Origin of the sequence: Bacillus sp. FSL R7-0166 (assembly GCF_038008935.1) — a bacterium.
GTDB lineage: Bacteria > Bacillota > Bacilli > Bacillales > Bacillaceae > Bacillus > Bacillus altitudinis.
The window spans coordinates 1-57,671 of the sequence record NZ_JBBPAC010000001.1 but is presented as its reverse complement, the minus strand read 5'-3'; the positions used below and the strand labels follow the sequence as shown (position 1 = coordinate 57,671).

Annotated in this window: 49 protein-coding genes, 5 tRNA genes, 6 rRNA genes, 1 other RNA gene, 1 pseudogene and 1 other annotated feature (1 of these 63 running past the window's edge); of the genes and pseudogenes, 7 read left to right on the top strand and 55 right to left on the bottom strand. The window is 42.5% G+C overall.

Features of this window, described 5'->3' with window-relative positions:
- The 11 genes from ridA to metG all read right to left on the bottom strand — a co-directional run.
- Positions 1–135, bottom strand: the 5' end (the start) of a protein-coding gene (ridA, locus tag NST01_RS00310; protein WP_008341860.1) for a 2-iminobutanoate/2-iminopropanoate deaminase. It extends 243 nt beyond the left edge of the window; only the first 135 of its 378 coding nucleotides appear in the window; the start codon lies at positions 133–135; its stop codon lies off the left edge, out of view.
- A gap of 38 nt (positions 136–173) precedes the next feature.
- On the bottom strand, positions 174–1,007 hold the full coding sequence (gene purR, locus NST01_RS00305; RefSeq protein WP_007496210.1) for a pur operon repressor: 834 nt from the start codon (positions 1,005–1,007) through the stop codon (positions 174–176).
- Between the two features lie 55 nt (positions 1,008–1,062).
- Positions 1,063–1,932, bottom strand: coding sequence for a 4-(cytidine 5'-diphospho)-2-C-methyl-D-erythritol kinase (gene ispE, locus NST01_RS00300; protein ID WP_017366435.1), 870 nt, complete (start codon positions 1,930–1,932; stop codon positions 1,063–1,065).
- A gap of 147 nt (positions 1,933–2,079) precedes the next feature.
- A complete protein-coding gene (locus NST01_RS00295; protein ID WP_017366434.1) occupies positions 2,080–2,265 on the bottom strand; it encodes a small, acid-soluble spore protein, alpha/beta type in 186 nt (61 codons plus the stop codon).
- A gap of 161 nt (positions 2,266–2,426) precedes the next feature.
- The gene (veg, locus tag NST01_RS00290) at positions 2,427–2,684 is read right to left on the bottom strand and encodes a biofilm formation stimulator Veg (RefSeq protein ID WP_003217979.1); all 258 of its coding nucleotides are present in this window, start codon (positions 2,682–2,684) and stop codon (positions 2,427–2,429) included.
- Between the two features lie 213 nt (positions 2,685–2,897).
- Entirely contained in the window at positions 2,898–3,782 is an 885-nt protein-coding gene (yabG, locus tag NST01_RS00285) for a sporulation peptidase YabG (protein WP_007496216.1), read from the bottom strand.
- A gap of 134 nt (positions 3,783–3,916) precedes the next feature.
- Entirely contained in the window at positions 3,917–4,795 is an 879-nt protein-coding gene (rsmA, locus tag NST01_RS00280) for a 16S rRNA (adenine(1518)-N(6)/adenine(1519)-N(6))-dimethyltransferase RsmA (RefSeq protein ID WP_008341873.1), read from the bottom strand.
- Entirely contained in the window at positions 4,788–5,348 is a 561-nt protein-coding gene (rnmV, locus tag NST01_RS00275; RefSeq protein ID WP_008341876.1) for a ribonuclease M5, read from the bottom strand. Before rnmV ends, rsmA begins: the two co-directional genes overlap by 8 nt.
- Positions 5,349–5,508: 160 nt before the next feature.
- Positions 5,509–6,711 (bottom strand): G5 and 3D domain-containing protein, encoded by a 1,203-nt coding sequence (locus NST01_RS00270; RefSeq protein ID WP_007496219.1) that lies wholly within the window; start codon positions 6,709–6,711, stop codon positions 5,509–5,511.
- Between the two features lie 244 nt (positions 6,712–6,955).
- Positions 6,956–7,723 carry a TatD family hydrolase gene (locus NST01_RS00265; protein WP_007496220.1) on the bottom strand — a complete coding sequence of 256 codons (768 nt, stop codon included), beginning with the start codon at positions 7,721–7,723 and terminating at the stop codon, positions 6,956–6,958.
- An 81-nt stretch (positions 7,724–7,804) separates the two neighbouring features.
- Positions 7,805–9,805, bottom strand: coding sequence for a methionine--tRNA ligase (metG, locus tag NST01_RS00260; protein WP_008341884.1), 2,001 nt, complete (start codon positions 9,803–9,805; stop codon positions 7,805–7,807).
- 519 nt (positions 9,806–10,324) lie between these two features.
- Between metG and NST01_RS00255 the strand changes: the two genes are divergently transcribed.
- Positions 10,325–10,615 carry an AbrB/MazE/SpoVT family DNA-binding domain-containing protein gene (locus tag NST01_RS00255; RefSeq protein WP_087975202.1) on the top strand — a complete coding sequence of 97 codons (291 nt, stop codon included), beginning with the start codon at positions 10,325–10,327 and terminating at the stop codon, positions 10,613–10,615.
- Positions 10,616–10,659: 44 nt separating this feature from the next.
- Here the strand turns inward: NST01_RS00255 and rsmI are convergent, their stop codons facing one another.
- The 25 genes from rsmI to tadA form a co-directional block, all read right to left on the bottom strand.
- Positions 10,660–11,541 carry a 16S rRNA (cytidine(1402)-2'-O)-methyltransferase gene (gene rsmI, locus NST01_RS00250; RefSeq protein ID WP_008341890.1) on the bottom strand — a complete coding sequence of 294 codons (882 nt, stop codon included), beginning with the start codon at positions 11,539–11,541 and terminating at the stop codon, positions 10,660–10,662.
- Positions 11,516–11,815 carry a GIY-YIG nuclease family protein gene (locus NST01_RS00245; protein ID WP_017359327.1) on the bottom strand — a complete coding sequence of 100 codons (300 nt, stop codon included), beginning with the start codon at positions 11,813–11,815 and terminating at the stop codon, positions 11,516–11,518. The genes rsmI and NST01_RS00245 overlap by 26 nt, the downstream gene beginning before the upstream one ends.
- Positions 11,802–12,545 carry a tRNA1(Val) (adenine(37)-N6)-methyltransferase gene (locus NST01_RS00240; protein ID WP_046527641.1) on the bottom strand — a complete coding sequence of 248 codons (744 nt, stop codon included), beginning with the start codon at positions 12,543–12,545 and terminating at the stop codon, positions 11,802–11,804. Before NST01_RS00240 ends, NST01_RS00245 begins: the two co-directional genes overlap by 14 nt.
- A 55-nt stretch (positions 12,546–12,600) precedes the next feature.
- Positions 12,601–12,954 carry a DNA replication initiation control protein YabA gene (gene yabA, locus NST01_RS00235; RefSeq protein ID WP_007496228.1) on the bottom strand — a complete coding sequence of 118 codons (354 nt, stop codon included), beginning with the start codon at positions 12,952–12,954 and terminating at the stop codon, positions 12,601–12,603.
- A gap of 14 nt (positions 12,955–12,968) precedes the next feature.
- The gene (locus NST01_RS00230) at positions 12,969–13,796 is read right to left on the bottom strand and encodes a PSP1 domain-containing protein (RefSeq protein ID WP_007496230.1); all 828 of its coding nucleotides are present in this window, start codon (positions 13,794–13,796) and stop codon (positions 12,969–12,971) included.
- Between the two features lie 2 nt (positions 13,797–13,798).
- Positions 13,799–14,788, bottom strand: a complete 990-nt coding sequence (gene holB, locus NST01_RS00225; RefSeq protein ID WP_017359329.1) for a DNA polymerase III subunit delta' — start codon at positions 14,786–14,788, stop codon at positions 13,799–13,801.
- A gap of 11 nt (positions 14,789–14,799) precedes the next feature.
- Positions 14,800–15,240: a YaaR family protein gene (locus tag NST01_RS00220; RefSeq protein ID WP_008341898.1), complete on the bottom strand. Its 441-nt coding sequence runs from the start codon at positions 15,238–15,240 to the stop codon at positions 14,800–14,802.
- A 12-nt stretch (positions 15,241–15,252) separates the two neighbouring features.
- A complete protein-coding gene (locus tag NST01_RS00215) occupies positions 15,253–15,582 on the bottom strand; it encodes a cyclic-di-AMP receptor (protein ID WP_012008640.1) in 330 nt (109 codons plus the stop codon).
- Positions 15,583–15,661: 79 nt separating this feature from the next.
- Positions 15,662–16,300 (bottom strand): dTMP kinase, encoded by a 639-nt coding sequence (tmk, locus tag NST01_RS00210; protein WP_007496237.1) that lies wholly within the window; start codon positions 16,298–16,300, stop codon positions 15,662–15,664.
- Positions 16,297–17,703, bottom strand: coding sequence for an aminotransferase class I/II-fold pyridoxal phosphate-dependent enzyme (locus tag NST01_RS00205; RefSeq protein WP_052320412.1), 1,407 nt, complete (start codon positions 17,701–17,703; stop codon positions 16,297–16,299). The genes tmk and NST01_RS00205 overlap by 4 nt, the downstream gene beginning before the upstream one ends.
- Positions 17,704–17,780: 77 nt before the next feature.
- Positions 17,781–18,842: a toxic anion resistance protein gene (locus tag NST01_RS00200; RefSeq protein ID WP_326115387.1), complete on the bottom strand. Its 1,062-nt coding sequence runs from the start codon at positions 18,840–18,842 to the stop codon at positions 17,781–17,783.
- 21 nt (positions 18,843–18,863) lie between these two features.
- Positions 18,864–19,478: a 5-bromo-4-chloroindolyl phosphate hydrolysis family protein gene (locus NST01_RS00195; RefSeq protein ID WP_017359333.1), complete on the bottom strand. Its 615-nt coding sequence runs from the start codon at positions 19,476–19,478 to the stop codon at positions 18,864–18,866.
- 128 nt (positions 19,479–19,606) lie between these two features.
- Positions 19,607–19,798 carry a sigma factor G inhibitor Gin gene (locus tag NST01_RS00190; protein WP_017359334.1) on the bottom strand — a complete coding sequence of 64 codons (192 nt, stop codon included), beginning with the start codon at positions 19,796–19,798 and terminating at the stop codon, positions 19,607–19,609.
- A 170-nt stretch (positions 19,799–19,968) separates the two neighbouring features.
- Positions 19,969–20,084, bottom strand: a 5S ribosomal RNA gene (gene rrf / locus NST01_RS00185).
- Between the two features lie 61 nt (positions 20,085–20,145).
- Positions 20,146–23,076: ribosomal RNA gene (locus NST01_RS00180) — 23S ribosomal RNA — on the bottom strand.
- A gap of 98 nt (positions 23,077–23,174) precedes the next feature.
- Positions 23,175–23,250 (bottom strand) — tRNA-Ala (locus NST01_RS00175).
- A gap of 14 nt (positions 23,251–23,264) precedes the next feature.
- Positions 23,265–23,341, bottom strand: a tRNA-Ile gene (locus NST01_RS00170).
- 96 nt (positions 23,342–23,437) lie between these two features.
- Positions 23,438–24,986 (bottom strand): 16S ribosomal RNA (locus NST01_RS00165).
- The 16S, 23S and 5S rRNA genes sit together here with 2 tRNA genes alongside, the layout of an rRNA operon.
- Before the next feature lie 276 nt (positions 24,987–25,262).
- Positions 25,263–25,526 carry a pro-sigmaK processing inhibitor BofA family protein gene (locus tag NST01_RS00160; protein ID WP_012009068.1) on the bottom strand — a complete coding sequence of 88 codons (264 nt, stop codon included), beginning with the start codon at positions 25,524–25,526 and terminating at the stop codon, positions 25,263–25,265.
- Between the two features lie 66 nt (positions 25,527–25,592).
- Complete coding sequence (locus NST01_RS00155; RefSeq protein ID WP_008342008.1) at positions 25,593–25,817, bottom strand: YaaL family protein; 225 nt, start codon at positions 25,815–25,817, stop codon at positions 25,593–25,595.
- An 18-nt stretch (positions 25,818–25,835) separates the two neighbouring features.
- Entirely contained in the window at positions 25,836–26,432 is a 597-nt protein-coding gene (gene recR / locus NST01_RS00150) for a recombination protein RecR (protein ID WP_003218094.1), read from the bottom strand.
- Positions 26,433–26,447: 15 nt separating this feature from the next.
- Positions 26,448–26,771, bottom strand: a complete 324-nt coding sequence (locus tag NST01_RS00145; protein WP_008342011.1) for a YbaB/EbfC family nucleoid-associated protein — start codon at positions 26,769–26,771, stop codon at positions 26,448–26,450.
- 25 nt (positions 26,772–26,796) lie between these two features.
- Positions 26,797–28,509: a DNA polymerase III subunit gamma/tau gene (gene dnaX, locus NST01_RS00140; protein WP_056703800.1), complete on the bottom strand. Its 1,713-nt coding sequence runs from the start codon at positions 28,507–28,509 to the stop codon at positions 26,797–26,799.
- Between the two features lie 331 nt (positions 28,510–28,840).
- Positions 28,841–29,105: signal recognition particle sRNA large type (gene ffs / locus NST01_RS00135), an RNA gene on the bottom strand.
- Positions 29,106–29,181: 76 nt separating this feature from the next.
- Positions 29,182–29,658, bottom strand: a complete 477-nt coding sequence (gene tadA, locus NST01_RS00130) for a tRNA adenosine(34) deaminase TadA (RefSeq protein ID WP_007496052.1) — start codon at positions 29,656–29,658, stop codon at positions 29,182–29,184.
- Between the two features lie 79 nt (positions 29,659–29,737).
- On the opposite strand from tadA, the gene NST01_RS00125 reads away from it, so the two are divergent.
- The 4 genes from NST01_RS00125 to NST01_RS00110 all read left to right on the top strand — a co-directional run bounded on the left by NST01_RS00125 (position 29,738) and on the right by NST01_RS00110 (position 32,998).
- Positions 29,738–30,292 (top strand): isochorismatase family cysteine hydrolase, encoded by a 555-nt coding sequence (locus NST01_RS00125; RefSeq protein ID WP_025206593.1) that lies wholly within the window; start codon positions 29,738–29,740, stop codon positions 30,290–30,292.
- 45 nt (positions 30,293–30,337) lie between these two features.
- Positions 30,338–31,639: a glycoside hydrolase family 18 protein gene (locus NST01_RS00120; protein WP_056703797.1), complete on the top strand. Its 1,302-nt coding sequence runs from the start codon at positions 30,338–30,340 to the stop codon at positions 31,637–31,639.
- Positions 31,640–31,718: 79 nt separating this feature from the next.
- The gene (locus NST01_RS00115) at positions 31,719–32,342 is read left to right on the top strand and encodes a deoxynucleoside kinase (protein WP_017366700.1); all 624 of its coding nucleotides are present in this window, start codon (positions 31,719–31,721) and stop codon (positions 32,340–32,342) included.
- The gene (locus NST01_RS00110) at positions 32,339–32,998 is read left to right on the top strand and encodes a deoxynucleoside kinase (RefSeq protein ID WP_024719578.1); all 660 of its coding nucleotides are present in this window, start codon (positions 32,339–32,341) and stop codon (positions 32,996–32,998) included. The genes NST01_RS00115 and NST01_RS00110 overlap by 4 nt, the downstream gene beginning before the upstream one ends.
- 85 nt (positions 32,999–33,083) lie before the next feature.
- On the opposite strand, the gene NST01_RS00105 is transcribed toward NST01_RS00110, so the two are convergent.
- The 5 genes and pseudogenes from NST01_RS00105 to pdxS all read right to left on the bottom strand — a co-directional run bounded on the left by NST01_RS00105 (position 33,084) and on the right by pdxS (position 37,324).
- Positions 33,084–33,176: transfer RNA gene (locus NST01_RS00105), tRNA-Ser, on the bottom strand.
- Positions 33,177–33,305: 129 nt separating this feature from the next.
- Positions 33,306–33,641: pseudogene (locus NST01_RS19350) on the bottom strand (methyl-accepting chemotaxis protein); the annotation flags it as partial.
- Positions 33,642–34,237: 596 nt separating this feature from the next.
- Complete coding sequence (gene serS, locus NST01_RS00095; RefSeq protein ID WP_008342028.1) at positions 34,238–35,512, bottom strand: serine--tRNA ligase; 1,275 nt, start codon at positions 35,510–35,512, stop codon at positions 34,238–34,240.
- A 48-nt stretch (positions 35,513–35,560) separates the two neighbouring features.
- Positions 35,561–35,776, bottom strand: a binding site (T-box leader).
- A 53-nt stretch (positions 35,777–35,829) separates the two neighbouring features.
- Positions 35,830–36,420: a pyridoxal 5'-phosphate synthase glutaminase subunit PdxT gene (pdxT, locus tag NST01_RS00090; RefSeq protein ID WP_326116073.1), complete on the bottom strand. Its 591-nt coding sequence runs from the start codon at positions 36,418–36,420 to the stop codon at positions 35,830–35,832.
- 19 nt (positions 36,421–36,439) lie between these two features.
- Entirely contained in the window at positions 36,440–37,324 is an 885-nt protein-coding gene (gene pdxS / locus NST01_RS00085) for a pyridoxal 5'-phosphate synthase lyase subunit PdxS (RefSeq protein ID WP_025206589.1), read from the bottom strand.
- Positions 37,325–37,570: 246 nt separating this feature from the next.
- Between pdxS and pdxR the strand changes: the two genes are divergently transcribed.
- A complete protein-coding gene (gene pdxR, locus NST01_RS00080; RefSeq protein ID WP_079919086.1) occupies positions 37,571–39,049 on the top strand; it encodes a MocR-like pyridoxine biosynthesis transcription factor PdxR in 1,479 nt (492 codons plus the stop codon).
- A 42-nt stretch (positions 39,050–39,091) separates the two neighbouring features.
- Here the strand turns inward: pdxR and NST01_RS00075 are convergent, their stop codons facing one another.
- Positions 39,092–40,417: a D-alanyl-D-alanine carboxypeptidase family protein gene (locus NST01_RS00075; protein WP_008342036.1), complete on the bottom strand. Its 1,326-nt coding sequence runs from the start codon at positions 40,415–40,417 to the stop codon at positions 39,092–39,094.
- Between the two features lie 160 nt (positions 40,418–40,577).
- Complete coding sequence (gene guaB, locus NST01_RS00070) at positions 40,578–42,044, bottom strand: IMP dehydrogenase (RefSeq protein ID WP_008342039.1); 1,467 nt, start codon at positions 42,042–42,044, stop codon at positions 40,578–40,580.
- Between the two features lie 121 nt (positions 42,045–42,165).
- On the opposite strand from guaB, the gene NST01_RS00065 reads away from it, so the two are divergent.
- Positions 42,166–43,134, top strand: coding sequence for a YaaC family protein (locus NST01_RS00065; RefSeq protein ID WP_046342789.1), 969 nt, complete (start codon positions 42,166–42,168; stop codon positions 43,132–43,134).
- Positions 43,135–43,145: 11 nt separating this feature from the next.
- On the opposite strand, the gene rrf (NST01_RS00060) is transcribed toward NST01_RS00065, so the two are convergent.
- The 12 genes from rrf (NST01_RS00060) to dnaA form a co-directional block, all read right to left on the bottom strand.
- Positions 43,146–43,261, bottom strand: a 5S ribosomal RNA gene (gene rrf, locus NST01_RS00060).
- Positions 43,262–43,322: 61 nt separating this feature from the next.
- Positions 43,323–46,253, bottom strand: a 23S ribosomal RNA gene (locus NST01_RS00055).
- Positions 46,254–46,351: 98 nt separating this feature from the next.
- A tRNA-Ala gene (locus NST01_RS00050) sits at positions 46,352–46,427 on the bottom strand.
- Between the two features lie 14 nt (positions 46,428–46,441).
- A tRNA-Ile gene (locus NST01_RS00045) sits at positions 46,442–46,518 on the bottom strand.
- 96 nt (positions 46,519–46,614) lie between these two features.
- Positions 46,615–48,163: ribosomal RNA gene (locus NST01_RS00040) — 16S ribosomal RNA — on the bottom strand.
- Positions 48,164–48,527: 364 nt separating this feature from the next.
- A complete protein-coding gene (gene gyrA / locus NST01_RS00035) occupies positions 48,528–51,032 on the bottom strand; it encodes a DNA gyrase subunit A (RefSeq protein ID WP_008347605.1) in 2,505 nt (834 codons plus the stop codon).
- Between the two features lie 233 nt (positions 51,033–51,265).
- A complete protein-coding gene (gyrB, locus tag NST01_RS00030; protein ID WP_025206585.1) occupies positions 51,266–53,182 on the bottom strand; it encodes a DNA topoisomerase (ATP-hydrolyzing) subunit B in 1,917 nt (638 codons plus the stop codon).
- A 57-nt stretch (positions 53,183–53,239) separates the two neighbouring features.
- Entirely contained in the window at positions 53,240–53,485 is a 246-nt protein-coding gene (gene remB, locus NST01_RS00025) for an extracellular matrix regulator RemB (protein WP_008360920.1), read from the bottom strand.
- A 17-nt stretch (positions 53,486–53,502) separates the two neighbouring features.
- A complete protein-coding gene (gene recF, locus NST01_RS00020; RefSeq protein WP_224558917.1) occupies positions 53,503–54,615 on the bottom strand; it encodes a DNA replication/repair protein RecF in 1,113 nt (370 codons plus the stop codon).
- Positions 54,616–54,631: 16 nt separating this feature from the next.
- Positions 54,632–54,847, bottom strand: a complete 216-nt coding sequence (gene yaaA, locus NST01_RS00015) for a S4 domain-containing protein YaaA (RefSeq protein WP_008347598.1) — start codon at positions 54,845–54,847, stop codon at positions 54,632–54,634.
- Positions 54,848–54,997: 150 nt separating this feature from the next.
- The gene (gene dnaN, locus NST01_RS00010; RefSeq protein ID WP_008347596.1) at positions 54,998–56,134 is read right to left on the bottom strand and encodes a DNA polymerase III subunit beta; all 1,137 of its coding nucleotides are present in this window, start codon (positions 56,132–56,134) and stop codon (positions 54,998–55,000) included.
- 196 nt (positions 56,135–56,330) lie between these two features.
- Positions 56,331–57,671 (bottom strand): chromosomal replication initiator protein DnaA, encoded by a 1,341-nt coding sequence (gene dnaA, locus NST01_RS00005; protein WP_008347594.1) that lies wholly within the window; start codon positions 57,669–57,671, stop codon positions 56,331–56,333.

Below are 57,671 nucleotides of genomic sequence, written 5' to 3'. Positions count from 1 at the left end.
ATCTCCATTCACAAAATCTCCAGCTGGCGTTAACGGAATCTGCCCTGAGCTGTAAAACATGTTATTGACGATAATCCCTTGAGAGTAAGGTCCAATGGCTGCTGGCGCGTTTTTGGTTTGAACAACTTTTGTCATATCAATCTCTCCCATTCAAATACATGTTTGATCAAAGCTTAAGCTTTCGAATGAAAAAACTCGTGGAAATTGCCTTCATTAATCTCAATGATTTTCTGCTTCATATCAATGGTTGAAAGCTTTAAAAGTGATACATATTCATCGACAAGACGTTCATCTACGCCTTCATCTTCTAATAAAACACCGATCCCTGCAACATTTGCATTAAATTCCTCTAGAAGATTCATCATGCCATTAATGGTTCCGCCTGCTTTCATAAAGTCATCAATAATCAACACATTGGATCCTTTATCTAAGCTCCGCTTTGCAAGTGACATGGTTTGAATTCGGTTAGAAGAACCTGATGCATAATTAATACTCACAGTTGATCCTTCAGTTACCTTATTATCTTTTCTAACGATCACAACAGGCACATTTAAATAACCTGCAACAGAATAGGCAATCGGAATACCTTTCGTCGCAACAGTCATGACAACATCAATCGGTCGATCCGAAAAAATGGTCGCAAAAAGCTTACCGATTTTCGCAAGAATCGATGGATTGCCTAAAACATCAGTTAAATATAAATAACCGCCAGGAAGCACACGTTCAGGAGTTGATAATGCCTCTCCGATATCGTTGACGACTTCGTCTGCTTCTTTTAGATGAATCTTTGGAATATATTTCACTCCGCCAGCAGCGCCAGGTACAGTAAGTAAAGTCCCTATTCCCTGCTGTTCGAAGGTCTGTTTGATAATCGTTAAGTCTTCACTAATAGAGGACTTCGCAGATTGATATCGCTCTGCAAAAAAAGTTAAAGGTACTAGTACGTGCGGGTGGGTTAACAAATAATTTGTTAAGTCCACCAATCTGCCGCTTCGACGAAACTTCATGAACTTACCCCCAGAACCCGAATAATTTATGAATAATATAACTTAATATACGGATTTAATCAAGGGTATTTTGTTCGCCGATCATGCGGACAGCGTAAACCTGATCACAAAATCCTCTCAGTCCGTTATATATTCTTTGTACCTTCGATTCATATTGAATCAAGCCAAATACAGTTGGCCCGCTGCCGCTCATTAATACAGCATCTGCTCCGAAACGCTTCATCTGTCTCTTAATCATATCGACTTCCGGATACATCTTTAATGTCACAGATTCCAACACGTTACCGAGTGAGCCGCACATCTCTTTATAATCTTTCGCTTCAATTGCTTCAATCATACGCTGTACATTTGGGTGTTCTACTTTGCTTGCGTCATATTGTCTGTAGACCTCAGCTGTAGATACCCCAATCACCGGCTTCGCTAAAATCACCCAGCAATGCGGCGGTGTCGCAATATGCTTTAGTTTCTCTCCACGTCCTGTCGCTAGCGCTGTCCCTCCGTGTACACAAAAAGAGACATCTGAGCCGATCTCCGCTCCAAGCTCAGCTAGTTCATCTAACGTGAGATTTAACTTCCACAAACGGTTTAAGCCGCGAAGCGTTGCTGCGGCATCACTGCTGCCTCCAGCTAAACCTGCTGCGACGGGAATTGCTTTTGTGATGACAATCGATACGCCTTTTTGAATACCGAATCTTGTTTTTAATAATTTAGCTGCCTGATAAGCCAAATTCCGTTGATCATCTGGCACAAAACGATTATGAGATGATACACGGATTTCGTCTTTGTCCAGCTCCGTCAGCTCTAGTCGATCTGCAAGATCTATTGTTGTCATCACCATCTCCACTTCGTGATATCCATCCGGTCTTTTTCCATGAACATCAAGTGAGAGATTAATTTTTGCCGGTGCTTTTTCTAAAATACGCAAACATTTCACCTACTTCTCCATCTAAACATAAGTATCAATATTGTATCACATTTGATGGATCTGATGAATATTGGCTTTTGCCCCCAGCACACTCACTTTTTCAAGCAAAAAAGACCAGAGACACCCGAGGTATCCCTGATCATTTCTTTATCGTTGATTCTCTTCTTGAGCCATGTGCTGTTGAGCTAATTCAATGGCACGTTTGACCATATTTCCTGCGTCACGCGCACGAATCTCTCCCCAGCCTCCATTTTTGACGGTATCATAAAATCCAAGATCCTTCGCCAGCTCGTATTTGAACTCATCTGACATAATGCCTCGGCGTCTACCCAAACGAAACAGCCCCTTTGGTCGAGAATTCGAATCATCGCCACTCATTTGTGGCTTTCTTATTTTGCATCGATTCCTGCCTTTTACCCCTTTCAAATAATGGACAGCCTCCCATACAGAAAAAAGGCAAAACAAAAAGCAGTAAACAAAAAGTTCACTGCCCATTAATAGGCGACTGAGCTAGCGGTATCATCGAACGTTAATTCGACCGTCTCAGTCAGTATATCTGCATAACTGTAAGAAACTCTTTCAAACGAATTCTCATCTTGATCTAATTGAATCACAAAAACAGAAGGGTACGTTTCAGCTAAAATGCCCGAACGCTCAATTGTTTTTCGGCGGCCTCCGTTAGCCTTTAACGTCAAACGTTTACCTAAGTTACCATCAAGCGATCTTTTGATGTCGGACAAAGTCTTCGCCATTGCATCCACCTCACTGAGATAATTATACAACAACGGCCCATTTTTGTCAAATAAAAATTAAATTATATCAACCAACACGAGCCATTGTCAACAAAATAATTTTGACAAACTTCTACCTTTTCTCCTCCCTATTTTTCTCAAATTCCGGTGAATTATGTATTCATATGAAATTTCTTTTTGAGCATAAAAAAAACCAGACTGAAATCAGTCGGGTTATGTCGATTCATGGTCTCTTTTATATGGCATACCTACCCTTAAAACACCCCTTGTTTCAATCCCTCCGAGACCTTTTTCTCTCGTCAGTGTATTTCGGAGCACATCCCACACGTTGATTCGATCTACAAATGGAGTGAAGCTGATCTTGGCAACAATATAGACGGGGTCAAGTGCATGAATGTTGACACGTGAGGGTGAGCTTGCAAAATTAGCACCTGCTTGAATTAATGATTCAAAATGAGATTGGCAGGCACCTGCAAAGATCACGAGCTGATCTAAATGCGGAACCTTCCTTCTTGCCTTTTGAACCGTTTCAACGAAATGACGAGAATGACGATATGCACCGATATCGTGTACACCGCCCTTTTGTTTAGAATACGCATCATGTCCTGTGATGACCAAAATATCAGGCCGGTATTGATCAATTAATGAATCAATCATGCTTGGCATTTTCTTCTCGTGGCAATGCACACCATACACAGGTACACCAATTCTTTCATATACATCTAAGCATTTCTTTAAGTATGAAGCATCTCCATCTAAATGCAGAACCTTTCCGGGCATATGAAAATACTGCTCCTGATGCTGATATTGTCCAGACGTATAATACTCTTGTTTTTCACGAAGCAGCTGATAATCTTGCCTGAGTAAGTCGAGCGATTCGTTAATTTTCCGTTCATCGTCTTTCTCTCTTGTCAGTTGCTCCTCTTTTTGAATCAAGACCAAATCTGACATCTTCGCATCGGCGATCAGCCTCACTTCATTCCCATGCAAAATGGCGGTGGCTTCGTGCTGGTCTGTCTCATCAATTCGAATGATACGAAACATAATATCCATCTGATAGGATGCCCTCGTCACCATATCTCCTATTTGAAATTGCATGCTTTTCACTCCACAATCAGGCTCTTATCCTGTTGGTATCGTCTTACGCTACACTTGTTCTTCTTTCAGGTGTGTTGTTCTTTCTAGCCTATGCCTGAACAGGTGAAGTGGTGAAAACCAAAAGAAAAAAGCCCTTATGAAAGGGCTTTGTGTAAAACATTGGACAAACGGGCAAATTCATCGATTGATAATGATTCACCACGGCGTTTCCCATCAACCTCAGCTGTTACAAGGGCTTCTTCAATGATGGCTTTATGTTTCTTGCCATCTGGCAGATTGTTCATCAAGTTATTCATCAATGTCTTCCGGCGCTGGCCAAAACTCGCACGAATCAGTTGAAAGAAAAACGTATCATTGTCTACTGAGACCGCAGGCGTTTCACGAACAGTTAGTTTGATTACCGCTGAATCCACATTTGGTTGTGGGACGAAAACCGTTTTCGGCACAACCATGACCGTCTTCGCTTCTGTATAAAATTGCACTGCAATCGACAAAGAGTTGTATTCTTTTGATGAAGGAACAGCAGCCATGCGATCTGCTACTTCTTTTTGAAGCATGACAACGATTCCTTTCAATGGAAGGTTTTCTTCAAGCAATTTCATAATAATTGGTGTCGTCACATAATAAGGAAGGTTTGCTACGACCATTACTTCTTTACAGTCAGCAAATTGTTCTTCAATCACCTTTCTTACATCTGCCTTCAATACGTCTTGATGAATAATGGTGACATTATCATATGGAGAAAGCGTATCGTTTAAAATCGGCAATAGGCGCTGGTCGATTTCAAAAGCCGTGACTTTCTTTGCCCGTTTGGCGAGCTGTTCAGTCAACGCACCGATACCAGGGCCAATTTCAATCACACCTGTCTCATCCGTAATCTCTGCATGATCGACAATGCGATCTAAAATATTCGTATCAATTAAAAAGTTTTGACCTAAGCTCTTTTTAAAAGAGAAACCGTACTTCTTCAGTATTTCCTTCGTTCTGATGGGCGTCGCAATATCTTTATTCATCGGCTTCCTCCTGCATGACGGTCTTTAAGGCCGCAATAAAATCCTCTTTCGTTATTTGGAACATGTGAAGACGCTTTTGCAGCTGCTTCGCATTTGTATATCCTATATTTAAAAGCACACCTAATCGTTCACGGCGGCGTTTTGATGCTTCGCCTCCGATAAGGCCTGCGTCAAATAAATCGTCTAACGTAATCTCGCTTTCTGATTCTTCCATTTCCTCATGGACATGTGCAAGGCATTCTCGAATACTGTCCAAGGAAGCATGCTCAACACCAATTCCTTTGTCCCGCTTCGCTTTCGCAAGGTGTTTTGGTAAAAAGGCGTGCTTACAGCCAGGGACAGCCTCTGCGATGGTTTTACGGATCTTTTCCCCAGGGAAATCAGGATCAGTTAAAATGATAACCCCCCTCGTCTCCTGAGCAAGACGCACTTGTTGAATGACTGTATCGCCAATGGCAGATCCATTCGTTTCAATCGTATCTGCATCAACTGCCATCTTTACTCTAGCAGTGTCGTCACGACCCTCCACCACAATGATTTCTTTGATTTTCATGTATTCCTCCGCTTGCAAAAACAATCTACATTTTTTTGTCAAAAAATGAAACCTTCCATGCTGCTTTTGCGTCTAATTAATTAGAAAACAGTGCTTCTATTATAACCAAAAAAACAGAGGGTGCGCAAAGCCCTCTGTTCATATAAATGATTTGATGTGTTTATTTGAGCACTCTAATTTTCACTCGTTTATTTCCCCATTGATAAGCTGCCGACTTACTTGGGACGAACACATCAATTTTATTCCCTTTTATAGCAGATCCAGTGTCTGATGCAACGGCATACCCATAGCCTTCCACATACACTTTAGAGCCCAGCGGAATGACACTCGGATCTACTGCTATGACCTTTGCACCCGGATTTGCTTTTAAATTAAAGCCTGTAGACGTTCTACCCGTACATCCAGCACAGCCCGCTGTATAGGCTGTGGACGTCACATAGAACTCTTTTCCTGACGATTCATTACTTCTTGAAACCGCAGGGGACGCTTTAGGTTCTTTCTTGGACACTTGTGTACCAACGGCCACTAAACGATCCTTACTGTCTTTTGCAGTAACCTCTTTAATTAATTCTTTAGACACCACTTTGCCGTTTTCTTTCACAATGGCATAGTGCTTCTTCAATTTACCTTCTTCACCTTTTTCAAGCACCTTCTCTTTTCCTTTTTCAAGAGATCGATCCTTTTTATGTTTGGTATCAAAAGCAATTTTCTCTTCCACTACATCGGTGACTTTTTCCACCCGAGTGATCTTCACATCTGCGCTTTTTTTAGAAAGGTGACTATGTAACGCAGGTTTGATCTTATCGTGCTTCTTGAGCTTCAGCTCTTGTTGCTTTAAAAAGTCAGCGACCGTAGTCGAAGTGGTCCACACTTTCTTATCCTTTCCTCCATCGTTTAAGCTGACCTGAAAGGCCTGCTGAACCACAAGATCCATATTCTTTTTAATCTTGTCATTCTTTCCTGGAGTTACTTGATCGTGCTTCCCAATATCTATCTTCTCATTCTTCAATAATGCTCCAACCGTCTGATCTGTTGTCCATATCGTTTTCTCTTTCCCATCTAGGGTGAGATGAACCGGTATAGCCGCATCATACACAATGTTCATGTTGTCTTGAATCTTTGTATTTAGACTTGGAGAGATATGATCCTCCGCCCTGGTCCTTATTCCAAGGTCTGAAAGCAGCTGTGCTACTGTCTCTTCATGTGTACGAATTGTCTTCTCTTTGCCATTGATTGAAATGGTAATAGACTGCTTAGTGAGCTCATGCGCACCGTAAGCCGTCCCAGTTCCAGCTAAAAGCAAGCAAGCGACTAGAAATAAAACCTTGCCTTTTCCTAGCTTGACAGAAAACAGATTTTTCATTTTTTGTACGATGAAAAACGCCTCCTTCTCCTCGGAGAGATTATATAGAGTATCTCAAAACCTGTCAACCCTTCCACCCACTGTACAAAATTGCTCGATTGTAAACCTATTATGGGAGATTTTTGGAAGGAAGGGAAGAAAGACTTATCGACAACTTATCCTATGAGGAGGCGCAAAGGTGTAGAACTTTTTCGTTATGTTTCACAATTGGACAAGCTTAAACAAGGATTGACATCATATACTGTCAGTTTATACGGAAAACTTTTTTCGCATTTTCTGTTGTCAATGCAGCAAGCTCTTCAAAGCTCATTTCTCGCAATTCAGCAATTTGTTCTGCGATATATTTCACATAGCTCGGCTCATTCCGTTTCCCTCTAAATGGCGCTGGAGTTAAATATGGACAGTCTGTTTCAATCAACAGACGATCACTTGGAATATCCTTTACAACTTCCTTTGGTTTTTTTGCATTTTTAAATGTCACAGGTCCACCAAATGAGATATAAAAGTTCATTTCCATACACGCTTTTGCAATTTCGAGGCTGCCAGTAAAGCAGTGCATAATTCCTCCAACTTCTGCCGCTCCTTCTTCTTTTAAGATCGTCACTACATCTTCCGTAGCGTCACGGTTATGAATGATAATTGGCAGATTCACTTCTTTCGCAAGAGCAATTTGACGTCTAAAGACTTCTTTTTGCACATCTTTTGGCGACTTGTCCCAATAGTAATCTAGACCCATTTCTCCAATGGCAACAACCTTTTCATGCTGAGATAATTCTTTGATCCAAGCCAAATCTTCATCTGTCATATCAATGGCATCAACAGGATGCCAGCCGATGGCTGCATAAATAAAATCATATGCTTCAATTAGCTCCATCGCTCTCGTAATGGTTGGACGATCAAACCCGACCACCACAATCTTCTCTACCTTTTCACTTTTGGCTCTTTCAATCACCTGCTCTAAGTCTTCATTATATTGTTCAGCATTTAAGTGGGCATGTGTATCAAATAACATGGTTGATTGCTCCTTTCGACAATTCTTCTGAAAAACAAAAGGTGTTCGACGAAATGTTACACGTGGAACACCTTTGTTGAATTATAAAATTTTTGTTCCATTTGCTAGAGATTGATCTACTTCAAGAACCTGCAATTTACCACCAGTTTCTCCAGTTAAAATCATTCCCTGGGAAATTTCCCCTCTTAGTTTAACTGGTGTGAGATTCGCTACGCAGACGAGCTTCTTCCCTACCAATTCTTCTGGTTGATAATGCTTGGCAATCCCTGAGACAATTTGTCTCTTTTCAAATCCAAAATCAAGCTGAAGCTTTAAGAGACGATCAGCTTTTTTCACTGGTGCTGCTTCCAATACTTGTGCTACACGAAGGTCAACTTTCGAAAAATCATCGAAGGCGATTTCGGCACCCAGCTCAGGTAATTCAGTTTCTTCTATTTCAACTGTCTCTTCTTCTACCTTAGGCGCACTTCCCTGCATCTTCTCTTTAATGTATGCCACTTCTTCTTCAACTTCTAAACGAGGGAACAATGGCTCACCTTTTTGTACCGTCGCTTTTTGAATCGCACCGAAAGAAAGAATGCTTTCCCAGCTTTTGAGTTTCTCTTCTTCAATTCCAAGCTGGAAGAAGATTTTCTCAGGTGTTTTTGTTAAGAATGGTGTTAACAATACAGCTGTGATTCGAAGTGATTCTGCTAAATGGTACATCACAGAATGCAGTTCTTTTCGTTTTGTTTCATCCTTCGCTAATACCCAAGGAGCTGTTTGATCAATATATTTATTCGTTCTGCTGATTAATGTCCAAACATTTGAAAGAGCCACTGAGAATTCGAGGTTTTCCATCGCTTCTTCATAGGCTTTCACCGTTTGTTCAGCTACAGCTTTTAGTTCCTCATCAAACTCATTGACTGGTCCCTTATAGCTGCTTAATGTACCGTCGAAGTATTTTTGCACCATCGCCACTGTACGATTAAGCAAGTTTCCTAAATCATTGGCAAGGTCATAGTTTACACGTTCCACGAATCCTTCTGGTGTAAACACACCGTCTGCACCAAATGGTACTTCGCGTAGCAGGTAATAACGAAGAGCATCAAGACCATAGCGATCAATTAATGTAACAGGATCTACTACGTTCCCTTTTGATTTAGACATTTTGCCATCTTTCATGAGTAGCCAGCCATGTGCAAAAATTTGTTTTGGCAACGGCAGATCAAGTGCCATCAGCATAATTGGCCAGTAAATTGTATGGAATCGTACAATTTCTTTCCCGACTAGGTGTACGTTGGCAGGCCAATATTTTTTATATTTTTCATCTTGATCGGTTCCGTAGCCAATCGCTGTTAAGTAGTTGAATAACGCATCAATCCATACATAGATGACGTGCTTCGGATTATTAGGTACTTTAATGCCCCAATCAAAGGTTGTTCTTGATACAGCTAAATCCTCTAACCCCGGTTTAATGAAGTTATTAATCATTTCATTCTTTCTTGATTCAGGCTGAATGAACGACGGGTTCTTTTCGTAATAGTCTAGTAAGCGATCAGCATACTTACTCATACGGAAGAAATATGATTCCTCTTTAATCAATTCAACAGGGTGTCCACTGTCTGGGCTTTTCCCTCCAATGACTTCCCCTTTCTCATTTCGCTCAACATCAACAAGCTGTGTTTCCGTATAGAATGTTTCATCAGGAATACTGTACCAGCCCTCATATTGATCTAAATAAATATCTCCTTGATCAAGCAGCTTTTGAAAGACTTGTTCAATGATTTTCGTATGTCTTTTTTCCGTTGTACGAATGAAATCATCGTTGGAAATGTCGAGTTTCTTCCATAATGATTTAATGTCAGCAACGACCGGATCTAAATACTCAATCGGTGTAATATTTTGTTCTTCAGCTTTTTGCTGAATTTTTTGTCCGTGCTCATCAGTACCCGTTAAATACATCACATCATAGCCTTGCAGACGTTTATAACGAGCCATGGCATCCCCTGCCACTGTCGTATAAGCATGTCCAATATGTAATTTTCCGCTCGGATAGTAAATTGGTGTAGTCAGATAAAACGTTTTTTTCTTTTCCGGCATGTCGGAACCTCCTGCTTGTGTGTAAATGTCAAAAACTCCCGCCCAATGGACGAGAGCGGTCATCATACTTCATTAAAATGTGTCAGATCATTTCATTATGTTTTGCACTTGTGCTTTCTCTATGATACCATCTTAGCCTTTAAGATCAAGCATATATACATAGAACAGAATGAAATGAATGAAAAAGATGAGTTTTTCGAAAAAAACGACAAACCGCTCGACATTTTGTCGAATATTGTCGTATAAAATCTATTTCCAGATTTACAATTGGCTAAATTAGGGCAAAAGTCTTGTTAATCTGTTATCGTCATTTTTCATATTTTTATAGATAAATTCTGAAAAATCCTTATACACCGGTAGTTTCAAGGTCCTTTGACTTTAAGAGTCATATTTTACAAACAATAGTAAACAAAATGATTGACGATTTATGGAAACCTTGTTATGCTAGGAATGTAAGGAATTTGTCGAATAATGACGAAGATAATATTATATTAAGAATAAGAACTTTTTGGGAGGAGAATGAAGATGAAATCTACAGGTATTGTACGTAAAGTTGACGAATTAGGACGCGTGGTGATTCCAATCGAGCTTCGCCGTACGTTAGGAATCGCAGAAAAAGACGCTTTGGAAATTTATGTTGACGATGAAAAAATTATCCTAAAAAAATATAAACCAAACATGACTTGCCAAGTAACAGGTGAAGTATCAGACGATAACCTTAAACTTGCTAATGGTAAATTAGTTCTTAGCCGTGAAGGTGCAGAGCAAATCATTAACGAAATCCAAAACCAACTTCAATCACAAAAATAAGTTTTATATAAAAAGGTTCTTGCACCGTTTGCAAGAACCTTTCTTTATTGTTCAATATGATACGCATCATAGATCGTCCGCTTTGGCACACCACGTTCGACCGCAGTACGTTTAATAGCCTCTTTTGACGTTAACCCTTCCTCTATGTAATGGATCACGTGCTCTTTTTCAGATAAAGAATTCCACCAAGCTTCTTCATTCAGTTCTTCTTCATCCTGATCATTTCCTTGTACGACGAGACAGAACTCACCACGGATTTGTTGTTCTGTCACCCAAGTCAGCGCGTATTCTAAATCTCCACGAATAAACTCTTCAAATTTCTTTGTCAGTTCTCTCGTAATGGCAATATTCCGGTTCCCCCACACTTCTTTCATCACAGTCAGCGTTTCTTTTAACCGATGGGGCGCTTCATAGAAAATAATTGTTTCTTGGCGTTTCTTCAATGCTTCCAGCTGTTTTTTCTTTTCCTTTTTTTGACGATCAAGAAAACCGTAAAAGAAAAATGGCTGTGGTGCGATTCCTGACGCAATGAGCGCCGTAAGTGCTGCGTTTGCACCAGGTAACGGAATGACATAGCCTCCGATGTTCGTAAAGTCTCGAACCACTTCGGCTCCTGGATCAGAGATCGTCGGTAAACCGGCATCGCTCACGAGTGCAATATTCTTTCCTTCTTTTAACCATTCGATTAACTTGTGACCACTGCTATCTTTGTTATGTTCATGATAACTCGTTAATGGGGTATCAATTTCATAGACATGACAAAGCTTTTTCGTTTGTCTCGTATCTTCTGCGGCAATATAGTCTACATCCTTTAACGTTTGTATCGCTCGAAACGTCATATCTTCTAAGTTTCCAATCGGGGTTGGTACGAGATAAAGAATACCCATTTCTGATTGACCATCAAAGCTTTTCTGTGTCTTTTTCATGTGCCGCCTCCTTTTTGATTCGCTTTTCTTCTATATACATGTCCTTTTTTCGACGTGTCCACGTTTTGAAACGATATTCCTGTTGCATGGCTTCTCTTTTGGTTGAAAAACATTCGTGATAATAAAGTTCCACCGGTCGTCTGGCTCTCGTATACTTTGCACCCTTCCCACTATTATGGGCAGTCAGCCTTTTTTGTAAATCATTTGTATACCCAGCGTACAAACTACCATCTGCACATTTCAATACATAGAAATAATGACTATGCTTCTCCATACAGTATCGTCCTGATTTCTTTTGTATACTCTTGGTCTTCTCCATAAACAAAAAGCGGCGGGAGAATTTTCAAATCCGGCTTTCCATCTTTCATGCCTTCCACTAAAATGGTATTCGCTTCTTTTCCTTGTTTCGGATATACAAATTGAATTCGTTTTGGCTCAATTCGGTATTTCTTCATCATTTCAACAATCTCAAGCAGCCGTCCAGGACGGTGAACCATTGCCAGTTTGCCTCCTTGCTTTAGCAAAGTGGAAGAAACACGAATGACATCTTCTAATGTACAATGAATCTCATGACGTGCGATCGCCAAATACTCATTTTCATTGATTTCATCCTTAGAAGGAGTCTTAAAATATGGCGGATTACAAGTAATCACGTCTACTTTGTGGTTTCCGTACCGTTTAGGCATATCATTTAAATCACCATGGATCAACTCAATCTGCTGCTCCAGTTGATTATGCGCCACACTTCTCTTTGCCATATCATATAGGCGTTCTTGAATTTCAACCCCTGTAATAGAGGCTTTAGATCTCGTCGAAAGCAGCAATGGAACGATGCCATTTCCCGTACAAAGATCAATAATCTCCCCTTTTTGAATCGGCACATACGCAAATTTTGCTAATAACACTGCATCCAATGAAAAGGCGAACACCGTTTTACTTTGAATAATTTTCATATCTTCTGCAAGCAAGTAGTCTAAACGTTCATCTTCTCTTAACGAAACCATGATGTATCCTTTCTTTTCCTGTGAAAAAGGCTCCCGATTCAGCGGAAGCCTTTTCTCATTTTTTATTTAAAAATGACAGACAGAACAAACAGTCTCCCTCTTTCCGAATGCTCCCATAATGTACATTACAAATATGGAAGCCCTCCTGATATAAACGAGCGAGGTTATCATGACCTTCTCCTATATCAGAATGACTTGGCTTCTGGGCAGAATCATGCTCTGCCTCAGACGATTTATCTCGATCGGATTGATCCAGACGTTCACGCAAGTGCTGATTCTCCATCTGCAGCTGATGATTTTCTTCAATCACTTCACCGATATGATTTTTCAAATCACCTAGCTGGCGATAAAGAGAACCGATTTGTTCTTCTAAATTAATCACCGTATCAAATAGTTCCTTTTTATCCAAGGTGGCACACCTCGTTACTCAGTTGTTTGTGCAGATACAACGCCTTCTTGTAATAATTCTTCCCAAGTATATTCTATCACTTTTTCTTGCCCGGTTAATTCAACTTGCAAAATTCGTTCTAAAATATTAAGCCCTACTACCTTTGCAGAGCCATTAGACGTCTGAATCGTTTCACCGATGTCCGGTAATTGTTCTTTTGCTGTTTCGTACTCATCATTCTCATATTTCAAGCAGCACATTAAACGGCCGCAAAGCCCTGAAATTTTGGTAGGGTTTAACGAGAGGTTTTGATCTTTTGCCATTTTAATGGACACAGGTTCAAAATCTCCTAAGAAAGTTGAACAGCAAAGCATACGTCCACACGGACCAATGCCGCCTAGCATTTTTGCCTCGTCTCTTACACCGATTTGACGAAGTTCAATTCTCGTCTTAAAAATAGATGCAAGATCCTTGACCAGCTCACGGAAATCTACTCTGCCATCCGCTGTAAAATAGAAGATGACCTTGTTGCGGTCGAATGTAAATTCGACATCAACCAGCTTCATTTCTAGGCCGTGTTCACTTACTTTCTGAAGACATGTGTCAAAGGCTGCCATCGCTGCTTCTTTGTTCTCCTCAACGATGAGCCGGTCTCGTTCGTCTGCGACGCGAATCACCTTACGCAAAGGGAGAACCACATCGTGTTCATCTACTTTTTTATTGGCGATGACCACTTGCCCGTACTCAACACCTCTGACTGTTTCTACAATGACACAACTATCATTTTCTATATGAAATCCATTAGGATCGAAATAATAGATTTTGCCCGCTTTTTTAAAGCGAACACCAATTACGTTGTACAAGCTTATCCCTCCTGCAACATCAACACCAATTGCTCCATTAGCCCTTGGGCATTCACGTTGGATTGAAGTCTCTTTTTCGCTTCTAATACAGCAAGGATCTGATTCGTCACCATCTGCTGTGTGGAATGCAGCGCGTGCTGCTTCATTGTCTGGAATAAGTCTTGATAAATGACTTTATCTTCATTTCCTATTTGAATCGACAATACATCACGATATATAAATAAAAGCATATCAAGACCAGTTTCTTGAAGGTCTTTCTCTTTGAAAAAAGGCATCCATTGATCTTGTATATAAAAAAATGCATGTTCTTTTCGCTGGTGTAAGACTTCATACAATTTTATCACTTTCGCTCTAGACTCTGCAAACTGATCATTTCGACTTAATTCGAGTGCTTCTGCTAAATTATTGGTTAAATTCGACAAAAGCCTTGCAAGATCCTGAGACACGCCTTCTTGTAAAAGCTGCTGCTCCAAAGATTGCGGCTGCAGCGGCTTAAAGCTAAGCATCTGACATCTTGAAATAATCGTATCCAGCATTTTATGCGATTGTTCAGTGATTAAAACTGCCATCGTTTCCCGGTTGGGCTCCTCTAGGAACTTTAATAAACTGTTCGCAGCATTGACCGTCATTTTGTCCGCATGGAGAATGATATACATTTTCCGATGCGATTCTACGCCTGCTTTTGTAAATTCCTCCTGCAAAGCCTGCACTTGCGCCTTCTTAATTGATTGACCGTCAGGCTGCACTAGATGTAAATCTGGATGGTTGCCAGACTGAATTCTTTTGCAGTTTTGACAGGACTCACATGGTTTCACTCCTGCTTCCAAACAAAAAAAGCTCTTCGCTAAAAGCATCGCAGCATCTAGCTTTCCGGTCCCTTTTTTTCCTTCAAATAAGTAAGCATGAGCCAGTCGGTCTTTATCAATACTATTAAAAATCAGCCGCATGACGCGCGGCTGTAAATCATTCATGTCATCCCAGCTAATTGCCATGTTATCACTCTCTATGTGTAAAGGTTAATCAATAAACCTTTTATTTCTCCAATACGTTCAAGCAAATCAATCGAGGGTTTCTCCTGATTCATCATATCCTCTGTTAACTCAATCAGCTTTTCATCTAATGCTTTGACTAAAGCGAGTGTTCGCGTGTTGCCATAAATGTCAAAGCTCCTTGATGTCTCTATATTTAATCCATTATCGACTGTTTCTTTTACAAAGCGTTTCACAAGTCCTTTAAACCTAGCCAAATCTTTAAGGTTTCGTGACTTTGTCAGTTTCTTGCCGAAGACTTCGATATCGCTCAGCATGACTGTCAGCTGCTCTAAACGCATTTTACCACTTTGTGTCTCCATCGATGATTTAAACGATGCTGAAGTTTGGCTTCCTTTCATCGCTTGAAGTTCACGCTTTTCTAAAAGCAGCCGCATATCTTGATTAATTTTCACAGCAACCCATCCTTAAAATTGATGAAATTGTTCAACTGGCAGAATAAAGACGGTAGCTCCACCAACTTCAACCTCAACAGGGTATGGTACATATGAATCTGCATTTCCACCCATTGGTGATACAGGCGCGATCATTTGATCACGTTTACGGCAATTTTCCTTGATTAGCTGTAACGCTTTATCCACTCGGACATCATCGCAACCAATGATAAAAGTCGTATTCCCAGACTTTAGAAATCCACCAGTCGAAGCTAATTTTGTCACGCCGAATTGATGTTCGGTCAATATTTTCAATAACTTGCTGCTATCTTGATCCTGTACAACGGCAACAATTAATTTCATTTGAATGGCCTCCTTCATTTTAGGCACAGGTGACATGCCGATGTCTTCCTCTATATTATAACAACGATTGGGAATGAGGTCATATTTGATTTTTCTTTAATGTGTCCTGAATCAGTTGAAACACTTCATTAAAGACATCCTGAACAGGCTGAGACGCATCTACTACACGGAATCGTTCTGGTGATTGCGCAATCAGAAGCTCATATCCTTCTCTGACCATTTGATGAAAATTCAGTGTTTCCATGTCTAATCGATTTTTTTCTCTTCCTTGATTGGCATCAATTCGCTTTAGACCTTCCTCTGGTGTAATGGAAAAGTAAATGGTCATTTGTGGCATCGTGCCATCAATGGCGAAATCATTAATGGATTTGACTTCTTCAATCCCAAGCCCTCTCGCATAGCCCTGATAAGCAAGGGAGCTGTCGACAAAACGATCACATAAAACAGTTTCCCCCCGCTTCAATGCCGGTTCTACTTTTTCAGCCAAATGCTGCCTTCTAGCTGCTGCATAAAGCAGTGCCTCTGTTTTTGCGTCCATTTTTGTATTTTTTTCATTTAAAATCACTTCACGAATTTGCTCTGCAATGTCAATGCCTCCGGGCTCACGTGTCGCCATCACTGCATAGCCTTGACGTTCCATTTCTTCGTACACTTTTCGAATCACTGTCGTTTTTCCAGCACCCTCAGGCCCTTCAAACGTAATAAACATACCGCTCATAGTGTCTCCTCTTCTATATAAACATATAATTTTCTCTGGTGAATCACCTGACTTGCTTGCACATGAACTTGATGCCCAAGCAAACGGCTTAACGTCGCAATTTGATCTGATTCAATCGGTTGTCCTTTAATCATCAAAGGAATGCCAGGCGGATAGGGAATGACCGATTCTGCACTAATCCGGCCAGCTGCTTTTTCGAATGGAACAGCTTCTACATCTCGCTTCTGCTGATCGTGCTCTAAGAAGAGCGTTCCCGTTTGAGGCTCTTTTTTTACAAGCAATGAATCACTTTGCTGAAGAGCCTGCTCTATAGCTGTAAAAGGAATGTCCTTTGTATGTCTTAGACCAAAAACGAGTAACACTTGATGTTCATCCGCAAGTTCTGGGTGAACATCCACCGACTCAAGCACCTTTTTGAGTTCATAGCCTGTCAGCCCTTTTGTTGAACGAATGACACATTTTAATGGATCCATAGGTAAAGAGTCAGACTCAACCACTTCGAGATTGGAGATCATATTGAACTGTGCTTTCAGCTTTGCCAAGTCTCTCATTATTTCATCCATTAACCCTTTTCCCTTCAACTCCTCCACATAAGCTCTCGCCAAATCTAACGAAGCCATAATTGGATAAGAAGGTGAACTGCTTTGAAGCATCGTTAATAACGTCTTTATCCGCTTCATATCCATTCGGTCTCCTTGAAGATGGAGATAAGACCCCATCGTCATTGCCGGAAGGGTTTTATGTGCTGATTGTACCACCACGTCTGCTCCATAGGAAAGGGCAGATGGAGGAAAGGCACCGCCTAATACAAAATGAGCACCATGTGCCTCATCAACTAATACAATGATGCCAGCTTCATGACACATTTGAATGAGCCCTGATAAATCAGCTGCATGTCCGTAGTAGTTCGGATATGTCAAAACGATTGCCCGGCAGTTGGGATGTGTCGCCATAGCTTGTTTGACTGTTTCCTCCGTCACATGAGTTGGGACGTGCAAGTGCGGATCACTCTCAGTTTCTAACATAATAGGCGTCGCTCCCGCAAGCTCAATCGCATGGAACACAGACTTATGACAATTTCGCTGAACGAAAATGCCCTCCCCAGCCTGACACGCAGACATCACCATCGCCAGATTGCCAACGGTTGTGCCATTCACAAGGAAAAAACTTTGTTTAGCTCCATATAGCTTTGCCAATAAATCCTCTGCCTCTTGAATCACCCCAGTCGGATGGTGAAGATCATCTAGACCTTCAAGTTCTGTCACATCCAGCTGAAGAATGGATGCATAATAGGACCGTGCCTCATCAAAAAAGACATCTCCATTGTGATGTCCCGGAACGTGAAAAGAGTAGGGCTTCTTTTCCGCATGTTGTGATAATGCTGTATATAAAGGTGTTTTCAAACAAATCGACCCTTTTCACTTAAACGATATCTTATATCTATTATAACGTTCAAACAAGTGAACTGAAAGATGGATTCTCATTCCTTTATTGGTTTATGATTCACCAGCTTCTGCTCTGCCTCATGCATGCTACTTTTTAATTGAGCTCGTTCTTGGCTCCCATGTTCTTTTACCTGCAACGTTTCCTGCAATGTTTCGGCCAATTGACGCTGAACCTTTTTCAACGTATCTATAGGCGTTAAGGATGCATCTTCAAGCAGCTGTCCTTGCTGCTTCGATACCTGTTCATATGTTTGCTGGATACGCTGCTCAAGCGCTGAATTGGCTCGCTGCTGAATATGATTGAACGCAATCGACATTTGGTTGATCCATAAAGGAATTGATGCGGAAACAGTTGATTGAATATGATTGGCTAATGTATGGTTTGTATGCTGAATCATTCGAATTTGGGCATTACATTGCAGTGCGATTTGACGGCTCAACAACAAATCATACTTCCGTTCTTTTAATCTCTCCATATATTCTTCTTCATCGACTTCCCGACTCATCAATTGTTCCTCTAATGTCCGATCATGTGACTGTGATTCTGTTAGGGCATGTTGCTCTAACAGCGACAATTTTGCTTCAACTGCTGCAACCTGTAACGTCATCTCTTGAAAGTATGATTGATTTTCTTCAAATAAACGCTCCAATAACTTATGGTCCGAAATTAACACGCCTCTTGCGTAACGAAGCCTTGCTGACAATCTCTCTATCTGTGCTTCCGCTTGTTTAAAACGAGATATGATCTCCTGAGTCGAACGCTTTTCTCGCTGAAACAACCTTGAAAAAAAGCCTCGCTTCTTTGGCAATAAATCCTCTGGCTCCACTAAATGCAGTTGCTGTAAAAAGGACTCGAGAACATCTCCGATTTGCTCAATATCTTTTTTTTCCACATATTGCATCATTTGTTTTGATTGTTCTAACAATCGTTCCTGCACACGTGTGCCATAGAAAAGCAGTTTTTGTGGATGGTCAGGGATCTTCTCAGCTCGCTGTAGCGCCTCCTGCTTTTCCTCATCAGATAAGGTATCAAACACCCGAAACGGAAGATCTGTAGTAGATGGGGCTGGTGGTATGACTGGATCTTCTGGTTTCATCGAGTTTGACTCCTTTCATATCTATTTTTTAATCATTTTATCGGCCACTTCAAGTTCAATATGAAGTGCTTCTATATCTCTTCCTAAAACTTGCTGTAAATCATTCGTTAATTGCTTTTGCAGTTCAGTCAGCGTGACTCGAGTTTGGCTTAATGTCATTTCAAGCTCATGGCTACGATTCGGCTGATTATACAGCAGTGCATATTTCTCAGTTAATTCAACAACAGAATCCAAACTCTCAAAATAAAACCGCTGTGCATCATAAAACCGGTTCGGTTCCTTTTTTGTTATCGTATAGATGCGTCGTGCAAGCCGAAGAATTTCATAATTATGCTTGATCGTCTGTACGTTCTTCACAGCAAATAAAGCTTTCTTCAAACGAACCAGCTTTTGCCCAGCTTCTTTTAAGTGCTGTTTAATATATACATAATCACTACGAGACAGTCCGTGTTTCTTCAAAAACAACTGGAAGGCAGCCCATCGGCTTCCTGCAAACATCACACCCCACCCAATCATCGCATACAGTATCGACAATCCAACATGATGATGGAAAACACCAATACTGACAGTTAAAATCACCAGCGAAAAAAGAGTAGAGAGAACGGCCCATACAAATGTGTAAAAAATTGATTTCATGTTCATCGACTCCTATGAATAATCAGGCTCTCTGTTTATCTTATTATTTATTACGGTTGATGTCCAAACTAAGTTCCAAAAAACAGGCCCAATCCCCGATTGCCCATAAAAAAAGACCATCTAATGGTCTATGAATACAAAGGCGGCGTATGAAGATTTTTAAGCTTTCTTACATAATCAGCATAACTAGGATCCGAGGTTGATGTAGAAATTAACTTCCGTTCACAATCTCGGCATAAAAACTGATGATATAAATAAATTCCCTTTGTTTTTTTCTCTTCACAAATCAAACAAATTGCTTCTCGCTCTTTTTTGCTCATTGTGACACCTCCACTTATAGCTTCAGTATGCCCTAGCGCTTTCAATTGTATACAAAATTAAGAATGTTTTAGATGATAGTTTAGTATATGTATCCATGCCAGATCGAGTGTTTGTTCCTTTTTTAAAATACAAAAAAGACCAGTTCCGATTGGAACTGATCCTTTGAAAAGCTTGGCGGCGTCCTACTCTCACAGGGGGAAACCCCCAACTACCATCGGCGCTGAAGAGCTTAACTTCCGTGTTCGGTATGGGAACGGGTGTGACCTCTTCGCTATCGCCACCAAACCTGATGGAGAGAATGTTCTCTCAAAACTAGATAACAATGTTCATTTTTCACATTAGAATATAGGTTAAGTCCTCGATCTATTAGTATCTGTCAGCTCCACGTGTCACCACGCTTCCACCTCAGACCTATCAACCTGATCATCTTTCAGGGATCTTACTTCCTTGCGGAATGGGAAATCTCATCTTGAGGGGGGCTTCATGCTTAGATGCTTTCAGCACTTATCCCGTCCGCACATAGCTACCCAGCGATGCCCTTGGCAGAACAACTGGTACACCAGCGGTGCGTCCATCCCGGTCCTCTCGTACTAAGGACAGCTCCTCTCAAATTTCCTGCGCCCGCGACGGATAGGGACCGAACTGTCTCACGACGTTCTGAACCCAGCTCGCGTACCGCTTTAATGGGCGAACAGCCCAACCCTTGGGACCGACTACAGCCCCAGGATGCGATGAGCCGACATCGAGGTGCCAAACCTCCCCGTCGATGTGGACTCTTGGGGGAGATAAGCCTGTTATCCCCGGGGTAGCTTTTATCCGTTGAGCGATGGCCCTTCCATGCGGAACCACCGGATCACTAAGCCCGACTTTCGTCCCTGCTCGACTTGTAGGTCTCGCAGTCAAGCTCCCTTGTGCCTTTACACTCTGCGAATGATTTCCAACCATTCTGAGGGAACCTTTGGGCGCCTCCGTTACATTTTAGGAGGCGACCGCCCCAGTCAAACTGCCCACCTGACACTGTCTCCCTGCCCGATAAGGGCAGCGGGTTAGAAGGTCAATACAGCCAGGGTAGTATCCCACCGATGCCTCCACCGAAGCTAGCGCTCCGGTTTCCAAGGCTCCTACCTATCCTGTACAAGCTGTACCAACATTCAATATCAGGCTGCAGTAAAGCTCCACGGGGTCTTTCCGTCCTGTCGCGGGTAACCTGCATCTTCACAGGTACTATAATTTCACCGAGTCTCTCGTTGAGACAGTGCCCAGATCGTTGCGCCTTTCGTGCGGGTCGGAACTTACCCGACAAGGAATTTCGCTACCTTAGGACCGTTATAGTTACGGCCGCCGTTTACTGGGGCTTCAATTCGCACCTTCGCTTACGCTAAGCGCTCCTCTTAACCTTCCAGCACCGGGCAGGCGTCAGCCCCTATACTTCGCCTTACGGCTTCGCAGAGACCTGTGTTTTTGCTAAACAGTCGCCTGGGCCTATTCACTGCGGCTTCTCGGGGCTTTAACACCCTAAGAAGCACCCCTTCTCCCGAAGTTACGGGGTCATTTTGCCGAGTTCCTTAACGAGAGTTCTCTCGATCACCTTAGGATTCTCTCCTCGCCTACCTGTGTCGGTTTGCGGTACGGGCACCTCTCACCTCGCTAGAGGCTTTTCTTGGCAGTGTGGAATCAGGAACTTCGCTACTAAATTTCGCTCGCCATCACAGCTCAGCCTTCACGGGAAACGGATTTGCCTATTTCCCAGCCTAACTGCTTGGACGCGGATATCCAATACCGCGCTTACCCTATCCTCCTGCGTCCCCCCATTGCTCAAATGGTGAGGAGGTGGTACAGGAATATCAACCTGTTGTCCATCGCCTACGCCTTTCGGCCTCGGCTTAGGTCCCGACTAACCCTGAGCGGACGAGCCTTCCTCAGGAAACCTTAGGCATTCGGTGGACGGGATTCTCACCCGTCTTTCGCTACTCATACCGGCATTCTCACTTCTAAGCGCTCCACCAGTCCTTCCGGTCTGACTTCACTGCACTTAGAACGCTCTCCTACCACTGTTCGTAAGAACAGTCCGCAGCTTCGGTGATACGTTTAGCCCCGGTACATTTTCGGCGCAGAGTCACTCGACCAGTGAGCTATTACGCACTCTTTAAATGGTGGCTGCTTCTAAGCCAACATCCTGGTTGTCTAAGCAACTCCACATCCTTTTCCACTTAACGTATACTTTGGGACCTTAGCTGGCGGTCTGGGCTGTTTCCCTTTCGACTACGGATCTTATCACTCGCAGTCTGACTCCCAAGGATAAGTCATCGGCATTCGGAGTTTGACTGAATTCGGTAACCCGGTAGGGGCCCCTAGTCCAATCAGTGCTCTACCTCCGAGACTCTTACCTTGAGGCTAGCCCTAAAGCTATTTCGGAGAGAACCAGCTATCTCCAGGTTCGATTGGCATTTCACCCCTACCCACACCTCATCCCCGCACTTTTCAACGTGCGTGGGTTCGGGCCTCCATTCAGTGTTACCTGAACTTCACCCTGGACATGGGTAGATCACCTGGTTTCGGGTCTACGACCACGTACTCATGCGCCCTATTCAGACTCGCTTTCGCTGCGGCTCCGCATCTTCTGCTTAACCTTGCACGGGATCGTAACTCGCCGGTTCATTCTACAAAAGGCACGCCATCACCCGTTAACGGGCTCTGACTACTTGTAGGCACACGGTTTCAGGATCTATTTCACTCCCCTTCCGGGGTGCTTTTCACCTTTCCCTCACGGTACTGGTTCACTATCGGTCACTAGGGAGTATTTAGCCTTGGGAGATGGTCCTCCCGGATTCCGACGGAATTTCACGTGTTCCGCCGTACTCAGGATCCACTCTGGAGAGAACAACATTTCAGTTACAGGGCTGTTACCTTCTTTGGCGGGCCTTTCCAGACCTCTTCGCTTATATCGTTCCTTTGTAACTCCGTATAGAGTGTCCTACAACCCCAAGAGGCAAGCCTCTTGGTTTGGGCTGTTCCCGTTTCGCTCGCCGCTACTCAGGGAATCGCATTTGCTTTCTCTTCCTCCGGGTACTTAGATGTTTCAGTTCCCCGGGTATGCCTTCTCATACTCTATGTATTCAAGTATGGATACTACTCCATTACGAGCAGTGGGTTTCCCCATTCGGAAATCTCCGGATCAAAGCTTGCTTACAGCTCCCCGAAGCATATCGGTGTTCGTCCCGTCCTTCATCGGCTCCTAGTGCCAAGGCATCCACCGTGCGCCCTTTCTAACTTAACCATTTCTTACTTTAGAAAGAATCACTATGTGTGATGAACTTTGCATTGCATTCAATGTGAATGTATTACTTATTGTTATCTAGTTTTCAAAGAACACGTTGGTGGAGCCTAGCGGGATCGAACCGCTGACCTCCTGCGTGCAAGGCAGGCGCTCTCCCAGCTGAGCTAAGGCCCCGATTTAATAGAAGATGGTGGGCCTGAGTGGACTCGAACCACCGACCTCACGCTTATCAGGCGTGCGCTCTAACCAGCTGAGCTACAGGCCCATCTTTCATATCGAAGATATGATGTTGTAGGATCTTTTGCAAGTTCCTTCAAAACTAAACAAGACGAAAAACGTACGCTGCTCCATATATCCTTAGAAAGGAGGTGATCCAGCCGCACCTTCCGATACGGCTACCTTGTTACGACTTCACCCCAATCATCTGCCCCACCTTCGGCGGCTGGCTCCATAAAGGTTACCTCACCGACTTCGGGTGTTGCAAACTCTCGTGGTGTGACGGGCGGTGTGTACAAGGCCCGGGAACGTATTCACCGCGGCATGCTGATCCGCGATTACTAGCGATTCCAGCTTCACGCAGTCGAGTTGCAGACTGCGATCCGAACTGAGAACAGATTTGTGGGATTGGCTAAACCTTGCGGTCTCGCAGCCCTTTGTTCTGTCCATTGTAGCACGTGTGTAGCCCAGGTCATAAGGGGCATGATGATTTGACGTCATCCCCACCTTCCTCCGGTTTGTCACCGGCAGTCACCTTAGAGTGCCCAACTGAATGCTGGCAACTAAGATCAAGGGTTGCGCTCGTTGCGGGACTTAACCCAACATCTCACGACACGAGCTGACGACAACCATGCACCACCTGTCACTCTGTCCCCGAAGGGAAAGCCCTATCTCTAGGGTTGTCAGAGGATGTCAAGACCTGGTAAGGTTCTTCGCGTTGCTTCGAATTAAACCACATGCTCCACCGCTTGTGCGGGCCCCCGTCAATTCCTTTGAGTTTCAGTCTTGCGACCGTACTCCCCAGGCGGAGTGCTTAATGCGTTAGCTGCAGCACTAAGGGGCGGAAACCCCCTAACACTTAGCACTCATCGTTTACGGCGTGGACTACCAGGGTATCTAATCCTGTTCGCTCCCCACGCTTTCGCTCCTCAGCGTCAGTTACAGACCAGAGAGTCGCCTTCGCCACTGGTGTTCCTCCACATCTCTACGCATTTCACCGCTACACGTGGAATTCCACTCTCCTCTTCTGCACTCAAGTTTCCCAGTTTCCAATGACCCTCCCCGGTTGAGCCGGGGGCTTTCACATCAGACTTAAGAAACCGCCTGCGAGCCCTTTACGCCCAATAATTCCGGACAACGCTTGCCACCTACGTATTACCGCGGCTGCTGGCACGTAGTTAGCCGTGGCTTTCTGGTTAGGTACCGTCAAGGTGCAAGCAGTTACTCTTGCACTTGTTCTTCCCTAACAACAGAGCTTTACGATCCGAAAACCTTCATCACTCACGCGGCGTTGCTCCGTCAGACTTTCGTCCATTGCGGAAGATTCCCTACTGCTGCCTCCCGTAGGAGTCTGGGCCGTGTCTCAGTCCCAGTGTGGCCGATCACCCTCTCAGGTCGGCTACGCATCGTCGCCTTGGTGAGCCGTTACCTCACCAACTAGCTAATGCGCCGCGGGTCCATCTGTAAGTGACAGCCGAAACCGTCTTTCATCCTTGAACCATGCGGTTCAAGGAACTATCCGGTATTAGCTCCGGTTTCCCGGAGTTATCCCAGTCTTACAGGCAGGTTACCCACGTGTTACTCACCCGTCCGCCGCTAACATCCGGGAGCAAGCTCCCTTCTGTCCGCTCGACTTGCATGTATTAGGCACGCCGCCAGCGTTCGTCCTGAGCCAGGATCAAACTCTCCGAAAAAGTACAAAACCGAAGTTTTGTTTTTCGTCAGCGTTTGACTGACTACCTATGATGTATCATAGGATTTTTTTATAAAAACTCGAATTAACAGGTACGTTTTGTCTTGTTTAGTTTTCAAAGAACTTGTTTACCGCTTCAGAAGCGACTAGAACATCTTATCACATCCAAGTTGTTAGTGTCAACAACTTTTTTGTTATTATGTTTTTTCGTTTCTTCGTCATCAGCGACGTATATTAATTTACCACCATATATAATCAAAGTCAACAATATTTTGCATTAAATAATAAACTTTTCAATTACGACTAAAGCTGCTACACCTGGAATGCCCAACAAACCACTAATTCCGCTCGTTACAGGGTTAATGGAAACATGAAGCCCTAAACTCTCGCCGAATAAATTGAGACAAAATAAAAAAAGAGCGCCTGCGACAAATTTTATTCCGATAAGCCCCAACCATTTGAATGGATTCGCTTGAACACCCGACATAAACAACAATAAAACAGCTAACAAAATTGAACCAATCACAATAACAGGTTCCATAATCCTCTCATCTCCTCTTCATATGAATAGTACAAGCATATGAGAGGATTATGGAAAATAGACCTGCTATCTCCAGTTGTTTAAACGTAAATTTCTCTTTTTCGCTTCTCTCAGATAGAAAAAGTACTTCGCTTGAGCAAGCTTTAATTCGAATAGAATGTCCGGTGAAGGCTCAACGCTGTTTGCGACAAGCTTTTTTTGTCTGTTCCATTCTTCCTTTTGCTTAAAAAGCTGTTGAATTAATATCTCATCGAATTCTTTTCGAATTGATTTTCTGCGAAGAAAACCCATGTACCGTACTTCTCCTTCCTACATCTCACGTCTGCCTTCTAGAGCCTTAGAAAGTGTGACTTCATCCGCATACTCTAAGTCTCCACCTACTGGGAGTCCGTGAGCAATGCGAGAGAGTTTAATTCCTGATGGTTTCAACAATCTAGAGATATACATGGCCGTTGCTTCTCCCTCAATGTTTGGATTGGTTGCAAGAATGACCTCTGTGACTTGATCGTCTTGCAATCTTTTTAATAGGTCAGGAATTTTAATATCCTCTGGCCCAATTCCGTCCATTGGTGAAATAGCACCATGAAGCACATGATATAAGCCGTTGTATTCTTTCATTTTTTCCATTGCGATCACATCTTTTGGATCCTGCACGACACAGATCACAGATTGATCTCTTCTTGTATCTTCACAAATATAGCAAGGATCCTGGTCGGTGATATGTCCGCAAACAGAACAATAAGTTAAATTACGCTTTGCATTAACAAGTGCCTTCGCAAAATCCAGCACGACATCTTCTTGCATACTAAGAACAAAAAAAGCCAGACGGACCGCAGTTTTAGGTCCGATTCCTGGCAATTTCATAAAGCTATCAATCAGCTTTGATATTGGTTCAGGATATTGCATCTTCAGTTATTCCTCCTAGAATAAACCTGGCATGTTCATTCCTTTTGTGAATTGACCCATTGTTTCATTCGTTAGTTCATCAACTTTTTTCAATGCATCATTTGTTGCTGCAAGTACAAGGTCTTGAAGCATATCGATGTCTTCAGGATCAACAACTTCTTCATTAATCGCCACATCAACGACTTCTTTTTGTCCATTTACTTTTACAGTGACCATGCCGCCACCTGCCGTACCTTCAAGGACTTTTTCTGCAAGCTCTTCTTGAGCCTTAGCCATATCCTTCTGCATTTTTTGCATTTGTTTCATCATTTTTTGCATATTTCCCATTCCACCGCGCATATGAACACCACTCTCTTTCAAATTGTTAATCTTTAATTTCAATTAAATCGGTTCCTACTAACTTCTTTGCTTCTGCAATTAATGGATCTTCTTCAGCAGAAGCTGCCTGACCATCTGCTTGTTCTTCAGGCTGATGATCTCTTAAAAATTCTTCTCTTATTTTACCCCATTGAGCGTCAGGAACGCCAACTAATTCCACTCTTTTTCCTAGCATAGATTCTAGCAGTTGCTCAAGATTGGTTCGAACACCACTTTTATCTTCGGCCACCATCTTACAATGTATTTCAAATTTGAATTTTAAAACAAAGGCATGAGTTGCCGCCGCAACTGGTTCACTATCTGTTAATAGCGCAGCGTGAGATACCTTATTTTGCTGTTTTAATTGGGCAAGAAGTTCTCCCCATTTGCCTTTTATTTTTTCTAGTTCCGGTCGCTTCGCTTCTTTTAAAATCTCATGAATTCGACCGACAGGTGCACGATAGCCATTTTTATTACTCGTTTGAGGTCGAGGTGCTTCCGTTTTTGCTTGAGGACTCTGAGACTGAGTCATTGGAACACCCTCAGCTTTTAGCCTAGATAGCTCCTGTTCCAGCCTGTCTATTTTATTCGTTAATGCTGTTAGGTCGGAATCAGCCGGAGATGATACAGCACCAGCCGTTGACTGACAGAGCTTAACCACAGCTACTTCAAAGAAAATTCTAGGGTGATTTGTCCATTTCATTTCCTGATGGCTTTTATTCAGCACTTCAATCGTTTCATAAAGAAACTGAGGTGTCACACGTTCTGAAAGAGCTACAAACTTATCGTCGACTTTGACTTTTTCAAGGACACCTTCAAGATCCGGTGCTGTTTTGTAAAGAAGCATATCTCTAAAGTAGAAGATCATATCCTCTATTAATTTCGCGGCATCTTTCCCCTGTTGAAGCAATTCATTTAACGTATCCAGCGCTATCGCAATATTTTGCTCAAAAATGGCTTCAGCAAGCTGACTAATGAAATGCTGAGATACAGCACCTGTAATGAGCAGTGCATCATCAATTGTGAGCTGTTCACCACTAAATGAGATCGCTTGGTCAAGGAGACTGAGTGCGTCACGCATGCCTCCATCTGCCGCACTAGCAATAATCTCGAGTGAACCCTCTTGTATATTTAGGCTTTCTGCATCTACAATTTTCTCCATTCGTCCAACAATATCTTTTGTCGTGATCCGTTTAAAATCAAATCTCTGACATCTTGATATGATGGTAAGAGGAATCTTATGAGGCTCTGTGGTAGCCAAAATAAAGATACAATGAGCAGGTGGTTCCTCTAGCGTTTTAAGAAGTGCATTAAATGCCCCGATAGAGAGCATATGTACCTCATCTATAATATAAACCTTATATGTAACCGCTGAAGGAGCAAATTTCACTTTATCACGTATATCCCGAATTTCATCTACCCCGTTATTTGAGGCAGCATCTATTTCAATCACGTCTGAAATCGAACCGGTCGTAATCCCTCTACAGGCATCACACTCATTACACGGCTCACTAACAGGTGACTTTTCACAGTTCACTGCTTTCGCAAAAATCTTGGCAGCACTTGTTTTACCTGTTCCTCTAGGACCTGAAAATAAGTAAGCATGAGAAAACTTTTTCTGCAAAAGGGCATTTTGCAACGTTTTTGTGATGTGTTCTTGTCCAACAACATCCTCAAAAACTTGAGGTCTGAACACTCGGTATAAAGCTTGATAACTCACAAATACGCCCTCCTCCATTTATCATCATGTTCATTATACATGATGCAACGATCAATTCAAAAGTACACCTTTATTTTCTAATAAACGAAAAAGAGCATTTCCTTTAAAGACTTTTTACTTTTCTTGATTAAAAAACGTGTTTTCCTGCTTTCTGAAAATGTCTGCCAGATCAATAAGAACATTCGTTCCCTATATGAATTGCTTCAAAAAAACCTCACCCTAAAAATGGCTTTTTTGCTATTTGTATAAACAAAACAACTGATATATTCTTTCAATAGCAACAAAAAACTCACCTAGATAAACTAGATGAGTTACATTTAATATTGATTTACCGTGCACCTTCTGTCGATTCGCTACCCCAAGCGTTACTTAAACAGTTAGCTCGGCCCAGGCAACCCTGCGGCACATGAGAGGTTTCACTTAATGCTGCTTCCTTCCGGACCTGACATGGTTCATGAATTCCCATTGCGCAGGACCAAGACGTCAACACCACTTATTTAAGGCAGACCTTGAAGTAAACGAACCTTGAGAAGGGATTCGGCCTCGCTAGAGCGGATTGCGAGTACAGGGCACCGCTACCTCCCCGCTTAGCACGGCAAAATGAATATTAAATTGTTGGTGACGCAGACATAAGTATACCTTCTAAGTGATAAAATTGCAAACGACATCCATTCATTTACTTTTCGCTTGCTTCTTCTGCTGACGGAGGTCTCGAAAGAACTGACTTAACAGCTCACCACACTCATTTTCAAGCACACCACCAATGACTTCAGACTGATGATTGAACCGCTCATCGTCCAATAAATTCATTAAAGTACCAGCACAACCACCTTTAGGATCATAGGCACCAAAAACGACCTTTTTCACTCTTGAAAGTACAATAGCGCCTGCACACATTGGGCACGGTTCGAGTGTAACATAAAGTACAGCATCTTCTAAACGCCAACTACCAGTCATTTTACACGCTTCATCAATAGCAAGTAATTCCGCATGAGCAATTGATCGCTGTTCACTTTCCCTTAAATTGTGAGCACGGCTTACAATTTGATCATCAACAACGATGACGGCACCGATTGGAACTTCTCCTATTTGTTTTGCTTTCAAAGCTTCAGAAATAGCTTCTTGCATAAACTGTTCATCTTTCGTCATAGCACGGCTCTCTTTTCATGTTTTTTTAAAGGATATTGAGGTTAACATATTATCACAATCTTTTAAAGGGGGTCTTGATTTGCCAAAACAACAAAAGGCACTTCTTATTATTGACATGATCAATAATTTTGATTTCGAAATGGGACATGTGCTCGCTGAAAAAACAGAGCAAATGACCAATAAAATTTTAGCCCTTAAACGACACGCTATCAAGAAAAATTGGCCAATTATCTATATCAACGACCACTATGGACTCTGGAAGGCTGATATCAAAGCTGTTATGGAAACATGCAAAAACGAAAGAAGTGCCCCTATTTTAGAACAAATGGCACCATCTAAAGATGATTACTTCTTAATTAAACCTAAGCACTCTGCTTTTTACGGAACAGCACTAGAGACACTCCTAAATGAATTAGGTGTGCAAGAACTTATTTTAACTGGAATTGCCGGAAACATCTGTGTCCTGTTCACTGCAAATGACGCTTACATGCGAGAGTACAACCTCACTGTACCTAAAGATTGTATTGCTTCAAATGATGATAGAGACAACGAGTACGCTTTAACGATGATGGAGAACGTTCTTCTTGCCAAAATCACAACAACTAAAGAGATCACGGATGAAAATCAAACATGATTTATCCATCACCCTCATAAATTGTTAGCAATAACAAAGGGGGCGTTGACCATTCAAATTTATGTTGTCAAAAGAGGAGATACATTAAATGAAATTGCCATACGTTTTAAAACAACGGTAAATGAAATCATTCGGACCAACGACATCGAAACACCAAATCAACTAGTCGTTGGACAAACAATTGTCATCCCTATTAGAGGTCAATTTTATGAGGTCAAACAAAATGATACACTTTATCAAATTGGAAGAAGATTTCAAATTTCGGTAGAAGAATTGGCACGTGTGAATCGGATTCGGCCTGAAGCCATATTGCCTATTCGTTTTTTGCTTTATATTCCACAAAGACCGAAAAGAAATATTAATTCTAATGCTTATATAGAACCTCGCGGAAACCAAGTCAGCGAAAATTTAAAGCAAGCAGCCAGAGAGGCATCTCCATACTTAACCCATCTCGGTGCCTTTAGTTTTCAAGCGCAAAGAGACGGCACACTTCGCGAGCCACCGTTAGATCAATTACCTCAGATTGCCGCTCAAAGCAGAACGGTTTTAACCATGGTAGTCACAAATCTAGAGAATGATAAATTTAGTGATGAACTCGGGCGAATCCTTTTAACAAATCAAGCTGTCAAAACGACATTATTAAATGAAATCGTCCGCGTTGCTCAAAAGTATCAATTAAAAGAAATCCATTTTGACTTTGAATATTTACGCCCTGTTGATAAAGAAGCCTACCTTCAATTTTTAAGAGAAGCAACAACTCGTTTTCATCAACAGGGTTGGACTATTTCTGTGGCACTTGCTCCTAAAACAAGCAGTGAACAGAAAGGAAAGTGGTATGAGGCGCATGACTATGAAGCAATCGGTAAGATCGTTGATCATGTTGTGCTAATGACTTATGAGTGGGGCTACAGCGGCGGGCCTGCACAAGCCGTCTCTCCGATCGGCCCTGTCCGCCAAGTCATTGAATATGCACTGACTGTCATACCTGCCAATAAAATTGTGATGGGGCAGAATTTATATGGTTATGATTGGACGCTTCCTTATGTTCAAGGAGGCCCTATCGCCAAAGCCGTCAGCCCTCAACAAGCGATCGCCATTGCTAGAGAGAATAATGTATCCATTCTATATGACGAAACAGCACAAGCACCTTATTTCCGTTATATAGATGCTAACAACAAAGAACACGAGGTTTGGTTTGAAGATGCAAGATCCATTCAAGCCAAATTTAATCTCATTAAAGAGTTAAACCTAAATGGAATTGCTTACTGGAAATTAGGTCTATCCTTCCCACAAAACTGGTTGTTGTTATCAGATCAATTTAATATTGAAAAAAGAACGACATCGTAATTCATACGCTCTATCTCTCAGAAGGGGTATGGTACAATATACATTGGTTTGACAACTTTATAGATAGAGGAGAACGCCTATGTATCCTGCCCCTTTTATTGCAGTGGAAGGCCCAATTGGAGCCGGAAAAACAACCTTGGCTACAATGCTTTCAAAGGAATTTCAATTTCCTTTAGTAAAAGAAATTGTAGAAGAAAATCCATTCTTAGATAAATTTTATGAAGATATGGAACAATGGAGCTTTCAGCTTGAGATGTTCTTTCTATGTAATCGGTTTAAACAGTTAGAATCTATTGAAGAGAACTATGTCAAAAAACAGCAGCCGATTGTCACTGATTATCATGTCTATAAAAATATGATATTTGCAGAAAGAACCTTATCCAAAAAGCACATGGATAAATACAGAAAAATCTATCACTTGCTGACAGATGATCTTCCTAAACCAAATGCCATGATCTATATAAAAGCCAGCCTTCCCACCTTACTTGATAGAATAAAGATGAGAGGCCGATCTTTTGAAGAAGACATTGATCCAGCTTATTTAAAAACCTTGATTGAAGATTATGAGTTGGCCATCGAGCATTTAAAACAAACTGACCCAGGGCTTCCTATCATTACAATTGAAGGCGATCATACAGACTTCGTTTCCTCACAGCAAGATTACCAGCAAATTGTACAGAACATAAAGGAGCAAGTACTATGAAAAATATTGAAATACCAAAGGATGCTGTCATTACAATTGCAGGGACAGTTGGTGTCGGAAAATCGACCATGACGAAAACAATAGCGGACAAGCTAGGGTTTCAAACTTCTCTCGAAAAAGTAGATGATAATCCATACTTAGAGCCTTTTTATTCAGATTTCCAAAGATGGAGCTTTCATTTACAGGTCTATTTTCTAGCTGAACGTTTTAAGGAGCAGAAACGAATCTTCGAGTCTGGTGGAGGTTATGTACAAGATCGGTCAATTTATGAGGACACTGGTATTTTTGCTAAAATGCACGCAGACAAAGGTACCATGTCAGAGGTAGACTATGAAACGTATACAAGTCTATTTGAGGCGATGGTGATGACACCTTACTTCCCTCACCCAGATGTCCTCATTTACTTACATGGGGATTTAGATCATATATTACATCGTATTGAAGAGCGCGGGAGAGAGATGGAAACTCAAACCGATCGAGCATATTGGGAAGAAATGTACACTCGATATACGGAATGGATTGAACAATTTGATCTGTGCCCTGTGATTAAAATTAATATTGAAGATTACGACTTACTTCATGATGAAAGCTCACTTGATCCAATTCTTCATGAAATTGCTTCTGTTATTCAAAAAAATCGCTCTAACACAAAATAAAAAAAAACCGCTGCATTTCTCGAATGCAGCGGTTTGACAATTTCCAATTTTTATGCGTTTCAATTCAACTAAGGTAAAATCAATATGGCGGAGGAAGAGGGATTCGAACCCCCGCGGGCTTTGACACCCCTGTCGGTTTTCAAGACCGATCCCTTCAGCCGGACTTGGGTATTCCTCCGTATCGACAAGAATTAATATATCATATCATCTTATTTTAAGTCAACATCTTTTCGAAAAAAATTTCAACATTTGATTTTGGTATGATGTTTAGCCTATAAAAAGCAGCCGATAATCGGCTGCTCTTCATTTATTTCGTATCCTGTCTAATGTCTTCAATAAAAAGATTCATCTCTTCTTTAAAATCGTTTAATGATTCGATAATCTTTGTAAAGTCTGTCACTTGTTTAGCTTGTTCGTTTGTTGAACTGCTGATTTGTGAGATATTTTCAGATAAAGTGCCAATGCTGTCTTGGATTTCTTTTAAAAATGCATTAATGGTTTCGGCTGCTTCCTTTGATCCATCTGATAACTTACGTACCTCGTCTGCAACAACAGCAAAGCCTTTTCCATTTTCACCTGCTCTTGCCGCTTCAATTGCAGCATTTAGTCCTAACAGGTTTGTTTGTCTCGCAATACCGCCAATGGTTTTGACGACTTCTTCAATGTTTGCGGATTTCTCTTCTGCTCTTCCGGCCTGCTCACTAATTTCTAAGCTTGTCGCAGCCAGTTCTTGAGAATGAGCAGCAATTTGCTCAATTCCACCTTGTAACTCTTTCGCTACTTTGTTGATATGTTCCATATAGCCGCTTAATTTCTTCTCACGATGATGTGAAAAAGCCACTAAAAAAGAGCCAATCACTTTTCTATCTTCATCAAAAATCGGATAACCTTTTACAGCAATTTCATAACCATATAAAGACTCTGGCAAATGCCCATCATATTCTTGTCCTCTTAATGTCGTCGCCACGTTTTGGTCCTCTGGGTTTAAAGCGTCCCCTACTTTAATGCCAAAATCTACTGTGGTCGATGGATAATAGCAAAGTACCTTTTCTGTATCAGTGATGCCGAAAAGGACACTTTCATCTAGAACTTTTCTGAGTAATTGAGCCATTTCAACATAATAGTCAAGCCTATTCAAGGTTATTCCTTCTTTCCTAGATGCTTTTAGTTCTTTTATCGGCTTATTTTAGAAAAGCTGTAGAAGTTTAGGTAAAAAGAATAAGATGCCATGACGGCATCTTATTTTATCACTTCTTTATTTCCCATATAAGGACGTAACACCTCAGGAATAATCACTGTTCCATCCTCTTGTTGATAGTTTTCTAAAATGGCTGCAACAGTTCTTCCTACTGCTAAACCAGATCCATTTAATGTGTGGACGTGTTCTGGCTTTGCTTTAGGCTCAGGGCGGAAACGAATGTTTGCTCGTCTCGCTTGGAACGCTTCAAAGTTACTGCAAGAAGAAATTTCACGATACGTATTTTGGCTTGGAATCCATACTTCGATATCGTATTTCTTCGCAGCCGTAAAGCCTAAATCTCCTGTACACATGCTCATGACACGGTATGGCAGGTTCAATAATTGAAGAACTTTTTCTGCTTGGTTTGTTAGTTTCTCTAATTCTTCATAAGAATCTTCTGGTCTGACAAATTTCACAAGCTCTACTTTGTTAAATTGGTGCTGACGGATGAGTCCGCGCGTATCTCTGCCAGCAGAACCAGCTTCTGATCTAAAACAAGCACTAAATGCTGCATAATTGATTGGCAGCTGCTCTCCTTCAAGAATTTCGTCACGGTGCATGTTCGTAATTGGCACTTCAGCCGTTGGAATGAGGAAATAATCTTCTTCTCGAATTTTAAAAGCATCCTCTTCAAACTTTGGAAGCTGTCCAGTTCCTGTCATGCTTGCTCTGTTTACCATATAAGGTGGTAATACTTCAGTAAAACCAAATTCATCTACGTGTAAATCCAGCATAAAATTATAAAGTGCACGCTCTAACCGTGCGCCTAGCCCTTTATAAAAAACGAAACGGCTTCCTGTCACTTTTCCTGCACGTTCAAAATCCAAAATTTTCAGCTCATCGGCTACATCCCAATGCGGCTTTGGTTCAAATGAGAAGGCTGGCTGTTCGCCCCATTTTCTCACTTCAATGTTGTCATCTTCTGTTTCACCGACTGGTACAGAATCATGAGGGATGTTTGGAATTGAGAACAGGATGGTTTGCAGGCTTTCCTCTACTGTTCTTAATTCATCATCCAACTTCTTAATCTCATCGCCTACCTCACGCATTTCTTGAATAATGTGATCGGCGTCTTTCTTTTCTCTTTTTAGAACAGCCACTTGCTGTGATACTTCATTTCTTCGGCTCTTTAATACTTCTGTTTTGCCGATTAATTCTCTTCTTTTTTGATCCAGCTCACCAAACTTATCAAAATCCGCTAAATCTTCGCCTCGATGGGCTAATTTTTCTTTGATTTGATCAAAATCCGTGCGCAGTTGTTTAATATCCAGCATGTGTAACACTCCTTTTTTATCGAAAAATAAAAAGAGCCCTCATCCCATGAAAGGGACGAGAGCTCTCGCGTTGCCACCCTGATTGAAAACACGCCAAAAGCATGCTTTCCTCTTTCCTCTGTAACGGCATCACCGTAAATGCTTACTTCGTGTTTCAGCATTTCGCTCAAGGATGGATTCAGAATGCATCTTTCACCGATTCTCACCAACCATCGGCTCTCTGAGAAAGAGGGGCTCCTTACTATTTCCCGTCAACGCTTTTTCGATCTTTGATTGTGATTTTAATGTACTATAAGTTTTATCTCTTTTCAACCGTTTTATACAGCAAGCTTCGTTTTATAGGACTCCACCATCTCAACAAACAGCTGTGTTAACCGATGGTCGTCTGTCAGCTCTGGATGAAAAGAACAACCTAAGATATTGTTTTCTTTCGCCATCACAATCCTGCCGTCATACTCAGCCATGACCTCTACGCTCTCATCTGCGCTGATGATATGAGGCGCACGGATGAACACTCCTGTAAACGGCGCATCCAGTCCTTTCACTTCTACATCTACTTCAAAGCTGTCTACCTGTCTGCCAAACGAATTACGTGCAACAGATACATTTAACAGGCCAAGATGAGCATCTTCTCGATCTTCTATATGCTTTGCCAGCATAATCAAACCGGCACAAGTCCCAAATATCGGTTTACCTTGAGCAGCGAACGCTTTAATCGGTTCAATGAATTGGTACGTATCCATGAGTCTTCTCATCGTCGTACTTTCACCACCAGGGATAATGAGACCGTCAACAATTTCTAACTCCTCTACCCGTTTGATGATCTTTCCCGCTACGCCACAAGCTTCAATCGATTGAATATGCTCTCTCACCGCTCCTTGAAGCCCTAGTACACCAATTGTTAGCATGTTCGTCGCGCTCCCTTAATTACCAGCCACGCTCTTGCATACGCTCTTCTGGCAATAGATTTGAAATTTCAATTCCTTTCATCGCTGTTCCAAGCTCTTTAGAAAGCTCTGCAATTAGACGGTAATCTGTGAAATGAGTCGTTGCTTCTACAATCGCTTTTGCAAACTTAGCTGGATTGTCTGATTTGAAGATACCAGAGCCGACAAACACACCATCTGCTCCAAGCTGCATCATTAATGCTGCATCTGCTGGTGTCGCAACACCTCCAGCTGCAAAGTTTACAACTGGCAATTTGCCTTCTTTTTTAATTTGAACCAATAATTCATAAGGTGCGCCTAAATTTTTGGCTTCTGTCATCAATTCATCTTCACTCATTGCCGCCACTTTACGAATTTGAGCATTGACCTTTCTCATATGACGGACAGCTTCTACAATGTTTCCTGTACCAGGCTCACCTTTTGTCCGTAGCATAGAAGCGCCTTCTGCAATACGACGAGTCGCCTCACCTAGGTCACGACAGCCACATACGAAAGGTACCGTGTATTCATTTTTATTTAAATGGAATTCCTCATCTGCGGGCGTCAGCACTTCACTCTCATCAATATAATCAACACCAAGTGCTTCAAGAACACGAGCTTCCACGATGTGACCGATACGTGCTTTTGCCATGACTGGAATCGTTACTGCATTTTGTACTTCTTCCACGATTCTTGGGTCTGCCATACGGGCAACACCGCCTGCTGCACGGATGTCAGCTGGTACTCGTTCTAGTGCCATTACTGCCACTGCGCCTGCTTCTTCTGCGATTTTTGCCTGCTCAGCATTGACGACATCCATAATGACGCCACCTTTTTGCATTTCTGCCATTCCACGTTTAACTCGTTCAGTTCCCTTATTGCTCACAATTGTTTCCTCCCATTTGTCTATTCGATTGATTCAACACCTTTATCATACAAGCGATAGAGTATAACAATAAAGAGAATAGTATAACAATTCAATCAGCTCACAAAAAAGAAGAAACCCTTATATATCAAGGTTTCATAGTTAAAAAGGCATCATTCCCTCTTTTAAGTGTTATTAACATGTTATAATGCATCTATAACAATTCGAAAACATCTATAACAATTCCACACCCATTGGAGGATTTTCATGCATATTGATATCCATCGACATTCAGATACATCTCTTTCGAATCAGATTTACTTTTCCATCGTTGATCACATTCAATCAGGTCTGCTTCAGCAAGGCGATAAGCTGCCGACTGTACGTGATCTAGCGAAACAGCTGAATGTAAGTCTTGTCACAGCAGCAAAAGCCTATACACGGCTTAAGGACGACGGATTTTTAACGACTGTACAAGGAAAAGGTACGTTTGTGAATGAGCAGCATGAGCACACTGACATCCCGGTTCAGTCATCTACTTCTTTCGATTGGCAGTTATCGATCCCTGATTATTTACCAAGGTCTCAATTTGCTCAGTATCACTATGTCGAAGAAGCCATTAATCTTTCTTCCTCTATGATTGATCCTGGTCTTTTACCTAACCGGTATTTAGAAAAAGAAATGCAGCATGTCCTAGCCCGGCATCCTCAAATCATGTCAAAATACGGAGAAATACAAGGTGACCTTCAGCTTCGTCAGGTCATTCAATCATTTCTAGAAAAATTAGATGTCCCTTCTACTCCTGAAAATATCCTTGTCACTAGCGGTTCTCAGCAAGGGCTTGATTTAGTAGCACGTACATTTATCGGGCCGGATGATGTAGTTGTCATGGAGGCGCCCACCTATCCAGGCGCAATTGATGTCTTTATGGGGAGAGGGGCACGAATTATTACGGTTCCTGTCGATCATGAAGGAATGAACATGAAACAGCTTCAAAGCATTTGTGATAAATATAAACCAAAGCTCATCTATACCATTCCTACTTTTCACAGTCCTACAGGCGCCAGTATGTCGTTGAAACGAAGAAAACAGCTGCTTTTACTGGCACAAAGCATTGATTGTCTCATTGTAGAAGATGATCCTTATCGTGAGCTTTATTTTGAAAAGAAACCGCCGGCACCTATTAAAAGCCTGGATCACGATGGACACGTCATTTATTTACGAGGATTAAGCAAGACACTGGCTCCAGGATGCAGAATTGGAATTATTACTGCGTCAGGCTCTATATTTAACCGTTTATTAGCAGCAAAGGCCAATAATGATTTAGGGAGCCCACTTCTCACCCAAAAGGCTATTTTACCGTTTCTCACATCCAAGAAAATGATCGATCATACGAAAAAATTAAGAACTGCCTTGAAGGTGAGACGCGATTTGATGATGGATGTGTTGACAAAGCATGCGCCAAAGGACGTCACGTGGCAAATCCCACAGGGCGGGCTCAATTTGTGGCTTAGCTTTCCTTCCTGGGTAGATACACGTGCCCTATTACATGAGGCACGGAAGCAGCAAATCACCTTCCTGCCTGGCTCTGTCTGCTATCCTGGGGAGCCGAAGCAGAATTATATACGTCTCAGTTTTTCTTATGTGAACGAAAAGGCACTGACAGAAGGTATGGAAAAGTTATGTGGTATTTTTCAGCAGGCCTTGTCTACACCTCAAAACCACAAACAATCTCTTTTCTTTTAACGATAAAAAAACTGCTCTCTATATTTGAGAGCAGTTTTTTTATTAGAACCAACCTTTTACTGTGTCAACGATTCCGCCCCAAATGCCAGCGAAGAATCCACCTACACCACGCATTGCAAGGATGAACCAGTTTGCTTTTTCATCACCTGTTTTCGTCACAAGCTCAACACCTGATTGGTCTTTACTCAAATAGCCGTAGTCCTTCTCATCACCAGAATAAGAAGTCGTCAACATGCCAACCTTTGTTCCTTTTTTAATAGGAGCTTCTAGGTTCTTTTTATCAATATTTACTTTCGCTTTATAGCTCTTCTCATCACCATTTTTAACCGGTACAGAGAAAGCTTCTTTCGTCACGACGGGTACTTCTTTATCTTTTCCTTTATCGACTTCGATGTTTTCATGTCCCTTGATTTGTTGGCCTTTTTTATACATTTCTTTCATCGTGAAGTTTTTAAAGGCATAATCGAACAATTTTTTCGCCACATCGAAACGAGCTGTATGAAGATTCCCTTTAGCATTCAGGACAACTGCGATCACACGCATGTCACCACGTTTTGCTGTACCTGTGAAGCTAGAACCAGCTGAATCAGTAGAGCCCGTTTTCAGACCGTCTACGCCTTCATATTCTTTCACAAGTCCTTTAAGCATAAAGTTCCAGTTTGGCATGTCCATTTCATCATCTGTGCCTTCTCTGAACTTTGTTTTCGCGATGCTTGCTGTTTCAAGAATTTCTGGGTGATCTTTGATGAGATGCTGTGCAAGCAAAGCCATATCCTTTGCGGAAACTTCACTTTCTTCATCAGGACCCGTACCTTTTGGCTGTTTGCCATGTAAGTCTTTATTTTCTAATCCAGTTGCATTCACGAATTTGTAATTGGTTAAGCCAAGTTCTTTTGCTTTTGCGTTCATTTTTTCAACAAACTTCGATTCTGATCCAGCGATTACCTCTGCTAGACCAATTGCTGCTGCATTTGCTGAATAAATAGCCGTTGCTTGATAAAGTTCTTTGACAGTATACGAACCATCTTTTCTCAATGGAACATTGGATAAACTGCGGTCCTGGGAAATTTCGTACACATAATCATCTGGCGTATATGTTTGATCCCATTTCACTTTGCCTTCAGCAATCGCCTCTAGTAATAGATACTCTGTCATCATCTTTGCCATACTTGCAATAGGCAGTCTTTGTTCTGCGTTTTTACTATAAAGAATTTTACCTGTAGAAGCTTCAATAAGGATGGCTGCTTTCGCATTCACATTGAATGGATCTTCAGCCGCTTTTGCTTTGGACATTGGGGTAAATGCAGTAACAATCAATGCCAATGCAAGGATAGAGACCATAAGCTGTTTCAACATCTTGCTGTTCAATCGTCATACCTCCGTATTCATCTTTTTTCGACGTTTTTCATATATATTTAATCCACAAGGGCTTATTTCGACACAACAGTATAAATTTTATCACAATAAAGACAAAAAAAATAGACAGAGTCATAGACCCTGTCAAATGTAATTTGATTGTCACAATTTATCAAGAAATTGTGTAGTTTGGTGATTCTTTTGTAATTTGTACATCATGTGGATGACTCTCACGAAGACCTGCACCTGTCATGCGAATGAATTGTGCTTCTTCTCTAAGAGTACGTAAGTCCTGTGTTCCACAGTAGCCCATACCAGAGCGAATACCGCCAACGAGTTGGTAAACAGTATCAACAACTGGTCCTTTATATGGTGTACGTCCTTCGATACCTTCTGGAACGAATTTTTTATTATCTTCTTGGAAGTAACGATCTTTACTTCCTTTTTCCATTGCAGCAACAGAACCCATACCACGATATACTTTGAAACGTCTACCTTGGAAAATTTCTGTTTCTCCTGGGCTTTCAGATGTACCAGCAAGAAGACTTCCCAGCATAACAGCATGTCCACCAGAAGCTAATGCTTTCACGATATCACCTGAATATTTAATTCCACCATCTGCAATAATAGATTTACCATGTTTTCTTGCTTCTGTTGCACAGTCATAAATCGCTGTGATTTGTGGTACACCGACCCCTGCAACAACACGTGTTGTACAAATCGATCCTGGTCCAATACCCACTTTTACAATATCTGCTCCAGCTTCAAACAATGCTTTTGTTGCTTCAGCTGTTGCAACGTTACCAGCAATGATGTTAAGAGAAGGATACGTTTCACGGATTTTCGATACAGTGTCTAGAACACCTTGAGAATGACCGTGTGCTGTATCAATGACGATCACATCAACATTGGCTTCTACTAATTTTTTCACACGAGTCATTGTATCGCCAGTGACACCTACAGCGGCACCAACAATTAAACGGCCATGTGCATCTTTAGAGGAGTTAGGGAATTCAATCACTTTTTCAATATCTTTGATGGTGATGAGACCTTTTAATGTTCCTTCGTCATCTAAAAGAGGTAATTTTTCAATTTTATATTGCTGAAGGATTTTTTCAGCTTCTTCTAATGTTGTTCCAACAGAAGCTGTCACAAGTTCCTCTTTTGTCATCACGTCGCTAATCTTCATTGAATAATCCGAAATAAAACGAAGGTCACGGTTCGTAATAATCCCAACAAGCTTTTGATCTTGTTCGTTATTGACAATCGGTACACCAGAAATACGATATTTACCCATTAAATGTTCTGCATCGAATACTTGATGATCCGGTGTTAAGAAAAATGGATTTGTAATAACACCACGCTCTGAACGTTTTACTTTGTCCACTTGTTCAGCTTGCTGCTCAATAGACATGTTCTTATGGATGATTCCAAGACCACCTTGACGTGCCATTGCAATCGCCATTTGTGATTCCGTCACAGTATCCATTCCTGCACTAATAATTGGAATGTTCAACTTTAAAGTGCTTGTTAACTCAACTGATAAATTGACATCACGCGGAAGCACCTCAGACTTTGCTGGAACAAGCAACACGTCGTCAAACGTCAAACCTTCTTTTGAAAATTTACTTTCCCACATTAGTAAATCCCCCTCTTTTCGGCAAAATATTATATGTAGATTATCAACTAGGAAACAGCATGTCAAGGAAGCAACAAACAGTTGCAATTTTTAGAAAATATAAAGAGAGTTGAGGAAGAAGATGAAAAGTTCAGGATGGAAGGATTTAAAACGTTTTTACTCACTAGAAACTTCCCAAAAGTTTCTATTTCAACAGTACGAGAAACGGAACATTCAGGATGCAAATCAACAAGCCTATAAAAACTGTGAACGATTTATTTACTTTTTAAAGCATGGCCATACATTTTATGACCAAGCCGCATCAGCTCCACTTGAACTAAAACCGATTTTATTATTTTATGGAATGGCACAGCTGTTAAAGGCATGTTTACTGACAGTAGATCCCGACTATCCATCTCAAACCTCTGTCTTAGCTCACGGTGTAACCTCAAGAAAAAGAAAGAAGCAACATTATCGTTTTAGTGAGGATGAAGTAAAGATTCAGCGAAACGGATTATGTATGCATGTATTAAAGCACTTATTTCATTTAAATGGTCTTGAAGATGAGCGATTTACGATGATCAATCTCCTTTCAAAAATACCTGAAATGGGTCACATTCTGGAGTTTCAAAAACAACCCTCTACTTTAGTGAAAGTAGAACAAGCAAATGGCATGTTGATTCAAGATCATATTCCCTTGCTCTATAACATGTCTGCCGAACGTTTTATTGAATATTTTGAGTTCCATACAACTTGGAAGCTTAAGCAACGAGAGGCTAAAAAACTAACATTTGATGTATTTTCAGAAGAAAACCCTGCTCTTGCTACTCACCTTCATTATGATTTAGAAATGAATCAATGGTTCATTCCATCAACACGAGATGCCTTTTTAGGGATTCCTGAGATCATCAGCCATTACTTGTTAATGTATAACCTCAGTATGATTGCCCGCTACGAAACAGAATGGTGGTACGAGCTTTTATCTCAATACATTAGTGATGATTATGTCATGATTGAACGTTATATGGAGATTGCAGAGGACAAGTTTCCGGCTTATATCATGATGCTGCTAGAAGAAAACACAAAAAAGACCAGTTCCGACTGGAACTGATCCTTTGAAAAGCTTGGCGGCGTCCTACTCTCACAGGGGGAAACCCCCAACTACCATCGGCGCTGAAGAGCTTAACTTCCGTGTTCGGTATGGGAACGGGTGTGACCTCTTCGCTATCGCCACCAAACCTGATGGAGAGAATGTTCTCTCAAAACTAGATAACAACGTTCATTTTTCACATTAGAATATAGGTTAAGTCCTCGATCTATTAGTATCTGTCAGCTCCACGTGTCACCACGCTTCCACCTCAGACCTATCAACCTGATCATCTTTCAGGGATCTTACTTCCTTGCGGAATGGGAAATCTCATCTTGAGGGGGGCTTCATGCTTAGATGCTTTCAGCACTTATCCCGTCCGCACATAGCTACCCAGCGATGCCCTTGGCAGAACAACTGGTACACCAGCGGTGCGTCCATCCCGGTCCTCTCGTACTAAGGACAGCTCCTCTCAAATTTCCTGCGCCCGCGACGGATAGGGACCGAACTGTCTCACGACGTTCTGAACCCAGCTCGCGTACCGCTTTAATGGGCGAACAGCCCAACCCTTGGGACCGACTACAGCCCCAGGATGCGATGAGCCGACATCGAGGTGCCAAACCTCCCCGTCGATGTGGACTCTTGGGGGAGATAAGCCTGTTATCCCCGGGGTAGCTTTTATCCGTTGAGCGATGGCCCTTCCATGCGGAACCACCGGATCACTAAGCCCGACTTTCGTCCCTGCTCGACTTGTAGGTCTCGCAGTCAAGCTCCCTTGTGCCTTTACACTCTGCGAATGATTTCCAACCATTCTGAGGGAACCTTTGGGCGCCTCCGTTACATTTTAGGAGGCGACCGCCCCAGTCAAACTGCCCACCTGACACTGTCTCCCTGCCCGATAAGGGCAGCGGGTTAGAAGGTCAATACAGCCAGGGTAGTATCCCACCGATGCCTCCACCGAAGCTAGCGCTCCGGTTTCCAAGGCTCCTACCTATCCTGTACAAGCTGTACCAACATTCAATATCAGGCTGCAGTAAAGCTCCACGGGGTCTTTCCGTCCTGTCGCGGGTAACCTGCATCTTCACAGGTACTATAATTTCACCGAGTCTCTCGTTGAGACAGTGCCCAGATCGTTGCGCCTTTCGTGCGGGTCGGAACTTACCCGACAAGGAATTTCGCTACCTTAGGACCGTTATAGTTACGGCCGCCGTTTACTGGGGCTTCAATTCGCACCTTCGCTTACGCTAAGCGCTCCTCTTAACCTTCCAGCACCGGGCAGGCGTCAGCCCCTATACTTCGCCTTACGGCTTCGCAGAGACCTGTGTTTTTGCTAAACAGTCGCCTGGGCCTATTCACTGCGGCTTCTCGGGGCTTTAACACCCTAAGAAGCACCCCTTCTCCCGAAGTTACGGGGTCATTTTGCCGAGTTCCTTAACGAGAGTTCTCTCGATCACCTTAGGATTCTCTCCTCGCCTACCTGTGTCGGTTTGCGGTACGGGCACCTCTCACCTCGCTAGAGGCTTTTCTTGGCAGTGTGGAATCAGGAACTTCGCTACTAAATTTCGCTCGCCATCACAGCTCAGCCTTCACGGGAAACGGATTTGCCTATTTCCCAGCCTAACTGCTTGGACGCGGATATCCAATACCGCGCTTACCCTATCCTCCTGCGTCCCCCCATTGCTCAAATGGTGAGGAGGTGGTACAGGAATATCAACCTGTTGTCCATCGCCTACGCCTTTCGGCCTCGGCTTAGGTCCCGACTAACCCTGAGCGGACGAGCCTTCCTCAGGAAACCTTAGGCATTCGGTGGACGGGATTCTCACCCGTCTTTCGCTACTCATACCGGCATTCTCACTTCTAAGCGCTCCACCAGTCCTTCCGGTCTGACTTCACTGCACTTAGAACGCTCTCCTACCACTGTTCGTAAGAACAGTCCGCAGCTTCGGTGATACGTTTAGCCCCGGTACATTTTCGGCGCAGAGTCACTCGACCAGTGAGCTATTACGCACTCTTTAAATGGTGGCTGCTTCTAAGCCAACATCCTGGTTGTCTAAGCAACTCCACATCCTTTTCCACTTAACGTATACTTTGGGACCTTAGCTGGCGGTCTGGGCTGTTTCCCTTTCGACTACGGATCTTATCACTCGCAGTCTGACTCCCAAGGATAAGTCATCGGCATTCGGAGTTTGACTGAATTCGGTAACCCGGTAGGGGCCCCTAGTCCAATCAGTGCTCTACCTCCGAGACTCTTACCTTGAGGCTAGCCCTAAAGCTATTTCGGAGAGAACCAGCTATCTCCAGGTTCGATTGGCATTTCACCCCTACCCACACCTCATCCCCGCACTTTTCAACGTGCGTGGGTTCGGGCCTCCATTCAGTGTTACCTGAACTTCACCCTGGACATGGGTAGATCACCTGGTTTCGGGTCTACGACCACGTACTCATGCGCCCTATTCAGACTCGCTTTCGCTGCGGCTCCGCATCTTCTGCTTAACCTTGCACGGGATCGTAACTCGCCGGTTCATTCTACAAAAGGCACGCCATCACCCGTTAACGGGCTCTGACTACTTGTAGGCACACGGTTTCAGGATCTATTTCACTCCCCTTCCGGGGTGCTTTTCACCTTTCCCTCACGGTACTGGTTCACTATCGGTCACTAGGGAGTATTTAGCCTTGGGAGATGGTCCTCCCGGATTCCGACGGAATTTCACGTGTTCCGCCGTACTCAGGATCCACTCTGGAGAGAACAACATTTCAGTTACAGGGCTGTTACCTTCTTTGGCGGGCCTTTCCAGACCTCTTCGCTTATATCGTTCCTTTGTAACTCCGTATAGAGTGTCCTACAACCCCAAGAGGCAAGCCTCTTGGTTTGGGCTGTTCCCGTTTCGCTCGCCGCTACTCAGGGAATCGCATTTGCTTTCTCTTCCTCCGGGTACTTAGATGTTTCAGTTCCCCGGGTATGCCTTCTCATACTCTATGTATTCAAGTATGGATACTACTCCATTACGAGCAGTGGGTTTCCCCATTCGGAAATCTCCGGATCAAAGCTTGCTTACAGCTCCCCGAAGCATATCGGTGTTCGTCCCGTCCTTCATCGGCTCCTAGTGCCAAGGCATCCACCGTGCGCCCTTTCTAACTTAACCATTTCTTACTTTAGAAAGAATCACTATGTGTGATGAACTTTGCATTGCATTCAATGTGAATGTATTACTTATTGTTATCTAGTTTTCAAAGAACACGTTGGTGGAGCCTAGCGGGATCGAACCGCTGACCTCCTGCGTGCAAGGCAGGCGCTCTCCCAGCTGAGCTAAGGCCCCGATTTAATAGAAGATGGTGGGCCTGAGTGGACTCGAACCACCGACCTCACGCTTATCAGGCGTGCGCTCTAACCAGCTGAGCTACAGGCCCATCTTTCATATCGAAGATATGATGTTGTAGGATCTTTTGCAAGTTCCTTCAAAACTAAACAAGACGAAAAACGTACGCTGCTCCATATATCCTTAGAAAGGAGGTGATCCAGCCGCACCTTCCGATACGGCTACCTTGTTACGACTTCACCCCAATCATCTGCCCCACCTTCGGCGGCTGGCTCCATAAAGGTTACCTCACCGACTTCGGGTGTTGCAAACTCTCGTGGTGTGACGGGCGGTGTGTACAAGGCCCGGGAACGTATTCACCGCGGCATGCTGATCCGCGATTACTAGCGATTCCAGCTTCACGCAGTCGAGTTGCAGACTGCGATCCGAACTGAGAACAGATTTGTGGGATTGGCTAAACCTTGCGGTCTCGCAGCCCTTTGTTCTGTCCATTGTAGCACGTGTGTAGCCCAGGTCATAAGGGGCATGATGATTTGACGTCATCCCCACCTTCCTCCGGTTTGTCACCGGCAGTCACCTTAGAGTGCCCAACTAAATGCTGGCAACTAAGATCAAGGGTTGCGCTCGTTGCGGGACTTAACCCAACATCTCACGACACGAGCTGACGACAACCATGCACCACCTGTCACTCTGTCCCCGAAGGGAAAGCCCTATCTCTAGGGTTGTCAGAGGATGTCAAGACCTGGTAAGGTTCTTCGCGTTGCTTCGAATTAAACCACATGCTCCACCGCTTGTGCGGGCCCCCGTCAATTCCTTTGAGTTTCAGTCTTGCGACCGTACTCCCCAGGCGGAGTGCTTAATGCGTTAGCTGCAGCACTAAGGGGCGGAAACCCCCTAACACTTAGCACTCATCGTTTACGGCGTGGACTACCAGGGTATCTAATCCTGTTCGCTCCCCACGCTTTCGCTCCTCAGCGTCAGTTACAGACCAGAGAGTCGCCTTCGCCACTGGTGTTCCTCCACATCTCTACGCATTTCACCGCTACACGTGGAATTCCACTCTCCTCTTCTGCACTCAAGTTTCCCAGTTTCCAATGACCCTCCCCGGTTGAGCCGGGGGCTTTCACATCAGACTTAAGAAACCGCCTGCGAGCCCTTTACGCCCAATAATTCCGGACAACGCTTGCCACCTACGTATTACCGCGGCTGCTGGCACGTAGTTAGCCGTGGCTTTCTGGTTAGGTACCGTCAAGGTGCAAGCAGTTACTCTTGCACTTGTTCTTCCCTAACAACAGAGCTTTACGATCCGAAAACCTTCATCACTCACGCGGCGTTGCTCCGTCAGACTTTCGTCCATTGCGGAAGATTCCCTACTGCTGCCTCCCGTAGGAGTCTGGGCCGTGTCTCAGTCCCAGTGTGGCCGATCACCCTCTCAGGTCGGCTACGCATCGTCGCCTTGGTGAGCCGTTACCTCACCAACTAGCTAATGCGCCGCGGGTCCATCTGTAAGTGACAGCCGAAACCGTCTTTCATCCTTGAACCATGCGGTTCAAGGAACTATCCGGTATTAGCTCCGGTTTCCCGGAGTTATCCCAGTCTTACAGGCAGGTTACCCACGTGTTACTCACCCGTCCGCCGCTAACATCCGGGAGCAAGCTCCCTTCTGTCCGCTCGACTTGCATGTATTAGGCACGCCGCCAGCGTTCGTCCTGAGCCAGGATCAAACTCTCCGAAAAAGTTCAAAACCGAAGTTTTGTTTTTCGCCAGTTTGACTGACTACCTATGATGTATCATAGGATTTTTTTATAAAAACTCGAATTAACAGGTACGTTTTGTCTTGTTTAGTTTTCAAAGAACTTGTTTGTCACTCTCTCAAAGCGACCACTTAAATATATCATATATCTCTATCAATAGTCAACATTTTTCTTGAAAAACATTTTATTTTTTTAAGAAGTTTTTGTTATGAAAGAGATAAAAAATAGAGCCTCTTTTTGCTCCTTTGAAAGATTAACACATATCTATGAAAAAAGCATTATAAACTTCAAAAAAAATCATGTTTTTTCAAAAAAAAATAAAGCCGGTGAAAAACCGGCTTTATCTTTACTCAGATTGCTCTTGATCTGACTCTACATTTTCTACGTTTTCTTCACTATTCTCTTCATCGTCTTCTGGTGATTGTTCTACTAATGCCACTGTAGCGACATGTTCATCATCACCTAGACGGATAAGGCGGACACCTTGAGTGACTCGGCCTGTTGTGGAGATATCTGAAACGGCCATACGGATGATGACACCACTACCTGTAATAATCATCAAGTCTTCTTCAGCTTCAGCGTTAGTCGCCTTCACTGCAACAAGCGGACCGTTGTTGTCAGTGATCTTGCACGTTTTCAGACCTTTACCACCACGGCTTTGGACACGATATTCTTTTTCAGGCGTTAATTTACCATAACCTTTTTCCGTTACGATCAATACGTTTGCATCTGGCTCAAGGATTTCCATTCCAACGACGATGTCATCCTCAGAAAGTGTGATCCCTTTAACTCCAGCTGCTGTACGTCCCATTTCACGAACATCTGTCTCGTCGAAACGAATGAGCATTCCTTTTTTCGTTCCGATGATAATTTGTTTTTCACCATTGGTTAAACGAACAGCCATCAATTCATCTTCATCACGTAGGCTGAGTGCAATCAAACCGTTGTTACGGATGTTTGCAAATTGAGACAATGACGTTCGTTTCGATACACCGTGTCTTGTTGTAAAGAAGAGATACGAATCTTCATCAAATTCGCTGACTGGAATAATGGCGTTTATCCACTCTCCCTTTTCTACTTCAAGAAGGTTAATAATCGGAATCCCTTTCGCTGTTCGTCCGAATTCAGGGATCTCATAGCCCTTCGCTCGATAAACCTTCCCTTTATTAGAGAAGAAGAGAATCGTATCGTGCGTAGATGTTGAGATCAGCTGTTCAACGAAATCATCTTCGTTGGTTCCCATTCCTTGTACACCTTTACCGCCTCTTTTTTGACTGCGGTATGTTGATGCAGGCAGGCGCTTAATATAACCATTATGAGTCAGTGTGATCACAATATTTTCAACAGGAATCAAATCTTCGTCTTCGATTGTTTCTATACCCGCTGTCACAATTTCTGTGCGGCGCGTATCATTGAAGCGTTCTTTGATTTCTGTTAATTCTTCTCTAATGATTTCTAGAACTTTCTCATTGTCTGCTAGAATGGCTTTCAATTCAGCAATCAATTCAACAAGCCCTTTGTATTCATCTTCTATTTTCTCTCTTTCTAAACCAGTCAAACGCTGGAGTCGCATATCGAGAATGGCCTGTGCTTGTTTTTCAGACAAGCTATAGTTTTCCATCAAACCATTTCTTGCAATTTCAGCAGTTTGAGAGCCTCTAATTAAGGCAATGACCTCATCTAAGTGATCAAGCGCAATTCTTAAGCCTTCTAAAATATGAGCTCTTGCTTCCGCTTTACGCAATTCATACGCCGTTCTTCGACGAATGATCACTTTCTGATGCTCAAGGTAATATTCAAGACATTGTTTGAGAGATAACACTTTCGGCTGTCCATCAACAAGTGCAAGCAAGTTAATACCGAAGGACGTTTGAAGTGTCGTTTGTTTATAAAGATTGTTTAATAGAACATGGACGTTTGCGTCTCTTCGTAGTTCAATGACAATTCTCATTCCATTACGGTCAGATTCATCACGAAGATCTGTAATGCCATCAATCTTTTTATCACGGACAAGATCAGCGATTTTTTCGATCAAACGAGCTTTGTTAACCTGATAAGGAATCTCGTTGATGACAATGCGCTGCTTACCACTAGATGTTTCTTCGATATTTGACTTTGCACGTAATGTAATAGAGCCTCGTCCTGTTTCATACGCTTTACGAATACCACTTCGGCCAATGATTTGTCCCGCAGTTGGGAAGTCTGGACCTGGAATGATGTCCATTAGTTCCTGTGTCGTCATTTCAGGATTTTGACTAATTGCCAATACCCCATCAATCACTTCACCTAGTTGGTGAGGCGGGATATTCGTTGCCATCCCTACAGCGATTCCAGTTGCCCCGTTCACTAATAAGTTCGGGAACCTAGCAGGCATAACGACTGGCTCTCTTTCACTGCCATCGTAGTTATCTTGATAATCAATGGTGTCCTTTGTGATATCACGCAGGATCTCCATCGAAATTTTAGAAAGACGTGCCTCGGTATAACGCATGGCTGCTGCACCGTCTCCATCGACAGAACCAAAGTTCCCGTGCCCTTCAACCAGCATATTACGATAGTTGAAATCTTGCGCCATCCGAACCATCGCTTCATATACAGCGCTATCACCGTGAGGGTGGTACTTACCGATAACTTCCCCAACGATACGAGCAGATTTCTTAAATGGTTTATCACTTGTCATACCTAGGTCATTCATCGCGTACAAAATTCTTCGATGCACGGGCTTCAATCCGTCTCGCACATCTGGTAATGCACGCGAAACAATAACACTCATTGCATAATCTAAAAAGGACGTACGCATTTCATGGCTAATATTCACTTCGCGTACATTCGGTGTATGTTGTTCACTCACTATAAGAACCTCCCTTTACGTATCACATGAAATAAATTATGTGGGAGTAAAATATGTATTTATCTTCACAAGACTATTCTCCATTATATCAATAATCTTGCCTTTATACACATTTATTTACTAGAAAATCAACGAAACGTAGAAAACCAGGACATTCGTTTCACGCCCCTGTTTCTTGAAAAACAACCTTATTCCAAACAAGAAATAAGGTTGCTCTCAAGGGGGATACCTATCTAAATATCAAGATTTTTTACGTATTGTGCATTTTCTTCGATAAAGTTACGTCTCGGCTCTACTTTATCTCCCATTAGCATTTCAAAAGTCTCATCAGCATCGATTGCATCCTCAAGTGTCACTTGAAGAAGTGTTCTCGCATCAGGATCCATTGTTGTTTCCCAAAGCTGAGTAGCATTCATCTCTCCAAGACCTTTATAACGCTGAAGTCCAGGTTTCGGTGTTTGAGGCAGCGTTTTTAACAGTTCATCTAGCTGTTTATCGTTATACACGTATTCAACACGTTTTCCTTGCTGTACTTTATATAAAGGCGGCTGTGCAATATACACATAACCGTTTTCAATGATTTCACGCATGTAGCGATAGAAGAATGTTAGGAGTAGCGTCCGTATATGCGCTCCATCAACATCAGCATCAGTCATGATCACAATTTTGTGATAACGTGCTTTCTCTAAAGTGAAGTCTTCTCCGATTCCAGTCCCTAGCGCTGTAATCATTGAACGAACCTCGTTGTTAGATAAAATTTTATCTAGTCGGGCTTTTTCAACGTTTAGGATCTTCCCTCTTAACGGTAAGATCGCTTGGAAATGTCGATCACGACCTTGCTTAGCAGATCCGCCCGCAGAATCTCCCTCTACGATATAAAGCTCAGAGATGGAAGGATCTTTAGAAGAACAGTCTGCCAGTTTCCCAGGCAAGCTAGAGACTTCCAGTGCACTTTTACGTCTTGTCAGCTCACGTGCCTTTTTGGCAGCCATTCTTGCACGAGCTGCCATCACACCTTTCTCCACAATTTTCTTTGCAGCATCAGGGTTCTCTAAGAGGAATTTCTCAAGTGCTTCGGAGAAGAGGGAGTCGGTAATGGTTCTTGCTTCTGAGTTACCGAGCTTTGTCTTCGTTTGTCCTTCAAATTGAGGGTCTGGATGTTTGATAGAGATAATGGCTGTTAAGCCTTCTCGTACATCTTCTCCGCTCAAATTCGAGTCACCATCTTTGAATACGCCATTTTTACGAGCATAATCATTGATGACACGCGTCAGACCGGTTTTAAAGCCAGCTTCGTGTGATCCACCTTCATATGTGTTGATGTTATTGGCGAAAGAATAAATATTGCTTGTATAGGAATCGTTGTATTGCAGTGCAACTTCAACGGTGATTCCGTCTTTTTCACCCTCGATGTAAACTGGTTCTTCATGAACGACTTCCTTCGAGCGATTCAAATGTTCTACATAGCTCTTAATACCGCCTTCATAGCAGTATTCGTTTCTTCGTTCTTTGCCTTCACGTAAGTCTTCAATGATGATGTTGACGCCTTTTGTTAAGAAAGCTAACTCACGTACACGGTTAGCAAGTGTGTCGTAATCAAATTCAATGGTTTCAGTGAAAATTTCTGGATCTGGCACAAAATGAGTGGTTGTCCCTGTTACATCTGTTTCACCGATGATCTCTAAATCTCCAACTGGAACACCGCGTTTGAATTGTTGATAATGAATTTTTCCATCACGGTATACAGTCACGTCTAAGGTCGTAGATAACGCATTAACAACAGATGCCCCTACACCATGCAGACCGCCAGATACTTTATAACCGCTGCCGTCAAATTTACCACCAGCGTGAAGAACCGTCATAATGACTTCTACAGCAGGACGTCCCATTTTTTCGTGAATCCCAACAGGAATTCCGCGGCCGTTATCTTTCACTGTGATGCTATTATCTTTTTCAATTTGCACTGTAATGTCTGTACAATAACCAGCTAAAGCCTCATCAATACTGTTGTCGACAATTTCCCATACAAGATGGTGAAGTCCTTTTGCACTGGTTGACCCAATGTACATTCCTGGACGTTTTCTAACCGCTTCTAGTCCTTCGAGCACCTGTATCTGATTTTCATCATAACTATTATGTTGCTGTTCCATTGCCACGTACATTCACCTACACTTTTCTTAAACGATATATTTATATGAATTGAGCTTTTAGACTTCAATTTCAATCACAAATGAAGCACGTTTTTTGAGCGTGCTTGAGGAAAGAGGAGAGTAATACACGGATTCAGTTGTGACGACGATGGATTTGGGTGTCCCTTGTGACAACGAAATGATTTGTTCTTCTTGTTTTTGAAGAAATTCCTCTACAACAGAAGATGACCTCATTTTGTAATCAACAATTGCGACAATCTCTCGTGTAGAAACAACACAATCATCACCTAAATGAATATACAAGACTCACACCTCATTTATCAGTCAATTACTTTTCCACTGGCTACTCTGAAAATTTCCGCTTCTTTCAGGGTGGCGTGATCGATGCCTTCAACACTCGTAGTGGTGACAAAGGTCTGTACACGTCCCTGAATGGTATGGAGCAAATGAGACTGTCTGTAATCATCAAGTTCAGATAAAACATCATCGAGTAGAAGAATTGGGTATTCACCGATTTCTTCATGAATCAGATCAATTTCTGCCAGCTTTAGTGAAAGAGCTGTTGTTCTTTGCTGCCCTTGAGAGCCATATGTCTGAACATCCCGACCATTCACAAAGAAAAGAAGATCATCTCTGTGAGGCCCCCATAGCGTCACCCCTCGGTCTATTTCTCTGTCTCTTAGTTTCTGAAACGATTCTTCATAGCTATTTTTTATTTTCGACAAGTCTGACGCTTCTGATACCTCTATGGCCGTCTGGTATTGGAGCGTGAGCGTTTCCAGCTCTCTTGAAATCCCAAAATGCAGCGGCTGCGCCCATTTTTCGAGCTGTTTCGTAAAAGTCAGTCGTCTTTTGACAACCTTCGCTGCCGCATCAATCAACTGCTCTGTTAAAATCTCCAGCATCGCTTGATCCATTTGCTTTCTTGTTTGCAATTGTTTCAAGTAATGATTTCGCTGAGTGAGGATTTTTTGATAGAGCGATAAATCATGCAAGTAGACAGCAGACACTTGTCCAATCTCCATGTCGAGGAATCTTCTGCGGATTTGCGGGCTACCTTTCACAAGGCTGAGATCCTCTGGTGCAAACATGATGGTGTTCAAGGCACCAACATAATGACTGAGTTTCTGTTGTTCAATGTGATTGACCTTGCCCTTTTTTCCTTTTTTTGAGATCACGAGCTGCATGGGGAGTGGACCATTTTTTTTGATGACTCTACCTTCTATTTTAGCATAGTCTTCGTCCCATCGGATAAGTTCTTTATCATTTGACGTACGATGAGACTTTGCCATCGACAATACATAGATCGCTTCCATCAGGTTCGTTTTACCTTGGGCGTTCTCACCAATCATCACATTCACCTTATTGTCGAATTGAAGCTCGGTGTGTTCATAGTTTCGGTATGAAGTTAACGCCAGACTTTGAATGTACATGTATTGTCACCCGTTTCTAATTCACAACTTGAAATGTGCCGTGACCTTCTATCTCGACAACATCACCTGGGTATAATTTGCGTCCCCGTCTATTATCTGGCTCTTGATTGATGAACACCTCATGTTCACTTAAAAACCACTTCGCCATTCCACCAGATTGAATGACTTCGGCTAATTTCAAAAACTGCCCTAATGTAATCATTTCTGTTTCAATCGTTATCAGATTAGGCATTGTATCGACCTCTTTCAATATCACTAATATCTAATTGTACTAAAAAACAAGACAAGAAGGAAAGGGGGAAAGCGAACTGGGATGAAAGAAAACAGAGGAAACGAGGAAAAAAGCTGCTGTGCGCTCACACAGCAGCCATTTTAGACCAAATTAATACGTTCTAACTGGAAGAATCAATTGCAAAATGGAATCATCATTTGGCGTGCGTAATAGGAATGGTCTCATTGCGCCAGTGAAACTGACATGAATCTCTGTTCCCTCTAATACTTTTAAAGCATCAAGCATATATTTCGGACTGAAAGAGATTTTGAGATCCTCCCCTTTAATGTCATCTGCTTGCACCGTTTCAACTACTTTACCGATTTCAGGCGAATTAGAAGAAATTTCAAGGCTTTGCGCAGGATCAGCAGAAAGCTTCACAACGTTGTTACGCCCTTCTCTTGCTAAAAGTGACGCGCGATCAATCGCTTGAAGGAATTCTTTCGTATTCACCACTACATCCGTTTTACTTTCTTGCGGAATGAGGCGAGCTGTATCTGGGTAATTACCATCCAGCAATCTTGAGAAGAACAGCACGTTCTGTGCTTTAAAGAGAACCTGTGTCTCCGTAATGACGATGCTCACAAGATCTTGTCCATCATCAAGAATTTTACTTAGCTCTGTTAAACTCTTTCCAGGAATGACCACATTGTACGAGCTTTCCTCGTTAATATCCAACTTCGCTTTTCTTAAAGCCAGGCGATGGCTATCCGTTGCTGTGCATATTAATTCACCTTTTTCAACCTTCCAGTTTACACCTGTCAAGATAGGACGTGTTTCTGAGGTGGACACTGCGAAAACCGTTTGACGGATAAGGTTTTTAAGCAAATCTGTTGGAATTTGAAAAGCATGATGCTCTTCAATTTGTGGCAGATGCGGATATTCTTCAGCATCTAAGCCGTTTAAATTAAATTCTGCTGAACCAGAGCGGATGATGGTTAGATGATTTTGTTCTACCTCAATTTCGACAGTAGACATAGGCAGTTTCTTAACGATTTCGCTAAAGAAGCGGGCTTGCAGCACAATACTTCCTGGTCGATCAATTGTAATGACTTCTAAATCTCCATCTCTTTGAGGAATAAAAGATTCGATTGAGATATCAGAATCGCTCCCTGTGAGAGAAACCCCTTCGTCAGATGCAACAATTTTAATCCCTGTCAAAATAGGAATCGTTGTTCTAGAGGATACGGCCTTTAATACATCTTGGACACTTTCAACAAGACGATCTTTTTGAATCGTGAATTTCATAGTGGTCCTCCTAATTTTTCTTAATGACATGTATATATATTTATTTAATAAAAATCGTAGAAGTACTAGTAGGGCTTGTGAATATGTGGATAAGTCAGTAGAAAGAAAGGAAAGACAGCCTATCCACATGTGGACAGACTGTGTATGACTATGCTCTAGTTATTCACATTTTCCCGTACTTATCTTATCAGCTTGATTATTTTAGTTGTTCTTTGATCTCTTTGACATGCTGCTGAAGCTGTTCATCTTCAACGATTAATTTTGAAATTTTCTCATGAGCATGAATGACGGTCGTATGATCTCGTCCACCAAATTCTTCTCCGATTTTAGGTAGAGAGGAATCTGTCATTTCTCTAGAGAGATACATCGCAATTTGTCTTGGATAAGCAACTGATTTCGTACGTTTCTTCGCTTTGAAATCTTCTAATCGAATATTAAATTGCTGCCCTACAATTCTTTGAATATCTTTAATTGTAATCACCTTAGGTTTTGATGAAGGAATGATGTCCTTTAGGGCTTCAGCTGCTAGATCAGCATTGATGTCTTTATTAATTAAAGAAGAGTAAGCAACGACACGAATCAAAGCACCTTCCAGTTCCCGAATGTTGCTGTCGATTTGATTGGCAATATAAAGCATGACTTCATTCGGAATGTCTAAACCTTCTGCTTTTGCTTTTTTACGTAAGATCGCAATACGCGTTTCTAGATCTGGCGGGGTAATGTCTGTAATTAAGCCCCATTCGAATCGAGAGCGTAATCTGTCTTCAAGTGTCGGAATTTCCTTTGGCGGCCGGTCACTAGAAATGACGATTTGCTTACTTTCTTCGTGAAGTGTGTTGAATGTATGGAAAAACTCTTCTTGTGTTTGTTCTTTTCCTGCTAAAAATTGAATATCATCTATCAAAAGCACATCTACATTCCGATAGCGATTACGGAAATCGACTGCTTTGTTGTCCCGGATTGAGTTGATAAATTCATTAGTAAATTTTTCAGATGATAGATAGACCACTTTGGCTGATGGATTATGGTCGATGACGTAATGACCGATCGCATGCATTAAGTGAGTCTTTCCTAAACCAACGCCCCCATAAATAAAAAGCGGGTTATATGCTTTTGCTGGTGCTTCTGCGACTGCAAGTGAAGCGGCATGAGCAAAACGGTTGCCTGAACCAATAACAAAAGTATCAAATGTATATTTTGGATTCAGCATATTTTGTGGAATTTCAACGGGTTCTTCTTTCGACATTTTTTTGATTGGAGATTTTGGCATGGCTTCCTCTTCGTCCTGATTTTGAGGAATGATAAATTTGATGCTGAGCTCTTCGCCTGTCAGTTCATAGATGGTATCTGCAATTAAGTGAAGGTATCTTGACTCGAGCCAGTCTCTTGCAAATTCATTAGGTGCAGTAATAGTCAGCGTATCTCCTTGAAGAGAATGGGCTTTAGTGGACTTCATCCATGTTTCAAAACTAGGTTTGCTCAATTTTGTCTCTATTTTTTGAAGTGCTTTATTCCACAGATCTAAAATATTTTCCAT

What these genes read in the sequence shown, in the direction of transcription:
- serS (WP_008342028.1), bottom strand. Translation starts at nt 35,512, where the DNA reads ATGCTGGATATTAAACAACTGCGCACGGATTTTGATCAAATCAAAGAA.
- holB (WP_017359329.1), bottom strand. Translation starts at nt 14,788, where the DNA reads ATGGCAATTAGCTGGGATGACATGAATGATTTACAGCCGCGCGTCATG.
- pdxT (WP_326116073.1), bottom strand. Translation starts at nt 36,420, where the DNA reads ATGCTAACAATTGGTGTACTAGGGCTTCAAGGAGCGGTGAGAGAGCAT.
- NST01_RS00115 (WP_017366700.1), top strand. Translation starts at nt 31,719, where the DNA reads ATGTATCCTGCCCCTTTTATTGCAGTGGAAGGCCCAATTGGAGCCGGA.
- dnaN (WP_008347596.1), bottom strand. Translation starts at nt 56,134, where the DNA reads ATGAAATTCACGATTCAAAAAGATCGTCTTGTTGAAAGTGTCCAAGAT.
- NST01_RS00065 (WP_046342789.1), top strand. Translation starts at nt 42,166, where the DNA reads ATGAAAAGTTCAGGATGGAAGGATTTAAAACGTTTTTACTCACTAGAA.
- rnmV (WP_008341876.1), bottom strand. Translation starts at nt 5,348, where the DNA reads ATGAAAATCAAAGAAATCATTGTGGTGGAGGGTCGTGACGACACTGCT.
- NST01_RS00200 (WP_326115387.1), bottom strand. Translation starts at nt 18,842, where the DNA reads ATGAAACCAGAAGATCCAGTCATACCACCAGCCCCATCTACTACAGAT.
- recF (WP_224558917.1), bottom strand. Translation starts at nt 54,615, where the DNA reads ATGTACATTCAAAGTCTGGCGTTAACTTCATACCGAAACTATGAACAC.
- pdxR (WP_079919086.1), top strand. Translation starts at nt 37,571, where the DNA reads ATGCATATTGATATCCATCGACATTCAGATACATCTCTTTCGAATCAG.
- tadA (WP_007496052.1), bottom strand. Translation starts at nt 29,658, where the DNA reads ATGACGAAAGATGAACAGTTTATGCAAGAAGCTATTTCTGAAGCTTTG.
- NST01_RS00145 (WP_008342011.1), bottom strand. Translation starts at nt 26,771, where the DNA reads ATGCGCGGTGGAATGGGAAATATGCAAAAAATGATGAAACAAATGCAA.
- metG (WP_008341884.1), bottom strand. Translation starts at nt 9,805, where the DNA reads ATGCCGGAAAAGAAAAAAACGTTTTATCTGACTACACCAATTTACTAT.
- veg (WP_003217979.1), bottom strand. Translation starts at nt 2,684, where the DNA reads ATGGCGAAGACTTTGTCCGACATCAAAAGATCGCTTGATGGTAACTTA.
- guaB (WP_008342039.1), bottom strand. Translation starts at nt 42,044, where the DNA reads ATGTGGGAAAGTAAATTTTCAAAAGAAGGTTTGACGTTTGACGACGTG.
- yaaA (WP_008347598.1), bottom strand. Translation starts at nt 54,847, where the DNA reads ATGCCTAATCTGATAACGATTGAAACAGAAATGATTACATTAGGGCAG.
- NST01_RS00255 (WP_087975202.1), top strand. Translation starts at nt 10,325, where the DNA reads ATGAAGATGAAATCTACAGGTATTGTACGTAAAGTTGACGAATTAGGA.
- NST01_RS00215 (WP_012008640.1), bottom strand. Translation starts at nt 15,582, where the DNA reads ATGAAATTAATTGTTGCCGTTGTACAGGATCAAGATAGCAGCAAGTTA.
- NST01_RS00270 (WP_007496219.1), bottom strand. Translation starts at nt 6,711, where the DNA reads ATGAAAAATCTGTTTTCTGTCAAGCTAGGAAAAGGCAAGGTTTTATTT.
- NST01_RS00195 (WP_017359333.1), bottom strand. Translation starts at nt 19,478, where the DNA reads ATGAAATCAATTTTTTACACATTTGTATGGGCCGTTCTCTCTACTCTT.
- recR (WP_003218094.1), bottom strand. Translation starts at nt 26,432, where the DNA reads ATGCAATATCCTGAACCAATATCAAAGCTGATTGATAGCTTTATGAAA.
- gyrB (WP_025206585.1), bottom strand. Translation starts at nt 53,182, where the DNA reads ATGGAACAGCAACATAATAGTTATGATGAAAATCAGATACAGGTGCTC.
- tmk (WP_007496237.1), bottom strand. Translation starts at nt 16,300, where the DNA reads ATGAGCGGTATGTTTATTACGTTTGAAGGGCCTGAGGGTGCTGGAAAA.
- yabG (WP_007496216.1), bottom strand. Translation starts at nt 3,782, where the DNA reads ATGCAATTTCAAATAGGAGATATGGTGACGAGGGCATCCTATCAGATG.
- rsmI (WP_008341890.1), bottom strand. Translation starts at nt 11,541, where the DNA reads ATGAAAAAGACACAGAAAAGCTTTGATGGTCAATCAGAAATGGGTATT.
- NST01_RS00190 (WP_017359334.1), bottom strand. Translation starts at nt 19,798, where the DNA reads ATGAGCAAAAAAGAGCGAGAAGCAATTTGTTTGATTTGTGAAGAGAAA.
- rsmA (WP_008341873.1), bottom strand. Translation starts at nt 4,795, where the DNA reads ATGAATAAAGATATTGCGACGCCCATCAGAACGAAGGAAATACTGAAG.
- NST01_RS00240 (WP_046527641.1), bottom strand. Translation starts at nt 12,545, where the DNA reads ATGGTTTCGTTAAGAGAAGATGAACGTTTAGACTACTTGCTTGCAGAA.
- NST01_RS00160 (WP_012009068.1), bottom strand. Translation starts at nt 25,526, where the DNA reads ATGGAACCTGTTATTGTGATTGGTTCAATTTTGTTAGCTGTTTTATTG.
- NST01_RS00265 (WP_007496220.1), bottom strand. Translation starts at nt 7,723, where the DNA reads ATGTTATTTGATACACATGCCCACTTAAATGCTGAACAATATAATGAA.
- dnaA (WP_008347594.1), bottom strand. Translation starts at nt 57,671, where the DNA reads ATGGAAAATATTTTAGATCTGTGGAATAAAGCACTTCAAAAAATAGAG.
- purR (WP_007496210.1), bottom strand. Translation starts at nt 1,007, where the DNA reads ATGAAGTTTCGTCGAAGCGGCAGATTGGTGGACTTAACAAATTATTTG.
- NST01_RS00155 (WP_008342008.1), bottom strand. Translation starts at nt 25,817, where the DNA reads ATGGGTTTTCTTCGCAGAAAATCAATTCGAAAAGAATTCGATGAGATA.
- NST01_RS00110 (WP_024719578.1), top strand. Translation starts at nt 32,339, where the DNA reads ATGAAAAATATTGAAATACCAAAGGATGCTGTCATTACAATTGCAGGG.
- NST01_RS00245 (WP_017359327.1), bottom strand. Translation starts at nt 11,815, where the DNA reads ATGGAGAAGCATAGTCATTATTTCTATGTATTGAAATGTGCAGATGGT.